The sequence below is a fragment of the Streptomyces sp. NPDC059003 genome, from assembly GCF_042740445.1.
Lineage (GTDB): Bacteria > Actinomycetota > Actinomycetes > Streptomycetales > Streptomycetaceae > Streptomyces.
In genome coordinates this window covers 1-57671 of record NZ_JBHYJH010000037.1, presented here as the reverse complement: position 1 = coordinate 57671, position 57671 = coordinate 1, and the positions used below count along the sequence as shown (strand labels likewise).

Below are 57671 nucleotides of genomic sequence, written 5' to 3'. Positions count from 1 at the left end.
GCTCCAGCTGAAGAACACCGTGAACACGATGGTGGACCAGCTGTCGTCCATGGCCGACCAGGTCACGCGGATGGCGCGGGACGTGGGCACCGAGGGGCGCCTGGGCGGCCAGGCCCGCGTGGACGGCGTGAGCGGCACGTGGAAGGAGCTCACGGACTCCGTCAACTTCATGGCCGGCAACCTGACGTCGCAGGTGCGCCAGATCGCCCAGGTGACCACGGCGGTGGCCCGCGGTGACCTGTCCCAGAAGATCGACGTCGACGCCCGGGGCGAGATCCTGGAGCTCAAGAACACCATCAACACCATGGTCGACCAGCTCTCCGCGTTCGCCGACCAGGTGACGCGCGTCGCCCGGGACGTGGGTACGGAGGGCAGGCTCGGCGGGCAGGCGCAGGTGCCGGGTGTGGCCGGTGTGTGGCGCGACCTGACCGACTCGGTGAACGGCATGGCCGGCAACCTCACCGCGCAGGTCCGCAACATCGCGCAGGTCGCGACGGCGGTGGCCCGCGGTGACCTGTCGCAGAAGATCGACGTGGACGCCCGGGGCGAGATCCTGGAGCTGAAGAACACCCTCAACACGATGGTGGATCAGCTCTCGGCCTTCGCCGAGCAGGTGACGCGCGTCGCGCGCGAGGTGGGTACGGACGGCATCCTGGGCGGGCAGGCCGAGGTGCAGGGGGTGTCGGGTACGTGGAAGGACCTGACGCAGTCCGTGAACGGCATGGCGAACAACCTGACCCTCCAGGTGCGCAACATTGCCGAGGTCACGACCGCCGTCGCCCGCGGCGACCTGTCCAAGAAGATCACCGTCGACGCCAAGGGTGAGATCCTCGAGCTCGTCACGACCGTGAACACCATGGTCGACCAGCTGTCGTCGTTCGCCGAGCAGGTCACGCGGGTCGCCCGCGAGGTCGGCACCGAGGGCAAGCTGGGCGGCCAGTCCCGCGTGCCGGGCGTCACGGGCATCTGGAAGGACCTCAGTGACAACGTCAACCTGATGGCCAACAACCTGACCATGCAGGTGCGGAACATCTCCCAGGTCGCCGCGGCCGTGGCCAACGGCGACCTGACGAAGACGGTGACGATCGAGGCGCGCGGCGAGGTCGCGCAGCTCGCCGACACCTTCAACACCATGGTGAAGACGCTGAGTTCGTTCGCCGACCAGGTCACCAAGGTGGCCCGCGAGGTGGGCACGGACGGCATCCTCGGCGGCCAGGCCCGCGTCCCCGGTGTCTCGGGCACGTGGAAGGACCTCACCGAGTCCGTGAACGGCATGGCGTCCAACCTCACCGGCCAGGTCCGCAACATCGCGATGGTCACGACGGCCATCGCGAAGGGCGACCTCACCAAGAAGATCGACATCGACGCGCGCGGCGAGATCCTGGAGCTCAAGACGACCATCAACACGATGGTCGACCAGCTGTCCTCCTTCGCCGAGCAGGTCACCCGGGTCGCCCGTGAGGTGGGTACGGAGGGCCAGCTGGGCGGCCAGGCGCGGGTGCGGGACATCGACGGCACGTGGCGCGACCTCACCGAGTCGGTGAACGAGATGGCCGGGAACCTGACCCGGCAGGTGCGCGCGATCGCGGCCGTCGCCACCGCGGTGACCCGCGGCGACCTCAACCTGAAGATCGACGTGGACGCGGCGGGCGAGATCCAGGTCCTCCAGGACAACATCAACACGATGATCGCGAACCTGCGTGACACGACCCTCGCCAACAAGGAGCAGGACTGGCTCAAGGGCAACCTGGCCCGCATCTCCGGTCTGATGCAGGGCCGCCGCGACCTGGCGGACGTCGCCTCGCTGATCATGAGCGAGCTGACGCCCGTGGTCTCGGCGCAGCACGGCGCGTTCTTCCTCGCGGTGCCCGTCGACGACCCGAACGACATCGGCGGTGACGAGGACGCGTACGAGCTGCGCATGCTCGGCAGCTACGGCTACTCGATGGGGTCGATGCCGACGTCGTTCCGGCCCGGTGAGACGCTCATCGGCACGGCGGCCAAGGAGCGGCGCACGATCCTCGTGGAGAACGCGCCCTCGGGCTATCTGCGGATCGCCTCCGGGCTTGGCGAGGCGCCTCCGGCGCAGGTCATCGTGTTGCCGGTGCTCTTCGAAGGCAAGGTGCTCGGGGTGATCGAGCTGGCGTCGTTCCAGCCGTTCACGCAGATCCAGAAGGACTTCCTGAGCCAGATCGCCGAGATGATCGCGACGAGCGTCAACACCATCAGCGTCAACACGAAGACCGAGATGCTCCTCAAGCAGTCGCAGGAGCTCACCGAGCAACTGCGCGAGCGCTCCGAGGAGTTGGAGAACCGGCAGAAGGCGCTGCAGGAGTCCAACGCCGAGCTGGAGGAGAAGGCGGCGCTCCTGGCCCAGCAGAACCGCGACATCGAGGTCAAGAACACCGAGATCGAGGAGGCCCGGCAGGTCCTCGAGGAGCGCGCCGAGCAGCTCGCGGTGTCGATGCGCTACAAGTCCGAGTTCCTGGCGAACATGTCGCACGAGCTGCGTACGCCGCTCAACTCCCTGCTCATCCTCGCCAAGCTGCTCGCCGACAACGCCGACGCGAACCTGACGCCCAAGCAGGTGGAGTTCGCCGAAACGATCCACGGTGCGGGCTCGGACCTGCTCCAGCTGATCAACGACATCCTGGACCTGTCGAAGGTCGAGGCGGGCAAGATGGACGTCAGCCCGACACGGATCGCGCTGGTCCAGCTCGTCGACTACGTGGAGGCCACGTTCCGCCCGCTGACCGCGGAGAAGGGCCTGGACTTCTCCGTACGGGTGTCGCCGGAGCTGCCCGCGACGCTGCACACGGACGAGCAGCGGCTCCTTCAGGTGCTGCGCAACCTGCTCGCCAACGCGGTGAAGTTCACCGACAGCGGGGCGGTGGAGCTGGTCATCCGGCTCGCCGGCAACGACGTGCCGAACGCGATCCGCGAGCAGCTCCTCGAGGCCGGTTCGCTGCGGGACCCGGACGCGGATCTGATCGCGTTCTCGGTGGCCGACACCGGCATCGGGATCGCGGCCAGCAAGATGCGGGTGATCTTCGAGGCGTTCAAGCAGGCGGACGGCACGACCAGTCGCAAGTACGGCGGTACGGGCCTCGGCCTGTCGATCAGCCGGGAGATCGCGCGGCTGCTCGGCGGGGAGATCCACGCGGCGAGCGAGCCGGGGCGCGGCTCCACCTTCACGTTGTATTTGCCGCTGCACCCGAGCGAACTGCCGCCGCAGGGCTACCCGCAGCTCCCGGCGCCGCTGGCCACGCCCGAGCTGCCGGGCCGGGAGGCCCCCGAGAGCGGCACGGCCCGCGAGGCCCTGCCCCCGGGCCCCGCACCCGCCGGAGCGCCGGCGCAGGCGTCCCCCGGCCCCGCCGCGCTGTTCCGGCGCAGGCGGCGGAACACGCCCGCCAGTGAGGCGCCCGCCGCCGCGGTGCCGGGCCAGCCGGGCACGGCGGCCGGTGCGGAGGTCCAGGACCAGTGGCACGACGGCGGTGCGCAGGAGCTGCCGCCCACGCGCGTGAAGCTCCAGTTCGACGGCGAGAAGGTGCTGATCGTCGACGACGACATCCGCAATGTGTTCGCGCTGACCAGCGTCCTGGAGCAGCACGGTCTGTCCGTGCTGTACGCGGAGAACGGCCGCGAGGGCATCGAGGTCCTGGAGCAGCACGACGACGTCACGGTCGTCCTGATGGACATCATGATGCCGGAGATGGACGGGTACGCCACGACCACGGCGATCCGCAGGATGCCGCAGTTCGCGGGCCTCCCGATCATCGCGCTCACCGCGAAGGCGATGAAGGGCGACCGGGAGAAGGCCATCGACTCCGGAGCGTCGGACTACGTGACGAAGCCGGTCGACCCCGATCATCTTCTGTCGGTCATGGACCAGTGGATGCGGACGGAGTGACGCGACGCCCGGACGGTTCCACGACGGGCCCCGGAGGGTTCCGCGGCGGGTCCGCGGAACTCCGGGGGCCCGTCGTGGAACCTCGACGGGCGTTAAGGAGTCGTACGAAGTAGCCGCACGGTCCGTACGGCACGGCCCGCACGAGACGTAGGAATCCGTCGCACGGGTCGTACGGAGACGTCACACGGGGCCTACGGAGACACCGCGTCATTACGCGGAGTTGCTGACGGAGTGTGGCCGACGCCGTGTAGAACCGCGGTATTCGGGGAACCTTCTGGTCCGCCACTGCGTTTCTGCTACGTGCACAGTGACATCGCGGTGACAGGGTGTGGCGACAGGCGGGGTGCGGCTACCATGACCGGCACAACGACGGACGGCGCAAGGGAGTCGTCCCCTGGGGCGGCGCCCGGTGTACCGCCGGGGCGAGGAGGGCGGGCCATGGTGCAGAAGGCCAAGATCCTCCTGGTCGATGACCGGCCGGAGAATCTGCTGGCGCTGGAGGCCATCCTCTCTGCGCTCGATCAGACGCTGGTGCGGGCATCGTCCGGGGAGGAAGCGCTCAAAGCGCTGCTGACGGACGACTTCGCGGTCATTCTGCTGGACGTCCAGATGCCGGGCATGGACGGCTTCGAGACCGCCGCCCACATCAAGCGGCGGGAGCGGACCCGGGACATCCCGATCATCTTCCTCACGGCCATCAACCACGGCCCGCACCACACCTTCCGGGGATACGCGGCGGGAGCCGTGGACTACATCTCCAAGCCCTTCGACCCCTGGGTCCTGCGCGCCAAGGTCTCCGTGTTCGTCGAGCTGTACATGAAGAACTGCCAACTGCGCGAGCAGGCGGCCCTGCTGCGCCTGCAGCTGGAGGGCGGGGCGAAGGCGGCGGCCGCGGACACCAAGGAGCCCGCGGGCCTCCTCGCCGAACTGTCCGCGCGCCTCGCGGCCGTTGAGGAGCAGGCCGAGGCGCTGTCCAAGCAGCTCGACGACGACTCGGCGGACGCGGCGGCAGTCGCCACCGCCGCCCATCTCGAACGCAAACTCACGGGTTTGCGCAGGGCCCTTGACGCGCTGGAGCCGGGCACCGGAAGCGGCGCCGCTTCGGTGCCTTCGCAGAACTGAGCCTCCGCGGCGCCGACCCTTCGCAGTACTGATCCTCACGGATCCTTCGCGGAACTGACCGGACGACAGCTCCGCGGCCGCCGAGTGCGGTCGCGGCAGGCGCCGATGAGCGGCCGTCAGCTCGCCGCCCGGACCGGGGCGACACAAACGGGTGAAGCGGTAGGCACACGTGTCCACCGTCGCCTCCCCCGGTAATCTCACACCCATGGCCTCACGTCCCGCAGCCAAGAAGACGCCCGCGAAGAAGGCGGCCGCGCCGACCAAGGCTCCGGCGAAGAAGGCCGCTGCGAAGAAACCACCCGCGAAGAAGGCCGCGGCCAAGAAGGCACCCGCCAAGAAGGCCGCGCCCAAGCCCGCGCCGAGCACCGGCAACCCCCTGTACCGCGTCGTCCGGGCCCTGTGGATGGGCCTCGCGCACGGCGTGGGCGCGGTGTTCCGCGGCGTCGGCCGCGGCGCCAAGGGCCTCGATCCCGCGCACCGCAAGGACGGCCTCGCGCTGCTCATGCTCGGGCTCGCGCTGATCGTCGCCGCGGGCACCTGGTCCAATCTGCACGGCCCCGTCGGCGACCTCGTCGAGATGCTGGTGACCGGCGCCTTCGGGCGCCTCGACCTGCTCGTGCCGATACTGCTCGCGGTCATCGCCGCGCGCTTCATCCGGCACCCCGAGAAGGTCGACGCCAACGGCCGCATCATGATTGGCATGTCCGCCCTCGTCATCGGCGTGCTCGGGCAGGTGCACATCGCGTGCGGGGCGCCCGCGCGCTCGGACGGCATGCAGCAGATAAGGGACGCGGGCGGCCTCATCGGCTGGGGCGCCTCGACCCCGCTGACCAAGGCGATGGGCCAGGTGCTCGCCGTGCCCATGCTGGTGCTCCTGACGGTCTTCGGGCTCCTGGTGGTCACGGCGACGCCGGTCAACGCCATCCCGCAGCGGCTGCGGGCGCTCGGCGTGCGGCTCGGCGTCATCGAGGCGGCGCCGGAGGCCGAGGAGTACGGGGAGTACTCGGCGGACGACGAGCGGTACGAGGACCAGTGGCGCGAGGCGCTGCCCGCCCGCGCCCGCGGCCGCAGGGCGCCCGCCTCGGGACCGCAGACGCCCTCTCCGGAGCAGGCCGAGGAAGAGGCCCTCACCAAGCGGCGCAGGCCGCGACGCGCCTCCGCGCAGCCCGACCCGGACCGCCCCCTGGACGCCGTGGACGTGGCCGCCGCGGCCGCCGCCGCGCTCGACGGCGCCGTGCTGCACGGCATGCCGCCCTCGCCGCTGGTCGCCGACCTCACGCAGGGCGTCGCGGGGGACCGCGCGGAGCAGGACCCGTCCGCCCCGGTGCCGCCCGCCCGCGCCACGGGCGTCACGCCCGGCAAGAAGAAGCCCGCCGCCAAGGAGACCGCGCCCGCGGGCGTCCCCGACCTGACCAAGGCCGCCCCCGAGGAGCCGCGCGACCTGCCCCCGCGCGCGGAGCAGCTCCAGCTCTCCGGAGACATCACCTACTCGCTGCCCTCCCTCGACCTCCTGGAGCGCGGCGGCCCCGGCAAGGCCCGCAGCGCCGCCAACGACGCGGTCGTCGACTCGCTCTCCAACGTCTTCACGGAGTTCAAGGTCGACGCCGTCGTCACCGGCTTCACGCGCGGTCCGACGGTCACGCGCTACGAGATCGAGCTCGGCCCCGCCGTGAAGGTCGAGAAGATCACGGCGCTCGCGAAGAACATCGCGTACGCCGTCGCGTCCCCCGACGTGCGGATCATCTCGCCCATCCCCGGCAAGTCCGCCGTCGGCATCGAGATCCCGAACACCGACCGGGAGATGGTCAACGTCGGCGACGTGCTGCGGCTCGCGGACGCCGCCGAGGACGACCACCCCATGCTGGTGGCGCTCGGCAAGGACGTCGAGGGCGGCTACGTGATGGCCAACATCGCGAAGATGCCGCACATCCTCGTCGCCGGAGCCACCGGTTCCGGCAAGTCGTCCTGCATCAACTGTCTGATCACCTCGATCATGGTGCGGGCCACCCCCGAGGACGTCCGCATGGTCCTCGTCGACCCCAAGCGCGTCGAGCTCACCGCGTACGAGGGCATCCCGCACCTGATCACGCCGATCATCACCAACCCCAAGCGGGCGGCCGAGGCGCTCCAGTGGGTCGTGCGCGAGATGGACCTGCGCTACGACGACCTCGCGGCGTTCGGCTACCGGCACATCGACGACTTCAACCAGGCCGTGCGCGAGGGCAAGCTCAAGACGCCCGAGGGCAGCGAGCGGCAGCTGCAGCCCTATCCGTATCTGCTGGTGATCGTCGACGAGCTCGCCGACCTCATGATGGTCGCGCCGCGCGACGTCGAGGACTCGATCGTGCGCATCACCCAGCTCGCCCGCGCGGCCGGCATCCACCTGGTGCTCGCCACGCAGCGGCCGTCCGTGGACGTCGTGACCGGCCTGATCAAGGCAAACGTTCCCTCGCGGCTCGCCTTCGCGACCTCCTCGCTCGCCGACAGCCGCGTCATCCTCGACCAGCCCGGCGCCGAGAAGCTGATCGGCAAGGGCGACGGCCTGTTCCTGCCGATGGGCGCGAACAAGCCGGTCCGCATGCAGGGCGCCTTCGTCACCGAGGACGAGGTCGCGGCGGTCGTCCAGCACTGCAAGGACCAGATGGCGCCCGTCTTCCGCGACGACGTCACCGTCGGCACCAAGCAGAAGAAGGAGATCGACGAGGACATCGGCGACGACCTCGACCTGCTGTGCCAGGCGGCCGAGCTGGTCGTCTCCACCCAGTTCGGGTCCACGTCGATGCTCCAGCGCAAGCTCCGCGTCGGCTTCGCCAAGGCCGGCCGGCTCATGGACCTCATGGAGTCGCGCAGCATCGTGGGCCCCAGCGAGGGGTCGAAGGCTCGTGACGTTCTTGTGAAACCTGACGAGCTGGACGGCGTGCTCGCCGTGATCCGCGGGGAGGCTGACTGACACGGGTCCCGGGCTCACCCGTACGAGGCGCGGCTAGCCCGTACGGGGACCGGCCCGACCCCGTGCGCGGGCGCGCTCACCAGTACGGAGACGGGCTCACCCGTACGGGAACGCAAGCAACCGTTTCTCTTCGGCTCACGTCAAGTTGAGGGGAGGAACAGCTCCATGTCCCACCATCAGGATGTCCGGCCATTCTGATGGCGTACAAAGTCCGTCCGCCCGGTTGCCCCACCCTTTCTCAGCCCCCCTAGACTGAATGTCCGGCAGGTGGCTACACGCTCGAAAGGCGCACCCGTGTCCATCGGCAACTCTCCTGAAGACGACCACCCTTCAGACGACCGCCTCGCAGACGACCGCCCGGCGGCGGACGGCCCCGCTCAGGAGCGGCCCACGGAGGATCGCCCCTCGATCGGCCAGGCCCTGCGGAAGGCGCGCATCGACGCGGGTCTGACCATCGACGAGATCAGCTCGTCCACCCGGGTGCGCATCCCGATCGTCCAGGCGATCGAGCAGGACGACTTCTCGCGCTGCGGCGGCGACGTGTACGCGCGGGGGCACATCCGCACGCTCGCCCGCGCCGTCCACGTCGACCCGGCCCCGCTGCTGGCCCAGTACGACGAGGGGCACGGCGGCAGGCCCCCGGCGCCGACGCCGGCCGCGCCGCTGTTCGAGGCCGAGCGGATCCGCTCCGAGCCGCGCCGGCCGAACTGGACGGCGGCCATGGTCGCCGCGATCGTCGCGGTGATCGGCTTCGTCGCGTACACGGCGTTCAGCGGTGACGACGGCGAAGGCTCGAAGCAGGTCGCCGACGGCTCCACGCCCGACACCGGCAAGCCCGCCGCGCCCAAGCCGAGCCCGTCCAAGCCCGCCGACCCCAAGCCGGACCCGTCGGACAGCGCGATCGCCGGCGTGCCGCGGGACAAGGTGACGGTCAAGGTGGACGCGGCCGACGGCCGCAGCTGGATCTCGGCTAAGGACCACAACGGCCGACTGCTCTTCGACGGGCTGCTCAAGCAGGGCGAGTCCAAGACCTTCCAGGACAAGACGAAGATCGACCTCGTGCTCGGCGACGCCGGAGCGATCAAGCTCTTCGTGAACGGCAAGCAGGTCGACAACGAATTCGAACCGGGCCAGGTCGAGCGCCTCACGTACACGAAGGGCGACCCGGAAGTCGGCTGACCTGCGCCGCCCCCGCGCGCCCGCCGCGAGCACCAGGAACCCTGGCGGCGGGCGCCGACGCATGGACGAAGTAGTCTTGAGACCATGCCCGAACGCCGCACTGTCGCCCTTGTCACGCTTGGCTGCGCCCGTAACGAGGTGGACTCGGAGGAGCTCGCAGGCCGCTTGGAGGCGGACGGCTGGGCCCTCGTCGAGGACGCCGAGAACGCGGACGTCGCCGTCGTCAACACCTGCGGCTTCGTCGAAGCCGCCAAGAAGGACTCCGTCGACGCCCTCCTCGAAGCCAACGATCTCAAGGGCCACGGCCGCACCCAGGCCGTCGTGGCCGTCGGGTGCATGGCCGAGCGCTACGGCAAGGAGCTCGCCGAAGCCCTGCCCGAGGCTGACGGCGTCCTGGGCTTCGACGACTACGCGAACATCTCGGACCGCCTGCAGACCATCCTGAACGGCGGCATCCACGCCTCGCACACCCCGCGCGACCGCCGCAAGCTGCTTCCGATCAGCCCGGCCGAGCGCCAGGAGGCCCAGTCGGAGGTCGCCCTGCCGGGCCACGCGCCCGTCGACCTGCCGGAGGGCGTCGCGCCCGCCTCCGGGCCGCGCGCGCCGCTCCGCCGCCGCCTCGGCGGCAGCCCCGTCGCCTCCGTCAAGCTCGCCTCCGGCTGCGACCGCAGGTGCTCGTTCTGCGCCATCCCGTCGTTCCGCGGCTCGTTCATCTCGCGGCGTCCTTCGGACGTCCTGGGGGAGACCCGCTGGCTGGCCGAGCAGGGCGTCAAGGAGATCATGCTGGTCTCCGAGAACAACACCTCGTACGGCAAGGACCTCGGCGACATCCGGCTCCTGGAGACGCTGCTGCCCGAGCTGGCGGCCGTCGACGGCATCGAGCGCGTGCGGGTCAGCTACCTCCAGCCCGCCGAGATGCGCCCCGGCCTCATCGACGTCCTGACGTCGACGGAGAAGGTCGTGCCGTACTTCGACCTGTCCTTCCAGCACTCCGCGCCCGGCGTGCTGCGCGCGATGCGGCGCTTCGGGGACACCGACCGCTTCCTGGAGCTGCTCGACACGATCCGCTCCAAGGCCCCGCAGGCCGGAGTGCGCTCGAACTTCATCGTGGGCTTCCCCGGCGAGACCGAGGCCGACGTGGCCGAGCTCGAGCGGTTCCTCACGGGCGCGCGCCTCGACGCCATCGGCGTCTTCGGGTACTCGGACGAGGAGGGCACCGAAGCGGCGACGTACGAGCACAAGCTCGACCAGGACGTCGTCGACGAGCGCCTCGCGCGCGTGTCCCGGCTCGCCGAGGAGCTGACCTCGCAGCGCGCCGATGAGCGCGTCGGCGAGACGGTCGAGGTCCTGATCGAGGCCGTCGACGAGGACGAGGGCGCCATCGGCCGCGCCGCGCACCAGGCCCCCGAGACGGACGGCCAGATCCGGTTCGCGGACGCCACGCCTGGGGACGATCTGCTGGTCGGCCGTATGGTCGTGGCAAAGGTCGTCGGCACGGAGGGCGTGGATCTGGTGGCTGAGCGGTGCGAGGTCCTTGGCGAGACGCCCGTCGGTGCCGACGGGCCCCATGGCGTCGGCGAAGGGACGGTCAGATGACCCAGGTCCCGGCATCCGCGGCGGGCGGCTCCGGCGCGCCGGGCGCGAAGCCGGTGCGCGGCGGAAAGCTGGGCGCCGCCGCGATGGACCAGGCCAGTCTGTGGAACGTCGCGAACCTGCTGACCATGATCCGGCTGCTGCTCGTGCCCGGCTTCGTGATGCTGCTCCTGGCCGACGGCGGGTACGACCCGGCCTGGCGCTCGTTCGCCTGGGCCGCCTTCGCCATCGCCATGATCACCGACCTGTTCGACGGTCATCTGGCCCGCACGTACAACCTGGTCACGGACTTCGGGAAGATCGCCGACCCGATCGCCGACAAGGCGATCATGGGGGCCGCCCTGATCTGTCTGTCCTGGCTCGGCGACCTGCCGTGGTGGGTGACCGGGGTGATCCTCGGGCGTGAGCTGGGGATCACGCTGCTGCGGTTCTGGGTGATCCGCTACGGCGTCATTCCGGCCAGCCGCGGCGGCAAGATGAAGACGCTCGCGCAGGGCACGGCCGTCGGGATGTACGTCCTGGCGCTGACCGGGCCGCTCGCGACGCTGCGGTTCTGGGTGATGGCCGTCGCGGTCGTGCTGACCGTGGTGACCGGGCTCGACTATGTGAAACAGGCCATTGTGCTGCGGCGCCGGGGGATGGCCGCGGAGGCCTCCGGCGGGGTGTCGGGTGAGGCGCCGGAGCCTGGGGCGGTCCCGGAGTCCGACGCGGCCTCGGAGACGGCTTCTGAGGCGGCCTCGGAGGCGGTTTCGGGTCCGGAGCGGTCGCAGTGACGTCTGCGGTGCCGCCTGCGGCGCGGGAGGTCGGTGGGGGAGCTCCTGTTTCTGGTGCCGCTGGTGCTTCTGGTGCCTGTGGTGCCTCTGGTGTTTTCGGTGTTCCTGGTGCTTCCGGTGCTTCCGGTGTTTCCGGGGTCGCTGAGGAGGCGCTGCGGCTGTTGCGGGAGCGCGGGGAGACGCTGGCGGTCGCCGAGTCGCTCACCGGGGGCCTGGTGGCCGCCGAGGTGACGGCCGTGCCGGGGGCCTCCCGGGCCTTCCGGGGGGCGGTGACCGCGTACGCGACGGAGCTGAAGCGGGACGTCCTCGGGGTCGACGGCGCGCTCCTCGCCGCCCGCGGGGCCGTGGACGCCGAGGTCGCCCTCCAGATGGCGGCCGGGGCCAGGCGGCTGCTCGGGGCGGACTGGGGCGTGGCGACGACGGGTGTCGCCGGCCCTGAGCCGCAGGACGGGCAGCCGGTGGGGACGGTGTTCGTGGCCGTGGCCGGGCCGGTTTCCGCTGGTGCCGGGCCGGTTCCCGCTGGTGCGGGACCGGATTCCCGCGGTGCGGGGCTGGATCCGCGCGGCGCGGGGCCGGATTCTGGCGATGCGGGGCCGGAATTTCACGGTCCGGGGGCGGATTCCGGCGATGCGCGGTCGGATTTCGACGGCGCGGTGACGGATTTTGGCGGCGCTGGGCACGGTTCCCCGCTTCGCTCTGAGGGGAATGTGGCCGCGCTGCGGTTGAACGGAAACCGTACGGAAATCCGTATGGAGAGCGTACGCAGCGTGCTGGAGCTGCTCGTCGAGCGGCTCTCCGGCGAACGTGCCGAGAATGGGCGGGCACAGGATACGGAACAGAACGGGGGGACTTGATGTTTGCAGCCCTGAGTGAACACGACATCGCTCCCCGCACGGCCGCCGCGCAAGGCGGTACGGTGGGGCGTGAAGGATGCGGCTACGCGGTCCGAGGAGGGAGCCACCGATGATTCTGCTCCGTCGCCTGCTGGGTGACGTGCTGCGTCGGCAGCGCCAGCGCCAGGGCCGTACTCTGCGCGAAGTCTCCTCGTCCGCCCGAGTATCGCTCGGCTATCTCTCCGAGGTGGAGCGGGGGCAGAAGGAGGCTTCCTCCGAGCTGCTTTCCGCGATCTGCGACGCGCTTGACGTACGGATGTCCGAGCTCATGCGAGAAGTGAGCGACGAGCTCTCGCTCGCCGAGCTGGCCGAGTCGGCAGCGGCCACGGAACCGGTGCGCGCACCGGTCCGACCGATGCTCAATTCCGTCTCGGTGACCGGCGTGCCACCGGAACGGGTGACGATCAAGGCGCCTGCGGAGGCGGTAGACGTCGTCGCCGCGTGATGTTCGGGCTGCCGATCACGCGGTGGTTCGGGCCACCGATCACGCGTCAGGGGAGCACGGCACGTAGGTGAAACCCCTGTGAAGCCCCGGCCGGGGAAGTTCTGGCCGGGGCTTTCGCTGTCGTGGGCCATCCCGTCGCCCGGGCGTTCCGGTGGTGCCCGAAGTGGCCGTAATGGTGCGGGTGCGCGATGGTTGATGGGGGTTTTGTGCCGGGGTGGGCGGGTAGCCGGGCCCTACACCCTCCTGCACGACTCCTGATACGCGGAGGTGGCCTATGTACGTAGTGAAGAGCCCCTTGCCCGACGATGACCTGAAGACGGTGGCCGAGGCCCTGCAAGGCGCCCTCGTGGACCTTGTCGACCTGTCCCTGGTCGCCAAGCAGATCCACTGGAACGTGGTCGGCCCGCGCTTCCGCTCCGTCCACCTTCAGCTCGACGAGGTCGTCGACACCGCGCGCCAGCACTCCGACACGGTCGCCGAGCGGGCCTCGACGCTCGGGGTGTCGCCCGACGGGCGCGCGGCCACGGTGGCGGCCAGCAGCGGAATCGGCGCGGTCGGCGACGGCTGGGTCAAGGACGCGGACGCGGTGGGGACACTCGTGGACGCCCTCGGCGCGGTGATCACGCGGATGCGTGAGCGGGTGAACGCGACCGGTGACGCCGACCCGGTGAGCCAGGACATCTTCATCGGGATCACGGCGGACCTGGAGAAGCACCACTGGATGTTCCAGGCCGAGAACGGGTAGCGGGCCGGACGCCGGAAGCTTTGGGGCGGATGGGGTGGTCCTCCGACTGTCGGTTGTCGGGGGGCCACCCCATTTTCTGCTGTCTGCTGTCTGCTGATGCGGTCCGTCGTGGGGCGGGGGAGACTCGGAAGCCTGTGGTCGGGCAGCGGTTCTTGGTCGTGGTTCGGTTCTTGGCCGTGGTTCCCGGCGTGGTTCCCGGCGTGGAGCGACAGCGGGAGGTGGCAGCGGGAGGTGGCGGTCGTGGCGTGGCGCGTCCTTCGGTGGGCGCCTGCTCTGGGCCTCGCCGCGCTGTGGTGGTGGGCGGTGCTCCGGCTGGCGCTGACGCCTGACGCCGGGGTCTTCGAGGGGGCGGTCGCGGCCGGGGGGTGGGGGTTGAGCCTGTTGCCCGTGCACTGCGTGCCCAAGGAGCGGGCCGCGGGGGTCACCAGGGCATGGCGACGCCGCCGTTCGGGCGGAGGATCTGGCCGGTCATGAACGCCGATGCGTCCGACGCCAGGTACAGCACGGTGTGCGCGACGTCGTCCGGCTCGCCGACCCGGCCCAGGGGCGATCTGCGGGCCATGAGGTTCTCGGAGTATGCCTGCGCGGCCGCGTCGTGGCGGTCCGTCATCGGCGTACGGATCCACCCCGGCGCCACCGCGTTGACCCGGATGCCGTGGGCGCCGACCTCCGTCGCCAGCGTCTTCGTCAGCTGCACCACCGCCGCCTTCGCCGCGCCGTAGCAGAGCAGCCCGGGTCGGCCGGAGTCGACGGCGCCTGACGCCATGGTGACGATGCTGCCGCCCGAGCCCGCGGCCAGCATGGCCCGGACGGCCGCCTGGCATGCGTACAGGACGCCTTTGAAGTTCACGTTCAGGACCCGGTCCAGGTCCTCGTCCCGGGTCTCCAGTACGGGGCTGCTGTGCATGATCCCGGCGATGGCGGCCAGGACGTCGAGGCGGCCCGTCGCCGCGGTGGCGTCGGCGACCGCCCGGTCCACCTGTGCCTTGTCGGTCACGTCCATGGGGTGCGGGTGCGCGGTGGCGCCGCGGGCCGTGATGTCGGCCACCGTCTCGTCGAGGCCCGGCGCGTCGCGGTCGGCACAGTGGACGGTGGCGCCCGCCTCCGCGAGCAGGACGGCGGTGGCGCGGCCTATGCCGCTCGCGGCGCCGGTGACGAACACGGTGCGTCCGGTGAGGTCGTACGCCGTGACGGGCATGAGCGGACCGTACGAGGGGATCTGACGGTGCGTCAATGCTTTGCGGGTGGGGAGGTCGGGGCGGGCGCGGGGGTCGGGCCTCGCTGGCAGGTCGGGCACCAGTACGTCGGGCGCTCGCGGGAGCCGTCGCCCTGGTCCGCCGTGCGCAGCGGGGTGCCGCAGCGCAGACAGGGGCGGGGCGCGCGGCCGTATACGTACAGGCGCTGACCGGGGCGGGTGCTTCCCGTGGTCGTGCGGGCCGGGCGGTCGCGATTGGCTTCGAGCAGCTTCTTGGCGAGCGTGGGCAGGCGTGCCGCGGTCTCGGCGGGGAGTTCGCCGACGGGCAGCCAAGGGGTGACGCCGAGCAGGAAGCACAGCTCGCTCTTGTAGATGTTGCCGATGCCCGCGAGGTTGCGCTGGTCCAGCAGGGCCTCGCCGAGTGGGCGCTCCGGGGCCGCGAGGAGGTTGCGGAGCGCCTGGTCGGGGTCCCAGTCCGGGCCCAGGAGGTCGGGGCCCAGGTGGCCGACGGCGTGGTCCTCGGCGGTGGTGCGGAGCAGTTCAAGGACGGGCAGGCGGTAGCCGACGGCCGTGCGGTCGGCGGTGGCCAGGATGGCGCGGATCTGGTGGCCGGGGCCGCCGCGCCAGCGCTCGTGCGGGGCGTACACCTGCCAGGAGCCGTCCATGCGCAGGTGCGAGTGGAGGGTGAGGCCGCCCTCGATGCGGGTGAGGAGGTGCTTGCCGCGCGGGGTGACGTCCAGGACGGTGCGGCCCGTGAGGTCGACCGTCGCGAGCTTGGGGACGCGGAGGTCGGAGCGGGTGAGGGGGTGGCCGGCCAGGGCCTGGTGCAGGCGTCGGGCCGTCTGGTGGACGGTGTCTCCTTCGGGCATGGGGTCAGGGTGGCAGCTCTTTGCTGGCGGGGCGCGGGTTCTGGCGGGGCGCCTTGGGCGGTTGGGTGGCTCTCCCCCGGTGGGGGTGGCGCCTACGGTTTGTTGTGCGGCGGGGCCGCGCCGGTATGTCCGTCCTCGCCATCCCTTTGCGCAGTCATCCTTGGGGTGACGGGGGCTTTTGTGAGCGTGCTGCGGGCGGACATACCGGCGCGGCCCCTTCGGTTTCGGAGGCGGCTGCGGCCCGGTGGGGGTGTTCGGTGCCGCTTCTGCTGTATGTCGCTCCTGCTGTGGGCAGGCGTCCCGCAGGGCGGGACGGGTGGGCACAAGCCCACGTGCCGGGTCGCTGGTACGGAGAGGGGGGCTGGAGTTGGTCGGAGGTGGGCGTCAGGGGCGTAGGCGGAGGCCTCTGGGGGTGGCGTGGAAGCCGGAGGATTCCAGTAGGGGGGCGTACGGGGAGGTCAGGGCGGGGGAGCCGTTGATGCGCTCCACGGTGACCGTGCCGAGTGCGCCCGCCTTCGCCGCCGCGGCCAGGGATGCGGCGGCTGCCAGGAGGCGGGGGTCGCGGGTGGGCGAGGGGGCGTCGGGCGTGGGGGACTCGCCGGTGCCGGGCCAGGCGAGGAGTGTCTTGCCGCCGCGCTCCATGTACAGCGTCAGCTCTCCGTCCACGAGGACGACGAGGGAGCCCGCCTTGCGGCCCGGCTTGTGGCCGGCCTCGGCGGGCGGGTCGGGCCAGGGCAGCGCGGCCCCGTAGGCGTTGGCCGGGTCGGCGGCGGCGAGGACGACCGCCTGGGCGTCGGCGGCCGTGGCACCGCCCGCCCGCTCGCGGGCGCTCGCCGCCGCCCGCAGCCGGTCCACGGCGCCGTCCATCGCGAACTGCGCGGCGCCGAGCCCCTCCACCACGTACCCCCGGCGCGCCTGGCCGTTGTCCTCGAAGGCCGACAGGACGCGGTACGTCGCCGAGAAGCCGCCCTCGACTCCCTCGGCCGCGACGGCGCCGCGGGTCACCACGCCGTGCCGGTCGAGGAGGGTCCGGGTCAGGGCGTGGGCGCGCAGCGTCGTGTCGGGCTCCCGGGCGGGCAGCAGGGACCAGCGGCCCGCGACGGTCGGCGGGCCGGTGCGGGAGGCGGGGCGGGCCGCGACGGTCAGGCTGCCGTACCGGCCGCGCGGGATCGTGCGCTTGGCGCGGTGGGCCGTGGAGCCCGCGGTGCGGCCCGAACCGAGGAGGGAGCGCATCGGGGCCAGCGTGTCGTTGGTGAGACGGCCCGACCAGGCCAGGTCCCAGACCGCGTCGGCCAGGTGGGGATCGGAGGCGTCGGGGTGGGTCGTGGCGCGGACCTGGTCGGCGATCTGGCGGAAGAACAGGCCGTAGCCCCCGGAGAGGGTGTCCAGGACCGATTGGTGGAGTGCGGTGAGCTCCAGGGGGTGCGGGGGCGGGAGGAGCAGAGGGGCGGCGTCGGCCAGGTAGAGCGAGACCCAGCCGTCCTTGCCGGGCAGCGACCCGGCTCCGGCCCATACGACCTCTCCGGCGGCGGTGAGTTCGTCGAGCATCGCCGGCGCGTACCCGGTGACTCGGGAGGGGAGGACGAGCTTTTCGAGAGCGGAGGCCGGCATGGACGCGCCCTGGAGCTGTTCCACGGCGCGCACGAGGCCGTCGATGCCGCGCAGGCCGTGGCCGCTCAAGTGCTGCCACTGCGGCAGGAACTGGGCCAGGGCGGCCGGGGGCACCGGCTCCAGCTCCTGGCGCAGCGCGGCGAGCGACCGGCGGCGCAGGCGGCGCAGCACCGTCGCGTCGCACCACTCCTGGCCGATGCCCGCCGGATGGAACTCGCCCTGGACGACCCGGCCGTTCGCCGCGAGGCGCTGCAGCGCGCCCTCGGTGACGGCGGTGCCGAGGCCGAAGCGCGCGGCGGCCGTCGCGGAGGTGAACGGGCCGTGCGTGCGGGCGTAGCGCGAGAGGAGGTCGCCCAGCGGGTCCTTGACCGGCTCCGTGAAGGCCTCCGGGACGCCGACCGGGAGCGCCGTCCCGAGCGCGTCGCGCAGTCGGCCCGCGTCCTCGATCGACGCCCAGTGGTCGGCCCCGGCGATGCGGACGCGGATGGCGCGGCGGGCGCCCGCCAGGTCCTGCGCCCACTGGGGTGCGGCGCCGCGCTCGGCAAGCTCGGCGTCCGTGAGCGGGCCGAGCAGCCGCAGCAGGTCGGCGACGCCTTCGGCGTCCTTCACGCGGCGGTCGTCCGTGCGCCACTGCAGCTCGCTCTCCAGGCCCGTGAGGACGTCCGCGTCGAGCAGCTCGCGCAGTTCGGCCTGGCCCAGGAGCTCGGCCAGGAGGCGGGAGTCCAGGGACAGGGCCGCGGCGCGTCGCTCGGCGAGAGGGGAGTCGCCCTCGTACAGGAACTGGGCCACGTACCCGAAGAGGAGCGAGCGGGCGAACGGTGACGGCTCCGGCGTGGTGACCTCGACGAGGCGGACGCGGCGGGCCTCGATGTCGCCCATCAGCTCCGTCAGGCCCGGTACGTCGAAGACGTCCTGGAGGCACTCCCTGACCGCCTCCAGGATGATCGGGAAGGAGCCGAACTCGCTGGTCACCTCCAGGAGTTGGGCGGCACGCTGGCGCTGCTGCCAGAGGGGGGTGCGCTTGCCGGGGCTGCGGCGCGGCAGCAGCAGCGCGCGGGCGGCGCACTCGCGGAAGCGGGAGGCGAACAGGGCCGAACCCCCCACCTGATCGGTGACGATCTGGCTGACCTCGCCCTTGTCGAAGGCCACGTCGCCCGCGCCTACGGGGGCCTGCTCCGGGTCGAACGCCGCGTCCCCAGCGCCGCCGGTGCTCTCCAGGGGTTCCTGGTCGAGCAGGTCGAGGCCCATCAGGTCGGCGTCCGGGAGACGGAGCACGATGCCGTCGTCGGCGTGCATCACCTGGGCGTCCATGCCGTACCGCTCGGTGAGGCGGGCGCCCAGGGCCAGCGCCCACGGGGCGTGCACCTGCGCGCCGAACGGTGAGTGCACCACGACGCGCCAGTCGCCCAGCTCGTCGCGGAACCGCTCGACCACGATCGTGCGGTCGTCCGGGATGTGGCCGCAGGCCTCGCGCTGCTCGGTGAGGTACGTCAGGACGTTGTCCGCAGCCCAGGTGTCGAGGCCCGCGGCTTGGAGGCGCCCGCGCGCGTCGTCCTGCGGCAGTGAGCCGATCTCGCGGAGGAACGCGCCCAGGGCGCGGCCCAGTTCGAGCGGGCGGCCCAGCTGGTCGCCCTTCCAGAACGGCAGCCGTCCGGGGACACCGGGTGCCGGGGAGACGAGGACGCGGTCGCGCGTGATGTCCTCGATCCGCCAGGAGCTGGTGCCCAGGGTGAACACGTCGCCCACCCGGGACTCGTAGACCATCTCCTCGTCGAGCTCCCCGACGCGGCCTCCGCCCTTCTTCGGGTCGGCGCCCGCGAGGAAGACGCCGAACAGACCGCGGTCGGGAATCGTGCCCCCGGAGGTGACCGCGAGGCGCTGCGCACCGGGGCGGCCGGTCACCGTGCCCGCGACGCGGTCCCACACCACGCGCGGGCGCAACTCCGCGAAGGCGTCCGACGGATAGCGCCCGGCGAGCATGTCCAGGACGGACGTGAACGCCGACTCGGGGAGCGAGGCGAAGGGCGCGGCGCCCCGGACCACGGTGAGGAGGTCGTCCGCCTGCCATGTGTCCAGGGCGACCATCGCGACCAGCTGCTGGGCGAGCACGTCCAAGGGGTTGGCCGGGACGCGCAGCGACTCGATGGCGCCCTTGCGCATCCGCTCCGTGACGACGGCGGCCTGGACCAGGTCGCCGCGGTACTTCGGGAAGACCACGCCCGTGGAGACCGCGCCCACCTGGTGCCCCGCGCGGCCCACCCGCTGCAGGCCGGAGGCCACGGACGGCGGCGACTCGACCTGCACCACCAGGTCGACGGCGCCCATGTCGATGCCGAGCTCCAGGCTGGACGTGGCCACCACGGCGGGCAGCCGGCCCGCCTTCAGGTCCTCCTCCACCTGGGCCCGCTGCTCCTTGGACACGGAGCCGTGGTGGGCGCGCGCCAGGATCGGGGGCGCGCCCTTGGCCGCGCCCGACTCCGCCATCACCTCCGCCGGAGTGTGGTCCTCGGGGAGGGGCTCGCCCGTCGCGCGCTCGTACGCGATCTCGTTCAGGCGGTTGCACAGGCGCTCCGCCAGGCGGCGGGAGTTGGCGAAGACGATCGTGGAACGATGCGCCTGGACGAGATCGGCGATGCGCTCCTCGACGTGCGGCCAGATCGACGGGCGCTCCGCGGCCTGGTCGGAGTCCGCCACCGGTGAGCCGCCCAGCTCGCCCAGGTCCTCGACGGGCACGACCACCGACAGGTCGAACTCCTTGCCCGACTCCGGCTGGACGATCTCCACCTTGCGCTGCGGCGAGAGATAGCGCGCCACCTCGTCCACCGGCCGCACCGTGGCCGACAGGCCGATCCGGCGCGCGGGACGCTTCAGAAGCGCGTCAAGGCGCTCCAGGGAGAGGGCGAGATGAGCGCCGCGCTTCGTCCCCGCGACCGCGTGCACCTCGTCGACGATCACCGTCTCGATGCCCGTCAGCGCGTCACGCGTGGCCGACGTGAGCATCAGGAACAGCGACTCGGGGGTCGTGATCAGGATGTCCGGCGGGCGCGTGGCCAGGGCGCGGCGCTCGGCCGCCGGGGTGTCGCCGGAGCGGATGCCCACCCGCACCTCCGGCTCCGGCAGTCCGAGGCGCACGGACTCCTGGCGGATTCCCGTGAGCGGACTGCGCAGGTTCCGCTCCACGTCGACCGCCAGGGCCTTCAGGGGCGATACGTACAGCACCCGGCAGCGCTGCTTCGGGTCGGCCGGGGGCGGGGTCGAGGCCAGCTGGTCCAGGGCGGCGAGGAACGCGGCCAGGGTCTTGCCGGAGCCGGTCGGCGCGACCACGAGCACGTCCGAGCCCTCCGCGATCGCCCGCCACGCCCCGGCCTGCGCGGACGTGGGCGCGGAGAAGGCCCCCGTGAACCAGCCGCGGGTCGCGGGGGAGAAGCCGTCGAGGGCGGCGCGGTGACTGCGTGCGGACCTGACCATGACCCCATCGTGCACCCCGCCACTGACAACGGCCGTGACCTGCGCGAACGACGATTCGGCGGGCTGGCGCAGAATGGGGGCATGACAGGTTCGGCCGAGCGGGCGCGCCACTGGACCTACGCCGAACTGCCGGGCGTCGACCTGCTGCGGGCCCGCTACATCCGCAAGACGTTCGTGCGCCACACCCACGAGAACTACGTGATGGCCGCGGTCACCGAGGGCGTCGACGTGTTCCGCCACACCGGCCACGACCGCCACGCGGGACCCGGAACGATCGCCCTGATCAACCCCGACACCCCGCACACCGGCCGCGCCGGGGACTCCGAGGGCTGGCGTTACGGCGCCGTCTACCCGGCGCCGGAGGTGGTCGCCGCCATCGCGGCGGAGACGACCGCCCTGCGCGGCACACCCGGCTTCGTCAGCCCGGTCTTCGACGACCCGTACGCGGTGACCCTCGTGCACCAGGTGCTGCGCGCCGCGGAGGAGGGCAACGCGCTCGCCGCCGACACGTTTCTGCGCACCGCCGTGACCCGGTTGCTGCGGTTGAACGGCGGCAGCCTGCCGCAGCGCACCGTGCGGTCCGCGGGCGAACGCGTGGCCGCACGCGCGCGTGCCGTCCTGGCAGAGCACCTGACCGACCCGCCGAGCCTGGAGCGGCTCGCCACGGACCTCGGGGTCGGGCCCTTCGCCCTGCTGCGCGCCTTCCGCGACACGTACGGCATGCCGCCGCACGCCTGGCTGACCGACGCGCGCGTACGCCGTGCCCGGCACCTCCTCGACGCCGGAGTCACCCCGGCCGAGGCGGCCGTCGCCGTCGGCTTCACCGACCAGCCGCACCTCAACCGCCACTTCGCCCGCATCGTCGGCGTACCCCCGGGCGCCTACCAGCGGGAGCGCAAGAACGTACAAGACCGCGTACGCACGCTCCTCGTAGCGTCCCCGGCGTGGCAGAGCGAACAACACCCGCAGAAATATCCCGACCCCCAGGCAGGGGCAGCGCCGCAGACGGAGACCCGGCTGTAGACACGGACCAGGCCACAGACGGCGACCCGGCTGTCGGCAGGGACCCGGCTGTTGGCAGGGGCCGGGCTGTCGGCAGGGACCGGGCCGACTCCGCTGTCGTCCGTGACGCGCTCGGCGTCGGAGTCGCCGTGGGCCTCTCCGGATTCGCCTTCGGCGTGACCTCGGCGGGCAGCGGCCTCACCGTCCTGCAGACCTGCGCCCTGAGCCTCCTGGTGTTCACCGGCGCCTCACAGTTCGCCCTGGTGGGCGCGCTCGCGGGTGGCGGGAACCCCTTCACCGCCGCCGCGGGCGCATTTTTCCTCGGTGTGCGCAACGCGTTCTACGGGCTGCGGCTCTCCCAACTCCTCGCGCTCCCACGGGCAGTGCGGCCCTTCGCCGCCCACTGGGTGATCGACGAGACGACGGCCGTGTCCCTGGCGCAGCCGGGACGGCGCAGCGCCCGCATCGGCTTCGCCGTCACCGGGCTCAGCCTCTACGCCCTGTGGAACCTCACCACCTTCGTGGGCGCGGTGGGCGCCGAGGCCATCGGCGACACCGGCACCTGGGGGCTCGACGCCGCGGGCCCTGCGGTGTTCCTCGCGCTGCTCGCACCGATGCTGCGCGGCACTACGGAGCGCGCGGTCGCCGCCGTCGCCGTCCTCCTGGGGCTCGGTCTGCTGCCCGTGCTCCCCGTAGGCGTGCCCGTTCTCGCGGCCGCGCTGGCCGTACCGGCCGTGCTCTACGTAGAGGGCCGCCGTGACCGTGAGAGGGAAGCACGTTGAACGTCTGGATCGCCGTCGCTGTGACCGCCGTCGGCTGCTACGCCGTCAAGCTCGTGGGTCTCCTGGTGCCCGCGGGTGCCCTGGAGCGGCCGCTCGTCAAACGCATGGCCGCCCTGCTGCCGGTCGCGCTGCTCGCCGCTCTCACGGCCCAGCAGGCCTTCGCGGAGGGCCGGGCCCTGGTGCTCGACGCCAAGGCCGCGGGGCTCGCTGCGGCCGCCGCCGCGCTGCTGCTGCGGGCTCCGTTCCTCGTCGTCATCGCGGTGGCTGTCGTCGTCACGGCGGGGGTGCGGGCGCTGGCCGGGTGATGCGCGGCGCCCCGGCCCAGGCCCCGCGGGGGCGCGTCAGCGGAGGGGCCGCCCGTGCGCCCGCAGCGTGCGCAGCGCCTCGATCGTCACGATCGGCCGGCACTCCAGCGCCGTGCCCGGTGCCCACTGCCGCCACCTGATCGGCCAACCGCCGTCCTCCTGCTGCTCGTTCGCGAGGAAGTCCAGGGAGCGGGCCATCTCCTCGTCCGTGAACCACGCGCGGGCGAGCGAATCGGGGGACTTCGCGAAGTCGTGCGCGAAGTGGTGCTCGCCCGGCGCGTACCCCGGGGACACCGGATTCGCGTCGGCATGCTCTGGGTCCAGGGCCACGAGACCGTGGTGACGCACCAGGCGGCCGAGCCGGTCGGCCGCCGCCTCCGCGCGCGGGCGGTCCGGTGCGCCGTCGAGGAAGGCGACGGCCGCCTGGACCTCGTACGGATGTGACTTCTCCAACGACTCGACGGCTTGCCAGCAGAAGTCGGTGGCCCGGAACAGCCAGGCGTGCCAGACCTCGTTGCGGTGCAGCAGGCCCACCACGGGCCCGGTGGCGAGCAGCTCGCTGGGCGGGTCGTCGACCACGGGCACGAACGGCGCCACGGGGTAGCCGCGCTGGCTGGGATGGATCGCCGGAAGCGCCCCGTCGGACGTCGACACGGCGGTCAGATAGCGGCACACGCGCTCCACCCGCAGACCGCCGCAGCGCCCGATGGAGTCCAGGACGCGCAGCGCGTGACCGGTGTGCAGCGGCTGGCTGACGGGGCCCCGCAGGTCGGGTTCGAGCGCGTGGCCGTAGCCGCCGTCCCCGTTGGCGTACGCGGACAGCGCGGTCTCGACCGCGTCGGCGCTCTCGCCGCCGTCCGCGCCCTCCGCGCCGTCCAGGAAGTGGTACGCGAATCGTCGCTGTTCGAGGACGCGCGCGGTGAGCCAGACGAACTGTTCGGCGCGTGCGAGCGGGGAGGACGCGGCGTGCGGGGACGCTCCGTTTTCGGCCATGCTCCGACGGTAGGGCGGAAAGCGCTGCCGACAAGCCCTCCGTGCTCGGCTGCACTCTCAGGGGCGCGATACTGGACGCATGCGGTTGACGGTCTTCTGGCAGCGGATGGCGGCCCACTTCGGTGCGGGGTACGCCGACTCCTTCGCACGCGACCATGTGATGTCCGAGCTCGGCGGGCGTACGGTGCACCAGGCACTGGACGCGGGCTGGGAGGCGAAGGACATCTGGCGCGCGGTGTGCGCGGCCATGGACGTACCGGCCGAAAAGCGCTGACGCCGGCACCCCAGCGCTCCGCCGTGCATGAACACGGCTTCACGCGCGCGTGGCCCCGAAGAGGCGGGGGTGGCGGCCGAATGTCACCGGTGTGGGCGAGACTGGCACGGTGGCACCCACAGACGAGACCGCACAGATCACCTCCGACGCAGCACCGCCCGGCACGACGCCGCCCGCCCAGCCCCCGGCCGGGGCGGAGCAGGCGCGCGGGTCCGGCATGCCGCGCTGGCTTCCCCGGGCCATGGTGCTCGCGCTCTCGCTGGTCGCCTGTTTCCAGCTCGGCAGCTGGGCCTTCCACCAGCTCACCGGACTGCTGATCAACATCCTGATCGCGTTCTTCCTGGCGCTCGCCGTCGAGCCCGCGGTGAGCTGGATGGCGGCGCGCGGACTGCGCAGGGGCCTGGCCACGGGCATCGTCTTCCTCGGCGTCATCATCGCGAGCGCGGGCTTCGTCACGATGCTGGGCTCGATGCTCGCGGGCCAGATCGTCGACATGGTCGAGGACTTCCCGGACTACCTGGACAAGGTCATCAACTGGATCAACCAGACGTTCGACACGGACCTGTCCCGCGTCGAGGTCCAGGACAGCCTGATCCACTCCGACTGGCTGCAGAAGTACGTGCAGAACAGCGCGAGCGGCGTCCTGGACGTGTCGACGCAGGTGCTCGGCGGGCTCTTCCAGCTCCTGACGATCCTGCTGTTCTCGTTCTACTTCGCCGCCGACGGGCCGCGGCTGCGGCGCGCCCTGTGCTCCGTGCTGCCGCCCGCCAAGCAGGCCGAGGTGCTGCGCGCCTGGGAGATCGCGGTCAACAAGACCGGCGGCTACCTCTACTCCCGCGGCCTGATGGCGCTGATCTCCGGGATCGCGCACTACATCCTGCTGCAGGTCCTCGAAGTGCCCTACGCCCCGGTCCTCGCCGTGTGGGTGGGCCTGGTCTCCCAGTTCATCCCGACGATCGGCACGTACCTGGCGGGCGCCCTGCCGATGCTGATCGCCTTCACCGTGGACCCCTGGTACGCGCTGTGGGTGCTGGTCTTCGTCGTGATCTACCAGCAGTTCGAGAACTACGTGCTGCAGCCCAAGCTCACCGCCAAGAGCGTGGACATCCACCCCGCTGTCGCGTTCGGCTCGGTCATCGCGGGCACCGCGCTCCTCGGCGCGGTCGGCGCGCTCATCGCCATCCCGGCGGTCGCCACGCTGCAGGCTTTCCTGGGGGCGTACGTGAAGCGGTACGACGTCACGGACGACCCACGGGTGCACGGCCACCGCCGCCGCGACGGCACGCCCCTGCTCGCCCGGGTGCGGCGCGCGCTGACGTCGCCGGGCCGCGAGGGCTGAGGTGAGGGGCGAGGCGCGGGCTGAGACGAGGGCTGAGGTGAGGGGCGAGGCGCGGGCTGAGCGGAGGCCCTGCTCGCGGGCGCATCACCGGCCGCACTCGTCGGCCACACCCCGCGTGGTGCGCTTGACAGCAAAATCGAACATCCATTCTGATGGAGGCTCCGGCGGCGTTTTCCCGGGGGTTCACGGGGGGATTCCCGGGTGCGCCGGTGGAATCCGGCGGGCCGAGCACTCCGAGTTATCCACAGGCAGGGCGGGCGTCGGGGCGCATTGTCAGTGGCAGGCGTTAGCGTCTTTGACGTGAAGCGATCGACTCAAGCAAACCGGGTGGAACCCATGGCAGGAACCGACCGCGAGAAGGCGCTCGACGCCGCGCTCGCACAGATTGAACGGCAATTCGGCAAGGGCGCAGTGATGCGCATGGGCGAGCGGCCGAACGAGCCCATCGAGATCATCCCCACCGGGTCGACCGCGCTCGACATCGCCCTGGGCGTCGGCGGCCTCCCGCGCGGCCGTGTCGTCGAGGTGTACGGACCGGAGTCCTCCGGTAAGACGACCCTGACACTGCACGCCGTGGCCAACGCGCAGAAGGCCGGCGGCGCCGTCGCCTTCGTGGACGCGGAGCACGCCCTCGACCCCGAGTACGCGAAGAAGCTCGGCGTCGACATCGACAACCTCATCCTGTCCCAGCCGGACAACGGCGAGCAGGCCCTGGAGATCGTGGACATGCTGGTCCGCTCCGGCGCCCTCGACCTGATCGTCATCGACTCCGTCGCGGCCCTCGTGCCCCGCGCGGAGATCGAGGGTGAGATGGGCGACTCGCACGTGGGTCTGCAGGCCCGTCTGATGAGCCAGGCCCTGCGGAAGATCACCAGCGCGCTCAACCAGTCGAAGACCACGGCGATCTTCATCAACCAGCTGCGCGAGAAGATCGGTGTGATGTTCGGCTCCCCGGAGACCACGACCGGTGGCCGCGCGCTGAAGTTCTACGCGTCGGTGCGCATCGACATCCGCCGCATCGAGACCCTGAAGGACGGCACGGAGGCGGTCGGCAACCGCACCCGCTGCAAGGTCGTGAAGAACAAGGTCGCGCCGCCCTTCAAGCAGGCCGAGTTCGACATCCTCTACGGCCAGGGCATCAGCCGCGAGGGCGGCCTGATCGACATGGGCGTGGAGCACGGCTTCGTCCGCAAGGCCGGTGCTTGGTACACGTACGAGGGCGACCAGCTCGGCCAGGGCAAGGAGAACGCCCGTAACTTCCTGAAGGACAACCCCGACCTCGCCAACGAGATCGAGAAGAAGATCAAGGAGAAGCTGGGCGTCGGAGTGCGCCCGGAGACCCCGGCCGCCGAGCCGGGCGCGGACGCCGCAGGCGGGGCCCCCGCGGCCGAGGAAGCCGCCAAGACGGTGCCCGCACCCGCGGCCAAGGCCACCAAGTCCAAGGCCGCGGCGGCCAAGAGCTAGGCCGTGACGCGACGAACCGACTGGGGCGACCTCGCGCTTGACGGCACCGGATCCGACGGATCCGACGGTGCCGACGTCGGGGAGCCACACGACGGCGACCGGGACGGCCGGGGCGGGGGCCGCCGTCGGCGGCGCGGCGGCCGCGGCGGTCATCAGGACAGCGGTTCCCCGTCCTCGTCGAGGGCCGAGGGCGGGGAGCCGCCGACGGGGGACCCGGCTGAGCGGGCGCGGGCGATCTGCCTGCGCCTGCTCACCGGGACACCCCGTACGCGCAAGCAACTGGCCGACGCGCTCCGCAAGCGCGACATCCCCGACGACGTGGCGGACGAGGTGCTGTCCCGCTTCGAAGAGGTCGGCCTGATCAACGACGAGGCGTTCGCCGACGCCTGGGTGGAGTCCCGGCACCACGGCCGGGGCCTGGCCCGGCGGGCCCTCGCGCGCGAGCTGCGCACCAAAGGCGTGGACCCGGCGCTGATCGACGAGGCCGTCGGACAGCTCGACGCGGAGCAGGAAGAGGCCACCGCCCGCGAGCTCGTGGCCCGCAAGCTGCGCTCCACGCGCGGCCTCGACCGCGACAAGAGGCTCCGCCGCCTTGCGGGCATGCTCGCCCGCAAGGGGTATGCGGAAGGCATGGCGCTGCGCGTGGTGCGGCAGGCGCTGGAAGAAGAGGGGGAGGACACGGACGAGCTGGGGTACGAGGGGTTCTGAGCGGCGCTCGCCGCTCTGCCGTGTCTGCTGTGTCTGCCGCGTCCGAAGCCAGGACGACGAGGTCGGCCTGGAGCGAGGTCGGCCAGGGGGGTGGTGTTAGCTCCACCCCGAAGATGCCTGGTGACCGCAGTGCACAGGGATCTGTGCACAGGCGACTGTGTACGCATGGTTCAGGAACAGCCAGACAGTGGTGCCGCGCGCACCCCCGGACAAGGCGCCCCCGCACAGGGCACCTCCGGACATGCCGTCGGTCCGGACGGTGCCGAAGGCGGCGTCGGCCCCGAAGAGCTGCGTGATCTGCGTGTGCTCAAGGCGCTGGCGCAGCCCCGGCGGCAGCAGATGCTGCAACACCTCACCTTGCACGGCCCGGCCACGTCCGCCACGCTCGCCAGGGCGCTCGGCCTGAACACCGGAGCCACCAGCTATCACCTCCGGGAGCTCGCCCGCTACGGCTTCGTCGAGGAGACGGAAAGCGCGGGGCACGGACGTGAGCGCTGGTGGCGTGCGGTGCCCGGCGACCGGCGCTTCCCGCCGCGCAGTCGGCAGAGCGCCGAGATGCGGCTCGTCATGGACGAGCTGAACCACCTCTCGTACGCCGCCGACCTGGAGCTCTTCGAGCAGCTCCAGCGGGACAGCGGGACAGCCGACTCCCCGCGGGACAGCGGCGGCCCCGAAGCCGACGAGTGGGCCGACGCCTTTCCGTACTCACGCGGCACGATGCGGCTCACCGCGGCCGAACTCCGTGCGTTCTTCGAGGAGTACATCGCGCTCCTCAACCGGTACAAGCGCTCCGACGCCGACACTCCGCCCGGCGCGCGCACCGTACTCACCCGCTTCCTCGCCTTCCCCGCACCGGTTGAACCCGCTCCTGCTGCGGACGCCGACAACAGAAGAGAGACCGAGACGCCATGATGCTGCGCTACGCCCTGCAGACGATCCGGGCCCGCGTGGGCGGATTCCTGGGGGCCTTCACCGCGCTGATGTGCGCCGCCGCGCTGATCACCGCCTGCGGCACCCTCCTGGAGACGGGCCTGCGCGGCACCATCGCCACCGAGCGCTACGCCGCCGCCCCCGTGATCGTCTCCGCCGATCAGAACGTGCACCGGACCACGGTCAAGCACAAGCACGGCAAGACCAAGGTCAAGCACAAGGCCAAGCCCATAGCCGAGCGGGCCTGGCTGCCCGCGGACATCGAGGACAAGGTCAGGAAGGTGCCGGGCGTCAGCTCGGTCGTCCCCGAACTCACCTTCCTGGCACAGCCGTTGCCGCCGTCCGGCGCCTCAGCGGGACGGAGCGGCGCAGGCGCCGAGGCGGCCAGGCCCGCGTACGGCCACGCCTGGGCATCGGCCGCCCTCACACCCTTCCGCCTCACCGCAGGCAAGGCCCCGCGCGGCACCGGCGACCTCGTCGTCGACCAGGACCTGGCCGAGCGCGCCCGCCTCGAGCCCGGCGACCGCCTCACCGTGCAGTCGACGCAGGCCCCGCGCACGTACCGCGTCACCGGCATCGCCGCACCCGCACCCACCCCCGGCGCCCACGGCCGGACGCAGCGCGGCCTCGCCCATCAGACCTCGCTGTTCTTCTCCACGCGCGAAGCCGAGCGTCTCGCCGCCCACCCCGGGCAGATCACGGCACTCGGCGTCGTACCGGAGAAGGGCACCGGCGCCGACGAGCTCAAGTCGGCGGTGGCGCACGCGCTCAGCGGCACGAAGGCGAAGGTCAGCACCGGCGACGACCGTGGCCCCGTCGAGTTCCTTGACGCCGCGGGCGCACGGGTGAGGCTTGTCAGCATGGGCGGTGCGATGGGCGGAACGTCGCTGCTCGTCGCCGTCCTCGTGGTGGTCGGCACGTTCGCGCTCTCCATCCAGCAGCGCCACCGCGAGCTGGCCCTGCTGCGGGCCATCGCCGCGAGCCCGAAGCAGATCCGGGCGCTGCTCGGGCGCGAGGCCCTCGTCATCGGCGCAGTTGCCGGAACGCTGGGTTCCGTCGCGGGGATACCGCTCGGCGGGCTGCTGTACGACGCGTTCGTGGACAAGGGGGCGGTCCCCGCCACGCTCGGGCGGGTCGTCAGTGTCTATCCGCTGCTCGCGGCCGTGGCCGCGACGCTCATCGGTGCGTGGGCCGCTGCCCGTATCTCCGCGCGCCGCATCGCGCGCATCCGCCCCGGTGAGGCGCTGGCCGAGGCCCGCACGGAGCGCGTGCGGCCCTCCTGGGTCCGTATCGCCGCGGGCCTCGTCCTGCTCGCGGGCGGCGTTGTCCTCGTCGTCGTACTCAGCGTGCTGCGCACCGAGCCCGCGTCGACTCCCGTCACGTTCCTCGCCGTCGTGGTCCTCGCCTCCTCCGTCGCTCTCCTCGGGCCGCTCATCGTCAGGGCGTCCGCCGCCCTGCTCGGCCGCCCGCTGCGGCTCACCGGGCCGGTCGGCCGTCTCGCGCACGCCAACCTCCGCGGCAACGCGGGCCGCATGGCCGCCGCCGTGACCCCGCTCGTGCTGCTCGTCGGCATGACGTGCACGGTCCTCTTCGTGCAGCCCACGCTGGGTGCCGCAGCCCGCGCCCAGGCCCGCGACGGCGTCCGCGCGGACTGGGTCCTGGCCGCCCAGGGGCCGGGCGTGCCGACCCAGGCCGCGCGCCAACTGCGCACCGCCGACGGCGTCGAGGCCGTCACCGAAGTCGTCCGCACCACCGTGCGCGTCGGGCTCGACAAGTACTCCGCGCAGGGCGTGACTCCGGCGGGCCTAACCCGCACTTGGGACCCGGACGTCACCGCGGGCTCGCTGGCGTCCTTCGGCACGGGCAGCGTCGCCGTGAGCAAACTCGCCGCCGACCGGCTCGGCCTGGAGCCCGGCAGCAGCCTCAAGCTCACGCTCGGCGACGGCACACCGACCACCCTGAAGGTCGCCGCCGTCTACGCGCGCGGGCTCGGCTTCGGCGACCTGACCATGGCCCACGAACTGATCGCCCGGCACGTCGACAATCCGCTCGCCGCCACGGTCCTCGTCAGAAGCGACCGTACGAGGGAACAACTCGCCGACCGCATCGCAAAGTTCCCGGGCGTCCGCCTCCTGTCGCCGGACGCCGCCGACGCACCGCAGGCCGCGCGCGACCAGGCCAATGCCGAGGTGAACCTGCTCGCCATGGGCCTGGTCCTCGCCTTCACCGCGATCGCCGTCGTCAACACGCTCGCCATGTCGGTCTCCGAGCGCATCCGGGAGTTCGCGCTGCTGCGGCTCGCGGGCGCGACGCGACGCCAGGTCCTGGGCATGCTGCGCGCCGAGGCCCTGTCGGTCCTGCTCATCGGGACCGCGCTGGGCAGCGGCATCGCACTCGCCGTCCTCACCGGGTTCAGCGTCGGCATGACCGGCAGCGCCGCCGTGACGGTCACACCCCTGGTGTACGTCACCGTGGTCGCCGTCGCGGGCCTGCTGGCCCTGACGGCGACGGCGCTCCCGGGCCGGGGCGCCCTGAAGCCCCGTCCCGTCACTGTGGCAACAGCCAAGGAGTAAGGGGCAGTGCGTCAGAAGGAACCAGGAGGAAGGTGAGGGAGGGAAGTGAGTAAGGGGCGTACGCAATGGCAGGCGCCCCTTACATCGGCCTCTACGGAGGGCCGGATCCGTCTCAGCTCCGGCCTTCCGTCACCGGAAGGCCGGCCGCCTTCCACGCCTGGAACCCGCCGACGAGGTCGGTCGCGTACCGCAGTCCCAACTGCTGCAAGGAGACGGCGGCGAGGCTCGACGCGTAGCCCTCGTTGCAGATGACGACGATCTGCAGGTCGTGACTCACGGCCTCCGGGGCGCGGTGGCTTCCCAGTGGGTCGAGACGCCACTCCAGTTCGTTGCGCTCGACGACCAGCGCTCCGGGGATCAGGCCGTCGCGCTCGCGCAGCTCCGCGTACCGGATGTCGACGAGAAGCCCTTCCGACCGTGCGATGTCGTACGCCTCCTGGGGCGTGACCCGGTCAAGGCCGAGCCGCACGCGTCGCAGCAGATCGTCTATGCCCACGGGGGCGTCGGGCACGTCGGGCACGTCGGGCACCTCCAGGGGCACCGGCACGCCCGGCACGTCGTTCAGTTCCAGACCCGCGCTCACTGCCAGTCCTCCGGGCGCTCGACGTGCTCCAGGCGCAGCACGGCACCGGTGCGGCTGTAGCGACGGATCCGGGGCAGCGGTGGATAGTACGCGTGTACGGAGATGGCGTGCTCGGCCGTGGATTCGTTGAGGACTTCGTGGACGTGGTTGCGGCCGAACGCGCGGCCCTGGCCGGTGGCCAACTGTCGTTCGCGGTCGACGCCTTCGGTGAGTTCCAGGGTCTTCCAGCCGTCGGTGGGCAGGCGCGCGGCGAGCGAGTGTTCCTTGAGCGTGCCTGCAGCGGTGGTGAAGGCGCCGACCGACTCGGCGTGGTCGTGCCAGCCGGTGCCGGTGCCCGGGGGCCAGCCGATCAGCCAGGCCTCGCTGCCGTGGGGCCCTTCCAGGCGCACCCAGGTGCGGCCCTCGGGGTCGAGTGGCAGGGAGGCGATGAGGCCGGCGTCGGCGGCGGCGCCGCGTACGAAGGCGAGGAGTTCGGCCGAGGTGGGCGCGTGGCCGGACGCGCGGGAGCCGGCGGGAGAGGCGGAGCTTGAAGCAGGCGCAGACATGCGAGGACCGTCCTGAGAGTTCGCGGAACGGCACGCCGACGAACGGCGCGCGCAAGAAAGGGAGATGGCGAATTCAGCAGGACGGCTGACACACGCAGCCCGCATAGCGGACGAGGTCCATATGGACCCTCCGCCACAAGCGGACAGCGGTGTCGGTCATGGTCCGGAGTAGACCATGACCGGGGAAGTCGGTCAACTCATGCTCATCAGTCGGTCGGCCGCTCTGTCCCGGACGGGCGGGCGCCCTCACCAGGGCCGGATCCACCGCTGGAACCGCCCTGGGAACTGCCGCTGGACGCGCTGCCGGACCCACTGCCGGACCCACTGCTGGAACCGCCGCTGGACGCGCTGCTGGAACCGCTCGTGGATCCGTCGCCGGGCCTGCCGGAGAAGCCGCTTCCGGACGCGGGGCCGAGCGGCCCGCCGGAGCCCGCACCGGGATCGTCGTCGTCGGACACGATGTCGATCTCAAGCGGGGACACGGCCTCGAGCGGGGCCGCGGCGCCCGTGTCGGACCGGGGGACAGCGCTCGATTCCGGCCGGGGGCGGGGGCCGGGGCCCGGCTCCGGCCGGGACGCGGCGCCCGAGTCACGACGGGACTCCCCGTCGACGGCACGCCCGGACGCGGGTCCCTCGCCGCGACGGGACGACTTGGTGCGCGCCTTGCCGCGGGGCGCCCCGCCCCGCTCCGTACGCCCCTTCTCCGCCCCATCCCGCTCCGTACGCTCCGTATCGGCCCGCTCCGCGGCAGCCCGTCGGCTCTCCGCCGCCGCGCGCCGCGCCGCCTCCGCGACCGTGCCGAGCGCCGCCTCCGCGGCCGCGTACAGCTCCGCGGGACGCACCCCGCCCAGCGCGGTGACCAGATGCCCGTCGGGGCGCACCAGAAGCACCGTGTGCGCCGCGGCGCCGGGGTAGCTCTCGGCGACGAGGAGCTCGGCGGGGCACGGCAGCGCGGTGACCGCGGCGGCGAGCCGGGGCATGATCCCTGCCGACACCCAGTGCCGTCGCTCCCATACGACGGTGCCCGGCGCCACGAGGACGACGAGCAGGTGGCCGAGCCCGAGCCGGTCCCGCAGCCGTACGACCGTGCCGTCGGGCGCCGTCACGGGCACGTCGGTGACCGGACCGCCCGGCTCGGTGCCCACCGCCACCGAGGAGTCCGAACTCCCCGGTGTCAGGAGCGAGTCGGCGTACGCCCCCGGCGCACCGAGCTGGCCGCGCCCCACATGGCCGTCCGCGAGCAGCGCGTCGTGCCCGCGCGCGGCGCCGGGTACGTAGGAGCGCAGGCCACCGCCGCCGCGCAGCGCGGGCAGGGACTGGTCGGCGGCGCGCAGGCGCGCGGCGACGGCGGTGCGCCGCTCGGCCTGGTAGGTGTCGAGCAGCCCGTCGTGCGGGCCGTGGTGCCAGGCGAGCGCCAGCTTCCACGCCAGGTTGTCGGCGTCCCGCAGCCCCTCGTCGAGGCCCTGGGTGCCGAGCGCGCCGAGCAGGTGCGCGGCGTCTCCGGCGAGCAGGGCGCGGCCGGACCGCCACCGGCGCGCGAGACGGTGGTGCACGGTGTGGACGCCGGTGTCCAGCAGGTCGTACGCGGGCGTGGCCCCTCCGCACCAGCCCGCCAGCGTCTCCCGGATGCGGGCCACGAGCGCGTCCGGCGTGACCAGGTCACCGCGCGGCGGCAGCAGCCAGTCGATCCGCCACACGCCGCCCGCCAGTGGACGTCCCGTCACTTCGGTGCCGCTGCCGCGCCACGGAGGGCTACGGTGCAACAACGCCTCACCGGGCCACGGAAGTTCCGTCCGCAGGGCGGCGACCGCGTGCCGTTCCACGGCCGTGCGCCCGGGGAAGCGGATGTCGAGCAGCTTGCGCACCGTCGACCGGGGGCCGTCGCAGCCCACCAGGAAGCTGCCGCGCCACCAGGTCTCCTTGGGGCCGCGGGTATGGGCGGTGACTCCGGAGGCGTCCTGTTCAAGGGCGTCGAGCTTGCTCTCGACCGCGACCTTCACCAGACGCTCGTCGGCGATCGCGTCGCGCAGGGCGCTGGTCAGCACGTGCTGCGGGACGTGCAAGGGGGACGGCATGTCGTCACTGAACGTGAGCTGCCGTGTGACCTGCTTGCGGCGCATCGAACGCCAGCCGCTCCAGCGCGCTCCCGTCTCCACGCCTCCGAACGAGACGCCGGCGAGCCGTTCCACGAGCGCCGCCGTGTCCTCCCGCAGCACCACCGTCCGCGCGGGCCGCTGCTCGTCCTTGCCGGGCCCTTCGTCGAGTACGACCGTGGGGACCGAGTGACGCGCGAGAGCCAGGGCGAGCGTGAGGCCGACGGGGCCCGCACCGACGACGATCACCGGGTCCACGGCGGGCGGCCTCCTGCCAGGACTGTCCGCGGGCGCGGGACGTACATACAGGAAATGGCAGTTGAAGCCCGGTGCACGATCACAGAACGTATGCAACCCACTGCTGGTGCTTGCGTCAAGCGACGAAGGCAGTGGCGTGATCGCCACTGCCTTCGTTCTTGCTGATCATCGGGTGAGCGCCCGGCGGTCGGCTCAGGCGACGCCGATGCCGCCTGCGCCGCCGCCCGCGCCCGTCGCGGCCGTTCCCGCCACAGCAGCCGGGTCCACCATGGCGCCGGTGGACTTCTTCCCCCGCCGCAGCCGCCCCTCCAGCCAGGAGGCGAACGACGTGAGGATGAAGTTGATCACGATGTAGATCACCGCGACGACCGTGAAGCTGGCGATGACGTTGGCGCCGTAGTAGCCGCTCATCGTGGAGACGGTCGACAGGAGCTCGGGGAAGGTGAGCATGGCGCCGCCGAGCGCGGTGTCCTTCACGATGACCACGAGCTGGCTGACGATCGCGGGCAGCATCGCCGTGACCGACTGCGGGAGGAGCACGGACCGCATGGTCTGGCCCTTGCGCAGGCCGATCGCCTTGGCCGCCTCGGTCTGCCCCTTGGGCAGGGCGAGGATGCCCGCCCGTACGATCTCCGCGAGCACGGAGGCGTTGTACAGGACCAGACCGGTCACGACCGCGTACATGGGCCGGTCATCGGAGGTGACGTCGCTGTACTTGGCGAAGGCCTCGTTGGCGAACAGCATCAGGATCAGGACGGGGATCGCGCGGAAGAACTCCACGATCGTGCCGGCCACGATGCGCACCGGCAGGTGGTCCGACAGGCGCGCGATGCCGAGGACGGCGCCCAGCGGCAGCGCGATGACCATGGAGTACGCGGCCGCCTTGAGCGTGTTCTCCAGGCCGGGCCAGATGTAGGTCGTCCAGGCCCTGCTGTCGGTGAAGAAGGGTTTCCACTTCTCCCAGTCGAGCTGGCCCTTGTCGGCGAGGGCGTCGTAGACCCACCAGCAGACCAGGCCGAGGGCGATCACGAAGATCACCGAGTAGATGATGTTGCGCTGTTTGGCGCGGGGGCCGGGGGCGTCGTAGAGGACGGAGTTCATCGCTTGACCGCCACCTTCTTGCTGACCCAGCCGAGGATCAGGCCGGTCGGGAGCGTGAGGCAGATGAAGCCGAAGGCGAAGACGGCGGCGACCGCGAGCGTCTGGGCCTCGTTCTCGATCATGCCCTTCATCAGCAGGGCCGCCTCGGAGACACCGATCGCGGCGGCCACGGTGGTGTTCTTGGTGAGCGCGATCAGGACGTTGGCGAGCGGGGCCACCACCGCGCGGAAGGCCTGCGGGAGCACGACGAGGGTGAGGACCTGAGTGAAGCTCAGGCCGATCGCCCGGGCGGCCTCCGCCTGGCCCACCGGCACGGTGTTGATGCCCGAGCGCAGCGCCTCGCAGACGAACGCGGCCGTGTACGCGGTCAGACCGAGCACGGCCATACGGAAGTTGATCGCCTCGATGGTCGACGCGCCCAGCTTGAGGCTCAGCGTCTGGAACAGGCCGAGCGAGGTGAACACGATGATGATGGTCAGCGGAATGTTCCGCACGACGTTGACGTAGACGGCTCCGAAGCCGCGCATCAGGGGCACCGGGCTGACGCGCATCCCCGCCAGCACGGTTCCCCATATCAGGGAGCCGACCGCTGAGAGTCCGGTGAGTTTCACCGTCTCCCAGAAGGCCCCCCACAGGTCATAGCCTTCAAGAAAGTCGAACACGTTCTCCCGCGCTTCCGCGTAGAGGGACAGCTTCCGCGTAGAGGGCGAAGGGGCGCGCCGCCATGGTGAGCGGCACGCCCCTCACGTCCTGCCTACTTGACGATGTCGCCGATCTTCGGGGCGGGCTCGTTCTTGTAGTTGGCCGGGCCGAAGTTGGCCTTCACGGCCTTCTCCCACGACCCGTCCTTGACCATCGCGGTCAGCGCGTCGTTGATCTTCTTCTTGAGGTCGGAGCCCTTCTTGACGCCGATCCCGTAGTTCTCGTTGGTCATCTTGAAGCCGCCGAGCTTGAACTTGCCCTGGAAGTTCTTCTGCGCGGCGTAACCGGCGAGGATCGAGTCGTCGGTGGTGAGCGCGTCGATGACCTTGTTCTCCACGCCGGAGAGGCACTGGGAGTACGCGCCGTAGTTCTGGAGCTGGGCCTTGGGCGCCAGCTTCTCCTTGACGTTCTGCGCCGAAGTCGAACCCGTCACCGAGCAGAGCTTCTTGCTGTTCAGGTCCTTCGGCGACTTGATCGAGCTGTCGTTGGAGCGGATCAGGACGTCCTGGTGGGCGAGCAGGTACGGGCCCGCGAAGTCGACCTTCTCCTCGCGCTCCGGCGTGATCGAGTAGGTCGCCGCGATGAAGTCCACGTCACCGCGCTGGAGCATCGTCTCGCGGTCGGCGCTCTTGGCTTCCTTCCACTCGATGTCGTCCGCCTTGTAGCCGAGCTTCTTCGCCACGTAGGTGGCGACATCGACGTCGAAGCCCTCGTACTTGCCGTCCGGCGTCTTCTGGCCGAGGCCGGGCTGGTCGAACTTGATCCCGATGGTGACCTTGCCGCCCCCGCCGGAGCCCTTGTCGTCCTTGTCGTCACCGCCACAAGCGGTGGCCGTGAGGGAGAGCGCGAGCAGGACGGAGGCTGCCGCGGTGACCTTGCGAACCTTCATGGTGAACATCCTTCGTTTCGGCGGAGGTTGGGGGAGACGCTGCCGGGCGTCATGCGTCGGATGAGGCGTCCCGCGCGCGGGAGCGCGTGCGGCGCGTCAGTGGTGCAGGATCTTCGACAGGAAGTCCTTGGCACGGTCGCTGCGCGGGTTGCTGAAGAACTGGTCCGGTACGGCCTCTTCGACGATCCGGCCGTCCGCCATGAACACGACGCGGTTGGCCGCCGAGCGGGCGAAGCCCATCTCATGGGTGACGACGACCATGGTCATGCCGTCGCGCGCCAGTTGCTGCATGACTTCCAGGACCTCGTTGATCATCTCCGGGTCGAGCGCCGACGTGGGCTCGTCGAAGAGCATCACCTTGGGGCCCATCGCGAGCGCCCGGGCGATCGCCACGCGCTGCTGCTGGCCGCCGGAGAGCTGCGCCGGGTACTTGTCGGCCTGCGAGCCGACACCCACGCGGTCGAGCAGGCCCCGGGCCTTCTCCTCCGCCTCCGCCTTGGCCGTCCTGCGCACCTTGACCTGGCCCAGCATCACGTTCTCGAGCACGGTCTTGTGCGCGAAAAGGTTGAAGGACTGGAAGACCATGCCCACGTCTGCGCGGAGCCGTGCGAGCTCCTTGCCCTCCGCGGGCAGCGGCTTGCCGTCGATGCTGATCGCGCCGGAGTCGATCGTCTCGAGGCGGTTGATCGTGCGGCACAGCGTCGACTTGCCGGACCCGGAGGGTCCGATCACGACGACGACCTCGCCGCGGGCGATGGTCAGGTCGATGTCCTGGAGGACGTGCAGTGCGCCGAAGTGCTTGTTGACGTTCTTCAGCACGACAAGGTCGTCCGCCGCGGGTATCGCGTCCTTGGTCACCGATACTTCGGTCACGGCTTGTTGCTCCATCCTCCTCGGGTTGGGAGGACAGTAGTAACCCGGTGCGACCAGCGTCATTACATCTGAGGGGAAATTGAGCATAACGATCCGGCCGCAACCGGACACTCCGTGTGAACAGGGCGCCCCGCGCGCGTACCGGGTGCATAACGGAACGTGTCCGTGACCCGAAGGGCCTTGACGCGGTCCTTATCCATCGGCGTGGATGCCTTGGTGCGTACGCGCACGCGCGCGGCACACCGTTGGAAACCGCGCGCACGCGCGCGTACGGGGTGCCCAGGAACAGGTGCGCAGCACCGTGCGAGCGGGAACGGAACGATCACGGAACGACCGATGAACCACAGGGGGGCCAATGGGCTGGAGGGGGACCGCATGAGACTGCTGCTCGTCGAGGACGACGACCACGTGGCCGCCGCCCTGTCCGCGGTTCTGGCCCGGCACGGCTTCGCCGTCACCCACGCGCGGAGCGGTGAGGAGGCGCTGCAGGCCCTCCTGCCCTGTGGTGCGGAGCCCTTCGGAGTGGTGCTCCTCGACCTCGGCCTGCCCGACCAGGACGGCTACGAGGTCTGCGGGAAGATCCGCAAGCGCACGTCGACGCCGGTCATCATGGTGACGGCGCGCGCCGACGTACGCTCCCGCATCCACGGCCTCAACCTCGGAGCCGACGACTACGTAGTGAAGCCCTACGACACCGGGGAGCTGATCGCGCGCATTCACGCGGTCATCCGGCGCCCCTCGGCCGACGCCGCCGCGGCGCCCGCGGGGACCGAGCTGCGGCTCGGCGGCGTCCACATCGAACTGCCCACCCGCCAGGTCAGCGTGGGCGGCGTCCCGGTGCAACTGACCCGCAAGGAGTTCGACTTGCTCTCCCTGCTCGCGCAGCGGCCGGGCGTGGTCTTCCGGAGGGAGCAGATCATCAGCGAGGTGTGGCGCACCAGTTGGGAGGGCACGGGCCGCACACTGGAGGTGCACGTGGCGTCCCTGCGCGCGAAGCTGCACATGCCCGCCCTGATCGAGACCGTGCGCGGAGTCGGCTACCGGCTCGTCGCCCCGGCGTCGTAGCGGGCCCAGGTGCGCGCCCGCCTCCTGCCGCTCCTCATCGTCCTGATGGCCGGCGTGCTGCTCGCGCTCGGCTTCCCGCTCGCCGTGAGCGTGGCGTCCGCCCAGCAGCAGAAGGTCGTCGTCGACCGCATCGACGACACCGCGCGGTTCGCGTCTCTCGCGCAGTTCGTCACGAAGCGGCCGTCCGGGTCTCGCGTGCTCGACAAGGACGAGCGCCGCGAGACGCTCCAGAAGGAACTGGACTACTACCACGAGGTGTACGGCATCAGGGCGGGCGTGTTCTTCCGCGACCGGTTCCCCATGGCGCACGCCCCCAGCGGCTGGTTCCTGCCCGCGGAGGGCGAGGAGGTGCGCGACGCCTTCGAAGAGGCCCTGCGCTCCCGCGGCAGCCACGACCCGCCCCAGGTGTGGCCCTGGGAGGAGGACGGGCGCATCGTCGTCGCGTCCCCGGTGATCCGGGACGGCGACGTCGTCGCCGTCGTCGTCACCGACTCGCCCACGGGGCGCATGCGCGCGAAGACGCTGCACGGCTGGCTGCTGATCGGCGCGGGCGAGTCGGCGGCGATGCTCCTCGCCGTCGGCGCCGCGCTGCGCCTGACCGGATGGATCCTGCGCCCCGTGCGCGTCCTGGACGCCACCACCCACGACATCGCCACCGGAAGCCTCGCCTCCCGTGTCGCGCCCGCGGGCGGGCCGCCGGAACTCAGGCGCCTGGCCCGCTCGTTCAACGAGATGGCCGACCACGTCGAGGACGTCCTGGAGCAGCAGCGCGCCTTCGTCGCCGACGCCTCGCACCAACTGCGGAACCCCCTGTCCGCCCTGCTGCTCCGCATCGAGCTCCTCGCCCTCGAACTGCCCGAGGGCAACGAGGAGATCGCCTCCGTGCGCACGGAGGGCAAGCGCCTTGCCCAGGTCCTCGACGACCTCCTCGACCTGGCGCTCGCCGAGCACGGGGGCGCGGACCTCCAGCTCACCGACATCGGGGAGCTGACGGCCGAGCGGGTCGCGTCCTGGCGCCCGCTGGCCGACGAGCGGGGCGTGCGCCTGGAGGGGCAGTGCCCGGCGACGACGGGGTGGGCCGACCCGATCGCCCTCTCCAGTGCCCTGGACGCGGTCATCGACAACGCCCTGAAGTTCACTCCGGAGGGAGAGGGCGTGCGGGTGCGGGTCTGCTCGGCCGACTCGACGACGACGGTCGTGATCACGGACGGCGGCCCGGGCCTCACGGACGAGGAGTTGGCCCGCATCGGCGACCGGTTCTGGCGCAGCAACCGCCACCAGAACGTCAAGGGCTCCGGCCTCGGCCTGTCGATCTCCCGGGCGCTGCTTGCCGCGGGGGGCGGCTCCATCGCGTACGAGCGCCACGAGCCGCACGGCCTGCGGGTGACGGTCGGCGTGCCGCGGCAGGCGCCGGAGGGGCGCGGGGGCGCGAGGAGTTAGCCCGTGCCGGGGCGGTGGGCCGGGCCGATGGGCGGGGCCGGGGGTCGGGGCCCGGGGGTCGGAGAGCCGAGGGGGCAGGAAGCGGTCTGTACGGCCGCGTGAGCGGCTACGGCTTGACCGAGCGGTAGTAGCGCCGCGCGCCCTCGTGGAGCGCGAGCGGGTCCGTGTAGAGCGCCGTACGCAGGTCCACCAGCTGGGCCGCGTGCACGCGCGCGCCGATGTGGTCCCGGCTGTCGATCACGGTCCGGGTGAGGCCCTCGGTCAGCTCGGGATCGGCGCGGTCGGTGGTCACCAGGAGGTTCGCCACCGCCAACGTCGGTACGGACGCGTTCTGCTGGGCCTTGGGGTAGGCGTCGGCGGGCATGACGGCGGCGCGGTAGTAGCGGGACGCGCCCCCCTGCCGGTGCAGGGCGTCCACCAGGTCACCGAGCGGTACGAGACGGATGTCGAAGCTCTCGGACAGCTCGCGCACGGAGCTGGTGGGCAGGCCGCCCGACCAGAAGAACGCGTCGATGTCGCCGCGCTTGAGGAGCTCGGGCGCGGTGTCTATGCCGGCCGGTACCGCCTTCACGTCCTCGTGCAGGTCGAGCCCTGCGGCCGCGATGACGCGGTCCGCGATCAGCCGTACGCCCGAGCGCGGCTGCCCCACGGCGACGCGTTTGGCGCGCAGGTCCCGCGCGGACGCGATGTCGGACGAGCGCCGGACGACGAGCTGTACGTAGTCGTCGTACAGGCGCGCACAGCCCCGCAGCCGGAAGGCTCCCGGCTTGTCGTCGATGCGGTACTTCTCCACGGCGTCGGCGGCCGCGATCGTGAAATCGGCCTTCCCCGTAGCCACCCGCTCGACGTTCTGCTGCGACCCCTGGCTGTTGACCAGCTCGATGTCGACATCCGGCATGTCCTCGTCGGCGGCGCTCCGTAGGAGCTTGCCGTACGTCTCGTAGACGGCGCCCTTCACGCCCGTACTGAACCTCATGTGCCCCTTGGGCGACGACTCGTCCGCCGGGAGCAGCCACCACAGGAGCAGGCCGAACACCACCAGGCCGACCGCCGAGCCCTGGAGGGCCCGGCGCCGACTGATGGGGAGCAGGGCCGTGAACATGGGCGCGATCCTGCCATTGCCCTCACCGTGCTGACCAGGGGTCTCCGCGACGACCGGCGCAGGGTGCCGGCGCACGCGCGCGTGCGTGCGGTCGGCGACCAGGGCCAGTGCGGCGCCGACGTGGCCGCGAGCGTCAGCCCACGCGCGCGTGGTCGGCGATGACCTCCTGGATCACATGCCGCGCGTTGGCGGCCATCACCGGGTTCGTGTCCACGTAGTAGGGCAGCTGGATGAGCGCCATGGACAGGGCCCGGCCGCGCCCGCGCGCCCAGGTGGCGTCGTCAGCCCCGCTCGCGGCGCGGAAGTCGTCGCGTACGGGGGCGGGCAGGAGGTTCCACGCGACGATCAGGTCGCAGGCGGGGTCGCCCACGCCGGCGGTCCCGAAGTCGATGACCGCACTGAGCCGTCCGTCACGGACCAGCAGGTTGCCGGGCATGAGGTCCGCGTGGACCCACACGGGCGGACCGTCCCACACGGGTGCCCGCAGGGCCGCGTCCCAGGCCGCGGCCGCCGCTTCGGTGTCCACGGTGGCGCGGGGGTGCCGCAGGGCGCGCAGCGCGTCGAGCGCCGCGCGCGTCTCGTCGTCCTCCGTCACCATGGGGCCGCCGCGATAGGCGGGCGGCGCGTCGGCGGTGTCGAGGCCGCGCATCGCCGTGACGAACCCCGCCAGGTCCTCGGCGAGCGGCCGCGGTGCGGCGACGGCGCCCTCGACCGGGTTCGCGCCGTCGAGCCAGCGGTGGACGGACCAGGGCCACGCGTAGCCCTCGGCGGGCGCGCCCTGCCCGAGCACCGCGGGGACGGGCACAGGGAGGCGCGGCGCGAGCCACGGCAGCCAGCGGTTCTCCTTGGCCACGTCCTCGACGGACGACGCCCTGCGCGGCAGCCGTACGGCCATGTCGTCGCCGAGCCGGAACACCGCGTTGACGGTCCCCGCCGAGGGGAACGGCTCAAGGGGCAGATCGGCCCACTGCGGGAACTGGGCGGCCAGGAGCCCGCGGACGAGGGGCACGTCGATGTCCGGCTCGTCGGCGTGCATCTTCGTGGGGCGGGGGGACTCGCTCGTGGACGTCATGGGCGCCATCCTGAGCGCGGCGGTGCCGGGGCGAAACCGGTTTTCCTGGCGGGACGCCGCGCCTAGCGGATGACCGCCCGCGCCAGGAGCTCGCGGAGGTCGTCCTGCTCCCGCTCGGAGAGGGGGCTCAGCGGCGACTCCTCGGCGAGCAGGGCGAGCAGGCGCTCGCGCAGTGCGTCGCCCTTCGGTGTGAGGACGAGCTGTTTGGCGCGGCGGTCGCTGGGGTGCGGGCGGCGCTCGACCAGGCCCTGCTCCTCCAGGCGGTCGGAGACGAACGTGGCGTTGGACGGCTCGCAGCTCATCCGCTCCGACAGCTCCCGCAGGGTCATCGGTCCGGCCAGCTCCCGCAGCGCGACCGCCTGCGGCGCGGTCAGGCCGAGGGTGGTCGCGCGGGTGCGCGTGTGCGACTCGATCTGACGGGCCAGGGCGTTCACCAGGCCGCACAGCCGCCATTCGGCCGCTACGGGGCCCTCCTGGGCGTGGTCGGTCGCGTCGTCGTTCCCGCGCATCTTCGCCATGAGGCCCAGCTTACTCAGTGGATCCAACTTGAATGGTTGCAACTCGAATGATTCTAGCTCTAACGTTCTCTTGGGGGTGGCCGGGCGACGGCCGTGCCCACAGGTGAACCGTCTGCCCAGGAGGACCCATGTCGACGTCAGGACCCGTGCCCACGTCCAAGAGCGCCGTGCCCACGTCCGAGAGCGCCGCGCCCACGTCCGAGAGCGCCGCCAGGCTCCGCACGCCCGCCCGCGCCCGCACCATCCGCCTCGGGGACCTGCGGCTCAGCTACGTAGTGGACGGCGTCATAGGCCTCAAGCCGCGCGGCTGGCTGCCCGGGACGACCGACGCCGACTGGGAGCCGTACGAGGACCACCTCGACGAGCGGGGGCACCTCGTGGCGAGCGTCGGCGGGCTGCTCGTCGAGCACGGCGAGCGAACCCTCCTGATCGACGCGGGCTTCGGTCCGCTGTCCGCCCCCGACGACCCGGAGAACCCCAGGATCGGCGCAGGCCGGAGCGGCGCGCTCCTCGACAGCCTCCGTCGGCTGGGCCGCCGCCCGGACACCATCGAGGCGGTCGCATTCACGCACCTGCACGGCGACCACATCGGCTGGGCCTGGCACCCCGCACCGGGCACCGACGAGCCCGCCTTCACGCGGGCCCCCTATCTGATCGCCGAGCCGGAGTGGGAGCAGCGCCACTTGGCCGCCGGGCACGGCGCCACGGAGGAGGTCCTGAACATCCTCGCCCCCAAGGTGCGCACCGTCGCCGACGGGGAGGAGGTCTTTCCGGGCGTCCGCGCCCTCATGACGCCCGGCCACACGGCGGGGCACCTGACCTTCGAGATCATGTCGGGCGGCCGGCGGCTGCTCGCGTTCGGCGACGCGCTGCACACGCCGGTCCAGATCGCCCACCCGGAGTGGTCGGCGGCCGTCGACCACGACCCGGTCCTGGCGGCCGAGCACCGCCGGCGTCTCGTCGACGCACTGACGGAGCCCGGCACCCTCGGCTTCGGCATCCACTTCGCGAACGTGGCGTTCGGACGGGCCGAACGGGACTCCCAGGGGCGCACGGTCTGGGTGCCGCTGCCCTGAGCGCGGCTGCCCTGAGCGTCGCTGCCCCGAGCGCCGGGCGGCGGCCGGCGCTCAGGCCTTGCGCGCCACCCCGGAGTACATGGCCACCTCGTCCGGCAGGTCGCCGTCGTCCGGCTCGGGGCGCCAGCGCGAGCAGGACACCACACCGGGCTCGAGAAGGTCGAGGCCGTCGAAGAAGCGGGCCACCTGGTCCGGGGTGCGCTGGGTGAGCTTCGGGGTGCCGTGCTCGTTCCAGAAGGCCACCGCCGCGTCGACGTCCGGCATCGCCGGGCTGGTGATGGTGTGCGAGAGGGCCAGGTAGCTTCCGGAGGGCAGGGCATCCATGAGGCGGCGTACGAGACCGTAGGCCTCCGCGTCGTCCTCCACGAAGATCACGACGCCCAGGAGCATCAGGGCGACGGGGCGGCTCAGGTCCAGGGTCCGTGCCGCGTGCTTCAGGACGCTGTCTACGTCCCGCATGTCGGCGTCCAGGTAGTCGGTGCGCCCCTCGGGCGAGCTCGTCAGCAGGGCACGCGCGTGGGTGAGGACCAGCGGATCGTTGTCCACGTAGACGATGCGTGACTCCGGAGCGATCCGCTGGGCCACCTCATGGGTGTTGTCCGCGGTGGGCAGGCCGGTGCCGATGTCGAGGAACTGCCGCACCCCCTGGTCGGCCACCAGGTGACGCACGGCACGGCCGAGGAACAGGCGGTCCGCGCGCGCGTAGTCACCGATTCCCGGGTGCAGCTCCCGGATGCGGTCGCCCGTCTCGCGGTCGACGTCGTAGTTGTCCTTGCCGCCGAGCCAGTAGTTCCAGATCCGGGCCGTGTGCGGCTGCGCGGTGTTGATCCTGCTCCGCACGGTGTCGGCCGCCTCCTGGGGGGACGGGTCCTGGGATTCCTGCGGGGAGGGGCTCTCGGCCACGTGATCGCCTCCTGGTGCGCCGGACGGGGCCGACGGGTGGTGCCGGTGAACTGCCAACGGGCAATCTAGCCGGGCAAGTTGCGGGGACTGCGCCCGCCCATGCTCTCGCAACCCCGAGATCGTTGCGGGCGAAGTGGCAGGACAGCGCGGACCGCCCTCGGAGCGGCGTCCGGAAAGCGGCCCTGGAGGCGGTCCGGCAGACGGTTCGACAGGCGGTCCGACAGGCGGTCCGGCAAGCGGTCCGTACGGCGTACTGATCCAAGCCCTTACCCTGGACGGGTGAGTGGTGACGACGTGGCTGGTGGAGCAGTGGACGGATTGAAGACCTATGAGGTGCGCACCTACGGGTGCCAGATGAACGTCCACGACTCCGAGCGGCTTTCCGGCCTCCTGGAGGGTGCCGGTTACGTGCGCGCGCCCGAGGGCTCCGACGGCGACGCGGACGTGGTCGTCTTCAACACCTGCGCGGTGCGTGAGAACGCCGACAACCGCCTGTACGGCAACCTCGGCCGCCTCGCGCCGAGGAAGGCGTCCCGCCCGGGCATGCAGATCGCCGTCGGCGGCTGCCTGGCGCAGAAGGACCGCGACACCATCGTCAAGAAGGCGCCCTGGGTCGACGTCGTCTTCGGCACGCACAACATCGGCAAGCTGCCCGTCCTCCTGGAGCGCGCCCGCGTCCAGGAGGAGGCGCAGATCGAGATCGCCGAGTCCCTGGAGGCCTTCCCCTCGACGCTGCCCACGCGCCGTGAGAGCGCGTACGCGGCGTGGGTGTCGATCTCCGTCGGCTGCAACAACACCTGCACCTTCTGCATCGTCCCCGCCCTGCGCGGCAAGGAGAAGGACCGCAGGACGGGCGACATCCTGGCCGAGATCGAGGCGCTCGTCTCCGAGGGCGTCTCCGAGATCACCCTCCTCGGGCAGAACGTCAACGCGTACGGATCCGACATCGGCGACCGGGAGGCCTTCAGCAAGCTCCTGCGCGCCTGCGGGCGGATCGAAGGCCTGGAGCGCGTCCGCTTCACCTCGCCGCACCCGCGCGACTTCACGGACGACGTGATCGCCGCGATGGCTGAGACGCCGAACGTGATGCCGCAGCTGCACATGCCGCTGCAGTCCGGCTCCGACCCCGTCCTCAAGGCGATGCGCCGCTCCTACCGCCAGGAGCGCTACCTGGGGATCATCGAGAAGGTCCGCGCCGCCATCCCGCACGCGGCCATCACCACCGACATCATCGTGGGCTTCCCCGGGGAGACCGAGGAGGACTTCGAGCAGACCCTGCACGTGGTCCGCGAGGCCCGCTTCGCGCAGGCCTTCACCTTCCAGTACTCCAAGCGGCCCGGCACGCCCGCGGCCGAGATGGACGGCCAGATCCCCAAGGAGGTCGTGCAGGCGCGCTACGAGCGCCTGGTGGCCCTCCAGGAGGAGATCTCCTGGGAGGAGAACAAGAAGCAGGTCGGCCGCACCCTGGAGCTGATGGTCGCCGAGGGCGAGGGCCGCAAGGACGGCGCCACGCACCGCCTCTCCGGCCGCGCCCCCGACAACCGCCTGGTGCACTTCACCAAGCCGGACACCGAGGTCCGCCCCGGTGACGTGGTGACGGTCGAGGTCACGTACGCGGCGCCGCACCACCTGCTCGCCGAAGGCGCGGTGCTCGACGTCCGGCGCACGCGCGCGGGCGACGCCTGGGAGAAGCGCAACGCCGCCGAGACCGCGAAGCCGGCCGGGGTCCTGCTCGGCCTGCCCACGGTGGGCGTGCCCGAGCCCCTCCCGGTGGCGTCGGGCGGCGGGTGCAGCCTCGACTGAGCCACCGCCCTCGCGGGTGCCGTACGGACGCGTTCCTCGTGCCCTGTGGCGCCCGCTGAGCCGCCTGTGAGGCCTCCATCCTCGCCCACGAGGCTTGCGCCCTCGCCTGTGAGGCCTACGCCCCGCTGACCGTGCGACGCGCTGTCAGCGGGGCGCGTTACGCTGCGGATCATGCTTGTCGCCGCAGCCGTCTGCCCCTGTCCGCCCCTGCTCGTGCCCGAGGTCGCCGCGGGTGCGGCACCGGAGCTGGACGCCGCACGCGCGGCGTGCACGGACGCGATCGGCGTGCTCGCGGCCTCCCGGCCCGACCGGCTCGTCGTCGTCGGCCCCGCCGACCAGAGCGGCCGCGGGCCGCATCCGCAGGGCGCGCGCGGGACGTTCCGCGGCTTCGGCGTGGATCTCGACGTCCGCCTGGGCGCCGTGCCGCCCGACCGGGACGGAGCGGCACCGGAGCGTGAGCTTCCGGCGTCCCTGGCCGTCGCGGGGTGGCTGCTCGGGCGCACGGAGTGGTCGGCCGCCCCCGTCGAAGGCCTCGGTGTGGGGGAGCCCCTCGCGGCCGAGCGGTGCATCCAGGTCGGGGGAGAGATCGCCGCGCGGGCCGACCGGGTGGCGCTGCTGGTCCTCGGCGACGCCAGCGCGTGCCGCACGCTGAAGGCGCCGGGCTATCTCGACGAGCGGGCGGCCGGTTTCGACGCGGAGGTGGCGCGTGCGCTGGCCGCGGCGGACGTGGCGGCACTGAAGGCGCTGGACGCGGACCTCGCGTACGAGCTGAAGGCGGCGGGCCGCGCGCCCTGGCAGGTGCTCGCGGGCGCGGCCGACGGCGCGGGCCTGAGCGGACAGCTCCTCTTCGACGACGCGCCCTACGGAGTGGGCTATCTGGTGGCCGCCTGGTCCTAGGGGTGCACCTGGGGGCCTAGGAACGATCCCGGGGGCCCTGGCGCGATCCCGGAGTCCCTGGGTGTGGTCCCGGAACCCCTGGGCGCGATCCCAGGGGGAGCGCCTCGCGGCAGTCCCCCTGGTGCGGTTCCCGCACGGCGTGCGGGCGAGGGAGGCAGGTGTCTCCACGCACGCCGACGGCCGTGAAGCCAGAGGTGCTTCACGGCCGTCCGCCGGTGTTGTGCGGTGTCGTGCGGGATGCCGTTCAGGACGCCGACGGCGGTGTCGGCGACGACGGGGGAGTGGTGTCGCCGCCCGTGTCCTTGCCGCCGTCCGTCCCGGCGAGGCGACCCAGGGCGTCCTTCGCCTTGTCCGTCCCCGTCTGGATCTTGTCGCTGTACTTGCCCTTGGTCTTGCTGTCGACCACGTTCGCGGCCTTCTCCAGGCCTTGGTCGATCTTGTCCCCGTGCTGCTGCGCGAGGCCCGAGACCTTGTCCTTGGCGGGGGCGAGCTTGGCCTTCAGCTGCTCCAGGAAGCCCATCGGTTCACCTTCCCTCACTGCCCCTCACTGGGGAGTCACTTGCGGGCGCCCTCACCGGCCTCGTTGTCGGCCGCCTCCTGAGCGGACTGCTGCTTGGGGATGTCCACGCTCTCCTTGGCAGCCGCCTCGGCGGTCTCCGCCTTCTCGTCCTCGGTGTCACCCGTGGCCTCGGCGTCGGCCTCGTCCTTGGCGGCGGCCTCGGTCTCGGAGGAGTCCTCGGCCCCCTCCGGCTCCGCCGTGAGGGTGGCTGCCGCCGCCTCGGTGCTCGACGCCTCTTCCGTGTCCTTGGACTTCCGGCGGAACCGTGAAAAAACACCCATACCTACTCCATACGTTACTCGTGTGGGCGAAATCCCGCGCCGCCCGGTGCGTCCGATTGCGTCGCCCGGGTCACCGGTCCTCGAAACCGGCGGTCGGAACCTCGCAACAGGCAACGACCCCGGAGCCGCCCCGTCACGTAGCTCGTTCGGGCAGTCGCCGCGCCATTTGCGAGACTGGGGCGGTGAGTAGTGCAGCCCCCGCCCCGCGGGTCATCGCCGTCGTCGGACCGACCGCCGCCGGAAAGTCCGATCTGGGTGTCTTCCTTGCGCAGCGCCTCGGCGGCGAAGTCGTCAACGCCGACTCCATGCAGCTGTATCGAGGGATGGACATCGGAACCGCCAAGCTGACGCCCGCCGAGCGCGCAGGCGTCCCGCACCACCTCCTCGACATCTGGGACGTCACGGAGGCGGCGAGCGTCGCCGAGTACCAGAAGCTCGCCCGTACGGAGATCGACCGGCTGCTCGCCGAGGGGCGCTGGCCGATCCTGGTCGGCGGCTCCGGGCTGTACGTCAGGGGGGCGGTCGACCACCTCGAGTTCCCGGGCACCGACCCCGCCGTACGCGCCCGCCTGGAGGAGGAGCTCGCGCTGCACGGCCCCGCAGTGCTGCACGCCCGGCTCGCCGCCGCCGACCCGGGCGCGGCCGAGGCGATCCTGCCGAGCAACGGCCGCCGGATCGTGCGCGCCCTCGAGGTCATCGAGATCACCGGTAAGCCCTTCACCGCCAACCTTCCCGGGCACGAGTCCGTGTACGACACCGTGCAGATCGGCGTCGACGTGGCCCGGCCGGAGCTGGACGAGCGCATCGCCACGCGCGTGGACCGCATGTGGGAGGCGGGCCTCGTCGACGAGGTGCGCACCCTGGAGGCGCAGGGGTTGCGCGAGGGGCGCACGGCATCGCGCGCGCTCGGCTACCAGCAGGTGCTCGCGGCGCTCGCCGGGGAGTGCAGCGAGGACGAGGCGCGCACCGAGACCGTGCGGGCCACCAAGCGCTTCGCGCGCCGCCAGGACTCCTGGTTTCGCCGGGATCCGCGGGTGCACTGGCTCAGTGGCGCGGTCGCCGACCGGCGGGAACTCCCCGGGCGCGCACTGGCGTTGGTCGAACGAGCGGTCACAGCCTGATCACGTGATGGCATCGGGACGCTCCGCCGGTCATCGTGGCACCTGACGCCGTGCCATCATCGACCATCGATCGACCAGTGGAGTCCGAAGTGGGAGGGCGCGTGGCGATGGAGGCCGGCCCTCGAGACACCGCACATGACGGCGAGCGGCACACCGCTCGGGACGGAGCACGGCTCAGCGCGGACGGCCCGGGCAGCCCGGAGGCGACCGCGAGCGGCGTGACCGACGACGGTCCCACCGAAGCGGAGCTGGCGGCCGAGCCCGAGGTCGAGGTCGAGCTGCGGCCCCAGCGCAGGCTGCGCATCTGGCAGCTCGCGCCCATCGTGATCCTCGCCGCCATCGGCTCCCTGATGTTCGCCTTCCCGCTGGCCTTCGAGTTCGGCGACGGCGGTGCCGTCGTCGCCATGCTCGGCCTGCTCATCAGCTCCTGCGCCGCGGGCTGGGGCATGATGGCCGCCCGCCGCGTCGGCTACACCTGGCCCGGCCTTCCGGAGCGGGGCTCGGGGCGGCGCCCGGACTGGCGGGTCGTGTCCGCGTACACCCTGGTCGTGGCGGTCGCCACGGTCCTCGCGGTGTGGCGGGTGGCCCGGCTCCGCTGAACGGAAGCGGCCGGTCCGAGCTGAGCCGAAGTGGCCCGGCGCTGAGCGGAAGCCGGTGGTCCGGGGCTGTGGGGCACCGGCAGGGCCGGGTGTCGTACCCACCCCGTACGATCGAGGAATGAGCACGCGGATCGCCTTCCTCAAGGGGCACGGGACCGAGAACGACTTCGTGATCGTCCCCGACGCCGACAACGCCATCGAGCTGTCCCCGGCAGCCGTCGCCGCCCTGTGCGACCGCCGCGCGGGCATCGGCGGCGACGGTCTGCTGCACGTCGTGCGCTCGGCCGCCCACCCGGAGGCGCGGCACCTGGCCGCCGAGGCCGAGTGGTTCATGGACTACCGCAACGGCGACGGCTCGATCGTCGAGATGTGCGGCAACGGCGTGCGCGTGTTCGCCCGCTACCTGCAGCGCGCCGGACTCGTCGGCGAAGGCGACCTGGCCGTGGCCACCCGCGGCGGCGTCAAGCGCGTGCACATCGCCAAGCCCGCCGCGCCCGGCGGTGCCGAGGACGGCGACATCACCGTCGGCATGGGCAGGGCGGTGCTCCCCGAAGGCGACGTCACGGTCTCCGTGGCCGACCGCCAGTGGCCCGCCCGCAACGTGAACATGGGCAACCCGCACGCCGTCGCCTTCGTGGACGACCTGGCCCACGCGGGCACCCTGTACGAGCCGCCGCCGTTCAGCCCGGCCGCCGCGTACCCGGACGGGGTGAACGTGGAGTTCGTCGTCGACCGCGGCCCCCGCCACGTCGCCCTGCGCGTGCACGAGCGCGGCGTGGGCGAGACCCGCTCGTGCGGCACGGGCGCGTGCGCCGTGGCCGTCGCGACGGCCCGCAGGGACGGCCTGGACCCGACCGTGACCGGCGCCCCGGTCACGTACACCGTCGACGTGCCCGGCGGCCGCCTGACGATCACCGAGCGGCCGGACGGCGAGATCGAGATGACGGGCCCCGCCGTGATCGTCGCCGAGGGCGAGATCGACGGGGAGTGGCTGGCGTCGGTGGCGGGCTGACCCCCGGTCCGTGGAGATGCGCGCCCCCGTTACGCCTCCCGCGCAGAGCCCTACATCCCTACGGGGCAGTACGCCACTGCGCTGCAGTAAGCCCTTGCCGTGCGGTACGTCTGCGCCACCCGCCCGCCCTCCAGGTGGGGGAGCCGGGAGCGCCCCGACGGGAGTCCATCCGGTCATGAAAGAGCCCCGAAGAGTCGAATCGGCGCTCGCATCAGTCGAATCATCAGTCGAAACAGCGCTCCACAGAACTGTCGCTCGAATGGGTGATCCGTTTCACGCTCGGCGAGAGCGGGTCAGCGCCGCGTGATGGGCTCGGTAGCATCAAGCACCGGCCCGGACGGAGCAGGCTGCCGTCCGCCCACCGCCGGTCGGAGCTGCCGGAGGTGCCCATGAGTGCGGAGGCGACGAATCCCGCGACGCCCGGCCCCGCGACGCCCCCGGGCTCGAAGAAGCGCGCCCGCCCCCGGCTCGACCTGCGCAGACTGGGTCGCGCCGCCCTCCTCGGCCCCGCCGCGCGAGGCCGCATCCCGGACGCCATCGGCCACGTCGCCGAGGCCCACCGCAGCCACCACCCGGACGCCGACCTCGAACCCCTGCGCCGCGCCTACGTCCTCGCGGAGTCCTCGCACCGCGGCCAGATGCGCAAGAGCGGCGAGCCCTACATCACCCACCCGCTCGCCGTCACGCTGATCCTGGCCCAACTGGGCGCGGAGACCACCACGTTGACCGCGTCGCTGCTCCACGACACGGTCGAGGACACCGACGTGACGCTCGAACAGGTCCGCGCGGAGTTCGGCGACGACGTCTGCTACCTGGTCGACGGCGTCACCAAGCTGGAAAAGGTCGACTACGGAGCCGCGGCCGAGCCGGAGACCTTCCGCAAGATGCTGGTGGCCACCGGCAACGACGTACGCGTCATGTCGATCAAACTCGCCGACCGGCTGCACAACATGCGCACGCTCGGCGTCATGCGCCCCGAGAAGCAGGCCCGGATCGCCAAGGTCACCCGTGACGTGCTCATTCCGCTGGCCGAGCGGCTCGGCGTGCAGGCGCTGAAGACCGAGCTCGAGGACCTCGTCTTCGCCATCCTCCACCCCGAGGAGTACGCCGAGGTCAAGGCGCTGATCGCGGCGAAGGACGCGAGCGGCTCCGAACCGCTCACGGACATCGCCGAAGAGGTGCGCGGCGTGCTGCGTGAGGCGGGCATCGCGGCCGAAGTCCTCATCCGGCCCCGGCACTTCCTCTCCGTGCACCGGGTGCACCGCAAACGCGGCTCGCTGCGCCCGTCCGACTTCGGGCGCCTCCTGGTGCTCGTCACCGACGACGCCGACTGCTACGGGGTGCTCGGCGAACTGCACACGTGCTTCACACCGGTCGTCTCGGAGTTCAAGGACTTCATCGCCGTACCGAAGTTCAACCTCTACCAGTCGCTGCACACGGCCGTGGCCCGCGGCGACGGCGAGGTCGCCGAAGTCCTCATCCGCACCCACAAGATGCACCGGGTCGCCGAGGCGGGCGTCGTCGCCCTGCGCAACCCCTACACGCCGCCCACGGACGAGCACTCGCCCATGGAGGAGCAGCCGGCGCAGGAGCAGCCTGCCGACGGCGAGCGCGCCGACCCCACCCGTCCCGGCTGGCTCTCCCGCCTCCTCGAGTGGCAGCAGGCCGCGCCGGACCCCGACACCTTCTGGTCCACGCTCCGCGAGGACCTCGCCCAGGACCGGGAGATCGCCGTCTTCCGCCCCGACGGCGGCGTCCTCGGCCTGCCCGCGGGCGCCAGCTGCGTCGACGCCGCCTACGCCCAGTACGGCGAGGATGCCCACGCCTGCATCGGGGCGCGCGTCAACGGCCGCCTGGCGACGCTCAGCACGGTCCTGCGGGACGGCGACACCGTGCAGCTGCTGATGGGCCAGGACCCCGCCTCCGGGCCCTCACGCGAGTGGCTCGACCACGCCCGTACGCCCGCCGCGCGGATCGCCATCCGGCGCTGGCTCGCGTCCCACCCGGTGTCCACCCCCGGACCGGCGGCGGGGGCGGGGCCCGCCCCGGCGACGGTGCCCGCGGCCGCACCCCGGCCCCAGGTGTCCGCGGCCCTGCGACCGGCGGCCGCGAACGCCGTAGTGGACCGCGAAGGGGCCTCCGTGCGGCTCGCGGGCTGCTGTACGCCCGTCCCGCCCGACGAGGTCACCGGCTTCGCCGTGCGCGGTGGCGTCGTCACCGTGCACCGGGTCGGCTGCCCCGCCGTGGCGCGCATGAAGGACGTGGGGCGCCCGGAGGTCGGCGTGCGCTGGGGGGACAGCGCGGAGTGCCGGGTCACACTGATCGCCGAGTCGTTCGGCAGACCGCATCTGCTGGCCGACCTCACCGAAGCCATCGCCATGGAAGGCGCGGCGATCATCTCGGCGACCGTGGAACCCCCGAGCGAGCAGCGCGTCCGTCACACCTACACGCTCCAACTGCCCGACGCCGCACACCTCCCCGGCCTCATGCGTGCGATGCGCAACGTGGCAGGGGTGTATGACGTGAGCCGCGCCCAGCACCGGGCGGCGGCGACACCGTAGGGAGCCGTCACCGTAGGGCGGCGGTGAAGACTGGGCCCTACGTAGAGGGCGGATTCCTCCTCCGTTCTCTCGTCCGTACGCAGCTCGTTCGGGTGGACCCGCGCGTCCCGTCACTGTGCGGAAGGCACGCGCTGATAGCGGTAGTTCATGCTGCTCACCCCTCGCACCCGTGCGTCGCGCCCGAACGCCGCCCCCCGCGCCCAGGCGCCGCGCCCGAAGGCCGTCCGCGTGGCGGTCGCCCTGCTCGCCACCGTCACCTCCGCCGCCCTGCTCGCCGCCGGCGCCCCGCAGCCGGCCACCCCGCTCGGCATCGGTGACCGGCTCTTCCCGCACCTGGGCAACCCCGGGTACGACGTGCTGGCGTACGACATCGCCTTCACCTACCGCGGCAACAACAGCAAGCCGCTCGACGCCGTCACGAAGATCGACGCCCGGGCGACGGACTCCCTGGAGCGCGTCAACCTGGACTTCGCGCACGGCACCGTCCGCTCCGTCGACGTCAACGGCGCGCCCGCGTCCTTCGCCACCGCGGGCGAGGACCTGGTCATCACGCCGCACGCGCGCGTGGAGCGCGGACAGCACCTGCGGATCACCGTCCGGCACACCAGTGACCCGGTGGCGGGCACGGAGGAGGGCGGCTGGCTCCGCACCGACGACGGGCTCGCCATGGCCAACCAGGCCGACGCCGCGCACCGCGTGTTCCCGTGCAACGACCACCCCGCGGACAAGGCGCGGTTCACGTTCCGCGTCACCGTGCCCAAGAAGCTCACCGCCGTGGCCAACGGCCTCCCCGTGGCCAGGACCCGGGCCGGTGCCGTCACCACGTGGGAGTACCGCACGCACCACCCCATGGCGACCGAACTGGCCCAGGTGTCCATCGGCCGCTCCACCGTGCTGCACCGCACCGGCCCGCACGGCCTCCCCGTGCGCGACGTCGTCCCGACCAAGGACCGCACGAAGCTGGAGCGCTGGCTCGCCAAGACGCCGGGGCAGCTGGAGTGGATGGAGAGCAAGGTCGGCCGCTACCCCTTCGAGACCTACGGGGTGCTCATCGCCGACGCGCGCACCGGGTTCGAGCTGGAGACGCAGACGCTCTCGCTCTTCGAGAAGGAGCTGTTCACCAGGCCGGAGTTCCCGGAGTGGTACGTCGACGCCATCATGGTGCACGAACTGGCGCACCAGTGGTTCGGTGACAGCGTGAGCCCGCGCACCTGGTCGGACCTGTGGCTGAACGAAGGGCACGCCACGTGGTACGAGGCCCTCTACGCGCAGGAGAAGGCGGGCAAGACCCTCAAGGCACGCATGCGGAACGCCTACCAGCACTCGGACCGCTGGCGTGCGGCCGGGGGGCCGCCCGCCGCACCCAAGGCACCCGCGCCGGGCGAGAAGATCAGCCTCTTCAGGCCCATCGTGTACGACGGCAGCGCGCTGGTGCTCTACGCGCTGCGCCAGGAGATCGGGCAGCGCGCCTTCGACCGGCTTGAGCGGACCTGGGTGCTCCGCCACCGCGACGGGACCGCGACGACCGCCGACTTCACGCGCCTCGCCGAGCAGGTCTCAGGCCGTGACCTGAGCGGCTTCTTCGACGCCTGGCTGTACGGCAGCACGACGCCGCCGATGCCGGGGCACCCGGACTGGAAGGCGGCCGCGCCGGGGGCGAGGCAGCCGGGGGCGCGGGGCGGCGAATAACCCAGGTGACGAGACGGGCCGTCCCGTGCAACCATCGTCAGGTCGGCGGCGCGGCCCGTCCGGGAGATCCCCTCGGGGAGATCTCAGGGTCGACCCCGGCCGGTCCGGGGAATCCCGGGGCGGTCGTGCGCGTTGTCGAAGGTGACGGGTGGCGCCGTCGCGCACCGGCGGCGCCGCGTCGCGCACCGGGTGCGACAGGGGCGGCAGACGTCCGTGACGTGCTCCCGTATCGGATTCCCATCGACGTAAAGGACCCAATGACCTCCTCTTCTTCCTTTTCCCAGGACGCACAGAGCTTCGCGCAGAACCACCCCGAAGGTCTTCGGGCCGATGCCCTGATGGAAGAGGACGTCGCCTGGAGCCACGAGATCGACGGAGCGCGGGACGGCGACCAGCTCGACCGTGCCGAGCGCGCGGCCCTGCGCCGCGTCGCGGGCCTCTCCACCGAGCTCGAGGACGTCACCGAAGTCGAGTACCGACAGCTCCGCCTGGAGCGCGTGGTCCTCGTCGGTGTCTGGACCTCCGGAACGGTTCAGGACGCGGAGAACTCCCTCGCCGAGCTGGCCGCCCTCGCGGAGACCGCGGGCGCGCTTGTGCTCGACGGCGTCGTCCAGCGCCGCGACAAGCCGGACCCGGCGACGTACATCGGATCCGGCAAGGCCCTGGAGCTGCGCGACATCGTGCTCGAGACGGGCGCCGACACGGTCGTGTGCGACGGTGAGCTCAGCCCCGGACAGCTGATCCACCTCGAAGACGTCGTCAAGGTCAAGGTGATCGACAGGACCGCCCTGATCCTCGACATCTTCGCCCAGCACGCCAAGTCCCGAGAGGGCAAGGCGCAGGTCGCCCTCGCGCAGATGCAGTACATGCTGCCGAGGCTGCGCGGCTGGGGTCAGTCGCTGTCCCGGCAGATGGGCGGCGGCAAGGGCGGCGGGCTCGCCACCCGTGGCCCCGGTGAGACCAAGATCGAGACGGACCGGCGGCGGATCCGCGAGAAGATGGCGAAGATGCGCCGGGAGATCGCGGAGATGAAGACCGGCCGCGAGATCAAGCGCCAGGAGCGCAAGCGCAACAAGGTCCCGTCGGTCGCCATCGCGGGGTACACGAACGCGGGCAAGTCCTCGCTGCTCAACCGCCTCACGGGCGCGGGCGTCCTGGTCGAGAACGCGCTGTTCGCGACCCTCGACCCGACCGTGCGCCGGGCCGAGACCCCGAGCGGACGGCTGTACACGCTCGCCGACACGGTCGGTTTCGTACGGCACCTGCCGCACCACCTCGTCGAGGCGTTCCGCTCCACGATGGAGGAGGTCGGCGAGTCCGACCTGATCCTGCACGTGGTGGACGGCGCGCACCCCTCGCCCGAGGAGCAGCTCGCCGCCGTGCGCGAGGTGATCCGTGACGTGGGCGCCACGGACGTGCCGGAGATCGTGGTGATCAACAAGGCGGACGCGGCCGACCCGCTGGTCGTCCAGCGGCTGCTGCGCACGCAGAAGCACGCGATCGCGGTGTCCGCCCGTACGGGTGCGGGCATCGAGGAGCTCCTCGCGCTCATCGACGCCGAGCTGCCGCGGCCCGAGGTCGAGATCGAGGCCCTCGTGCCGTACACGCACGGCAAGCTCGTGGCCCGCACCCACGCCGACGGCGAGGTGCTCTCCGAGGAGCACACCGCCGAGGGCACGCTGCTCAAGGCGCGGGTGCACGAGGAACTGGCGGCGGAGCTGGCACCGTTCGTGCCGGCGACGCGCTGAGGTCCACGCCCGGCCGCGCAGCACGCACACGGCGGAGGCCCCGCCCCCTGCTCAGGGG

At 72.0% G+C, this 57671-nt stretch carries 46 protein-coding genes and 1 pseudogene (1 of these 47 running past the window's edge); 29 read left to right on the top strand and 18 right to left on the bottom strand.

Annotated elements, in window-relative coordinates; genetic code table 11:
- The 9 genes from ACFWZ5_RS16345 to ACFWZ5_RS16305 form a co-directional block, all read left to right on the top strand.
- On the top strand, positions 1 to 3910 hold the 3' portion of the coding sequence (locus tag ACFWZ5_RS16345) for a HAMP domain-containing protein (protein WP_384791670.1). It extends 1607 nt beyond the left edge of the window; 3910 of the gene's 5517 nt are visible here — the last part of the coding sequence; the start codon falls outside the window, past its left edge; its stop codon occupies positions 3908 to 3910.
- 438 nt (positions 3911 to 4348) lie between these two features.
- Entirely contained in the window at positions 4349 to 5032 is a 684-nt protein-coding gene (locus tag ACFWZ5_RS16340; RefSeq protein ID WP_189738697.1) for a two-component system response regulator, read from the top strand.
- Between the two features lie 205 nt (positions 5033 to 5237).
- Positions 5238 to 7982 carry a DNA translocase FtsK gene (locus ACFWZ5_RS16335; protein WP_384791667.1) on the top strand — a complete coding sequence of 915 codons (2745 nt, stop codon included), beginning with the start codon at positions 5238 to 5240 and terminating at the stop codon, positions 7980 to 7982.
- A 294-nt stretch (positions 7983 to 8276) separates the two neighbouring features.
- Positions 8277 to 9161: a helix-turn-helix domain-containing protein gene (locus ACFWZ5_RS16330; RefSeq protein ID WP_384791664.1), complete on the top strand. Its 885-nt coding sequence runs from the start codon at positions 8277 to 8279 to the stop codon at positions 9159 to 9161.
- 84 nt (positions 9162 to 9245) lie between these two features.
- Positions 9246 to 10757 carry a 30S ribosomal protein S12 methylthiotransferase RimO gene (gene rimO, locus ACFWZ5_RS16325; protein WP_384791661.1) on the top strand — a complete coding sequence of 504 codons (1512 nt, stop codon included), beginning with the start codon at positions 9246 to 9248 and terminating at the stop codon, positions 10755 to 10757.
- Positions 10754 to 11527 carry a CDP-diacylglycerol--glycerol-3-phosphate 3-phosphatidyltransferase gene (gene pgsA / locus ACFWZ5_RS16320; RefSeq protein WP_384791658.1) on the top strand — a complete coding sequence of 258 codons (774 nt, stop codon included), beginning with the start codon at positions 10754 to 10756 and terminating at the stop codon, positions 11525 to 11527. Before rimO ends, pgsA begins: the two co-directional genes overlap by 4 nt.
- Positions 11528 to 11688: 161 nt before the next feature.
- Positions 11689 to 12381: a CinA family protein gene (locus tag ACFWZ5_RS16315; protein ID WP_384791655.1), complete on the top strand. Its 693-nt coding sequence runs from the start codon at positions 11689 to 11691 to the stop codon at positions 12379 to 12381.
- Positions 12382 to 12490: 109 nt separating this feature from the next.
- Entirely contained in the window at positions 12491 to 12865 is a 375-nt protein-coding gene (locus ACFWZ5_RS16310) for a helix-turn-helix domain-containing protein (RefSeq protein ID WP_030688912.1), read from the top strand.
- Between the two features lie 274 nt (positions 12866 to 13139).
- Positions 13140 to 13610: a Dps family protein gene (locus ACFWZ5_RS16305; RefSeq protein WP_384791651.1), complete on the top strand. Its 471-nt coding sequence runs from the start codon at positions 13140 to 13142 to the stop codon at positions 13608 to 13610.
- A gap of 421 nt (positions 13611 to 14031) precedes the next feature.
- On the opposite strand, the gene ACFWZ5_RS16300 is transcribed toward ACFWZ5_RS16305, so the two are convergent.
- The 3 genes from ACFWZ5_RS16300 to ACFWZ5_RS16290 form a co-directional block, all read right to left on the bottom strand.
- The gene (locus tag ACFWZ5_RS16300) at positions 14032 to 14808 is read right to left on the bottom strand and encodes an SDR family NAD(P)-dependent oxidoreductase (RefSeq protein ID WP_384791648.1); all 777 of its coding nucleotides are present in this window, start codon (positions 14806 to 14808) and stop codon (positions 14032 to 14034) included.
- A 32-nt stretch (positions 14809 to 14840) separates the two neighbouring features.
- Positions 14841 to 15674, bottom strand: coding sequence for a DNA-formamidopyrimidine glycosylase family protein (locus ACFWZ5_RS16295; protein ID WP_384791645.1), 834 nt, complete (start codon positions 15672 to 15674; stop codon positions 14841 to 14843).
- Between the two features lie 384 nt (positions 15675 to 16058).
- A complete protein-coding gene (locus tag ACFWZ5_RS16290; protein ID WP_384791642.1) occupies positions 16059 to 20753 on the bottom strand; it encodes a DEAD/DEAH box helicase in 4695 nt (1564 codons plus the stop codon).
- A gap of 81 nt (positions 20754 to 20834) precedes the next feature.
- Here ACFWZ5_RS16290 and ACFWZ5_RS16285 point away from each other — a divergent pair, with 81 nt between their 5' ends.
- From ACFWZ5_RS16285 to ACFWZ5_RS16275, 3 genes are read left to right on the top strand one after another with little or no spacing between them, the layout of a single operon-like run.
- The gene (locus ACFWZ5_RS16285; RefSeq protein WP_384791639.1) at positions 20835 to 21776 is read left to right on the top strand and encodes an AraC family transcriptional regulator; all 942 of its coding nucleotides are present in this window, start codon (positions 20835 to 20837) and stop codon (positions 21774 to 21776) included.
- Positions 21698 to 22537 (top strand): AzlC family ABC transporter permease, encoded by an 840-nt coding sequence (locus ACFWZ5_RS16280; RefSeq protein WP_384791637.1) that lies wholly within the window; start codon positions 21698 to 21700, stop codon positions 22535 to 22537. Before ACFWZ5_RS16285 ends, ACFWZ5_RS16280 begins: the two co-directional genes overlap by 79 nt.
- Positions 22534 to 22842: an AzlD domain-containing protein gene (locus ACFWZ5_RS16275; RefSeq protein ID WP_384791634.1), complete on the top strand. Its 309-nt coding sequence runs from the start codon at positions 22534 to 22536 to the stop codon at positions 22840 to 22842. The genes ACFWZ5_RS16280 and ACFWZ5_RS16275 overlap by 4 nt, the downstream gene beginning before the upstream one ends.
- A gap of 36 nt (positions 22843 to 22878) precedes the next feature.
- Here ACFWZ5_RS16275 and ACFWZ5_RS16270 read toward each other — a convergent pair whose 3' ends face one another.
- Positions 22879 to 23835: a hypothetical protein gene (locus ACFWZ5_RS16270; protein WP_384791631.1), complete on the bottom strand. Its 957-nt coding sequence runs from the start codon at positions 23833 to 23835 to the stop codon at positions 22879 to 22881.
- A 79-nt stretch (positions 23836 to 23914) separates the two neighbouring features.
- Here ACFWZ5_RS16270 and ACFWZ5_RS16265 point away from each other — a divergent pair, with 79 nt between their 5' ends.
- The 6 genes from ACFWZ5_RS16265 to ACFWZ5_RS16240 all read left to right on the top strand — a co-directional run bounded on the left by ACFWZ5_RS16265 (position 23915) and on the right by ACFWZ5_RS16240 (position 31123).
- The gene (locus tag ACFWZ5_RS16265) at positions 23915 to 24109 is read left to right on the top strand and encodes a DUF3046 domain-containing protein (RefSeq protein ID WP_384791628.1); all 195 of its coding nucleotides are present in this window, start codon (positions 23915 to 23917) and stop codon (positions 24107 to 24109) included.
- Between the two features lie 109 nt (positions 24110 to 24218).
- Positions 24219 to 25448 (top strand): AI-2E family transporter, encoded by a 1230-nt coding sequence (locus tag ACFWZ5_RS16260; RefSeq protein ID WP_384791625.1) that lies wholly within the window; start codon positions 24219 to 24221, stop codon positions 25446 to 25448.
- Positions 25449 to 25784: 336 nt separating this feature from the next.
- Entirely contained in the window at positions 25785 to 26912 is a 1128-nt protein-coding gene (gene recA, locus ACFWZ5_RS16255; RefSeq protein ID WP_384791622.1) for a recombinase RecA, read from the top strand.
- 3 nt (positions 26913 to 26915) lie between these two features.
- Positions 26916 to 27620 carry a recombination regulator RecX gene (recX, locus tag ACFWZ5_RS16250; protein ID WP_384791619.1) on the top strand — a complete coding sequence of 235 codons (705 nt, stop codon included), beginning with the start codon at positions 26916 to 26918 and terminating at the stop codon, positions 27618 to 27620.
- A gap of 165 nt (positions 27621 to 27785) precedes the next feature.
- Positions 27786 to 28532: an ArsR/SmtB family transcription factor gene (locus tag ACFWZ5_RS16245; protein ID WP_384791616.1), complete on the top strand. Its 747-nt coding sequence runs from the start codon at positions 27786 to 27788 to the stop codon at positions 28530 to 28532.
- Positions 28529 to 31123, top strand: coding sequence for an FtsX-like permease family protein (locus ACFWZ5_RS16240; protein WP_384791614.1), 2595 nt, complete (start codon positions 28529 to 28531; stop codon positions 31121 to 31123). The genes ACFWZ5_RS16245 and ACFWZ5_RS16240 overlap by 4 nt, the downstream gene beginning before the upstream one ends.
- A 112-nt stretch (positions 31124 to 31235) precedes the next feature.
- On the opposite strand, the gene ACFWZ5_RS16235 is transcribed toward ACFWZ5_RS16240, so the two are convergent.
- From ACFWZ5_RS16235 to ACFWZ5_RS16200, 8 genes and pseudogenes are all read right to left on the bottom strand, one after another.
- Complete coding sequence (locus tag ACFWZ5_RS16235; RefSeq protein WP_384791687.1) at positions 31236 to 31679, bottom strand: rhodanese-like domain-containing protein; 444 nt, start codon at positions 31677 to 31679, stop codon at positions 31236 to 31238.
- Between the two features lie 23 nt (positions 31680 to 31702).
- The gene (locus ACFWZ5_RS16230) at positions 31703 to 32251 is read right to left on the bottom strand and encodes a cysteine dioxygenase (RefSeq protein WP_384791611.1); all 549 of its coding nucleotides are present in this window, start codon (positions 32249 to 32251) and stop codon (positions 31703 to 31705) included.
- Positions 32252 to 32324: 73 nt separating this feature from the next.
- A complete protein-coding gene (locus ACFWZ5_RS16225; RefSeq protein WP_361832679.1) occupies positions 32325 to 32411 on the bottom strand; it encodes a putative leader peptide in 87 nt (28 codons plus the stop codon).
- Positions 32412 to 33009: 598 nt separating this feature from the next.
- Positions 33010 to 34602, bottom strand: a pseudogene (locus ACFWZ5_RS16220) (FAD-dependent monooxygenase); the annotation flags it as partial.
- A 192-nt stretch (positions 34603 to 34794) separates the two neighbouring features.
- A complete protein-coding gene (locus tag ACFWZ5_RS16215) occupies positions 34795 to 35703 on the bottom strand; it encodes an amino acid ABC transporter permease (RefSeq protein WP_384791608.1) in 909 nt (302 codons plus the stop codon).
- A complete protein-coding gene (locus ACFWZ5_RS16210; protein ID WP_384791605.1) occupies positions 35700 to 36365 on the bottom strand; it encodes an amino acid ABC transporter permease in 666 nt (221 codons plus the stop codon). The genes ACFWZ5_RS16215 and ACFWZ5_RS16210 overlap by 4 nt, the downstream gene beginning before the upstream one ends.
- A 92-nt stretch (positions 36366 to 36457) precedes the next feature.
- Positions 36458 to 37294 (bottom strand): glutamate ABC transporter substrate-binding protein, encoded by an 837-nt coding sequence (locus tag ACFWZ5_RS16205; protein WP_384791602.1) that lies wholly within the window; start codon positions 37292 to 37294, stop codon positions 36458 to 36460.
- A gap of 96 nt (positions 37295 to 37390) precedes the next feature.
- A complete protein-coding gene (locus ACFWZ5_RS16200; RefSeq protein ID WP_384791599.1) occupies positions 37391 to 38167 on the bottom strand; it encodes an amino acid ABC transporter ATP-binding protein in 777 nt (258 codons plus the stop codon).
- 375 nt (positions 38168 to 38542) lie between these two features.
- Here ACFWZ5_RS16200 and ACFWZ5_RS16195 point away from each other — a divergent pair, with 375 nt between their 5' ends.
- Both ACFWZ5_RS16195 and ACFWZ5_RS16190 read left to right on the top strand, forming a co-directional pair.
- Positions 38543 to 39232 (top strand): response regulator transcription factor, encoded by a 690-nt coding sequence (locus ACFWZ5_RS16195; RefSeq protein ID WP_384791596.1) that lies wholly within the window; start codon positions 38543 to 38545, stop codon positions 39230 to 39232.
- Between the two features lie 9 nt (positions 39233 to 39241).
- The gene (locus ACFWZ5_RS16190) at positions 39242 to 40672 is read left to right on the top strand and encodes a sensor histidine kinase (RefSeq protein ID WP_384791594.1); all 1431 of its coding nucleotides are present in this window, start codon (positions 39242 to 39244) and stop codon (positions 40670 to 40672) included.
- A gap of 106 nt (positions 40673 to 40778) precedes the next feature.
- Here ACFWZ5_RS16190 and ACFWZ5_RS16185 read toward each other — a convergent pair whose 3' ends face one another.
- The 3 genes from ACFWZ5_RS16185 to ACFWZ5_RS16175 all read right to left on the bottom strand — a co-directional run bounded on the left by ACFWZ5_RS16185 (position 40779) and on the right by ACFWZ5_RS16175 (position 43364).
- Positions 40779 to 41774, bottom strand: a complete 996-nt coding sequence (locus ACFWZ5_RS16185) for a TAXI family TRAP transporter solute-binding subunit (RefSeq protein ID WP_384791591.1) — start codon at positions 41772 to 41774, stop codon at positions 40779 to 40781.
- Positions 41775 to 41907: 133 nt separating this feature from the next.
- Positions 41908 to 42846, bottom strand: coding sequence for an aminoglycoside phosphotransferase family protein (locus ACFWZ5_RS16180; RefSeq protein ID WP_384791588.1), 939 nt, complete (start codon positions 42844 to 42846; stop codon positions 41908 to 41910).
- 62 nt (positions 42847 to 42908) lie between these two features.
- The gene (locus ACFWZ5_RS16175; RefSeq protein ID WP_384791585.1) at positions 42909 to 43364 is read right to left on the bottom strand and encodes a MarR family winged helix-turn-helix transcriptional regulator; all 456 of its coding nucleotides are present in this window, start codon (positions 43362 to 43364) and stop codon (positions 42909 to 42911) included.
- 128 nt (positions 43365 to 43492) lie between these two features.
- Here ACFWZ5_RS16175 and ACFWZ5_RS16170 point away from each other — a divergent pair, with 128 nt between their 5' ends.
- Positions 43493 to 44440 carry an MBL fold metallo-hydrolase gene (locus tag ACFWZ5_RS16170; protein ID WP_384791583.1) on the top strand — a complete coding sequence of 316 codons (948 nt, stop codon included), beginning with the start codon at positions 43493 to 43495 and terminating at the stop codon, positions 44438 to 44440.
- A 51-nt stretch (positions 44441 to 44491) separates the two neighbouring features.
- Here the strand turns inward: ACFWZ5_RS16170 and ACFWZ5_RS16165 are convergent, their stop codons facing one another.
- Positions 44492 to 45280 (bottom strand): SAM-dependent methyltransferase, encoded by a 789-nt coding sequence (locus tag ACFWZ5_RS16165; RefSeq protein WP_384791684.1) that lies wholly within the window; start codon positions 45278 to 45280, stop codon positions 44492 to 44494.
- Positions 45281 to 45637: 357 nt separating this feature from the next.
- Here ACFWZ5_RS16165 and miaB point away from each other — a divergent pair, with 357 nt between their 5' ends.
- Positions 45638 to 47146: a tRNA (N6-isopentenyl adenosine(37)-C2)-methylthiotransferase MiaB gene (miaB, locus tag ACFWZ5_RS16160; RefSeq protein WP_384791681.1), complete on the top strand. Its 1509-nt coding sequence runs from the start codon at positions 45638 to 45640 to the stop codon at positions 47144 to 47146.
- Between the two features lie 171 nt (positions 47147 to 47317).
- Positions 47318 to 48043 carry a class III extradiol dioxygenase subunit B-like domain-containing protein gene (locus ACFWZ5_RS16155; protein ID WP_384791580.1) on the top strand — a complete coding sequence of 242 codons (726 nt, stop codon included), beginning with the start codon at positions 47318 to 47320 and terminating at the stop codon, positions 48041 to 48043.
- A 244-nt stretch (positions 48044 to 48287) separates the two neighbouring features.
- On the opposite strand, the gene ACFWZ5_RS16150 is transcribed toward ACFWZ5_RS16155, so the two are convergent.
- A complete protein-coding gene (locus ACFWZ5_RS16150; protein ID WP_384791577.1) occupies positions 48288 to 48563 on the bottom strand; it encodes an antitoxin in 276 nt (91 codons plus the stop codon).
- Between the two features lie 35 nt (positions 48564 to 48598).
- Complete coding sequence (locus ACFWZ5_RS16145) at positions 48599 to 48883, bottom strand: hypothetical protein (RefSeq protein WP_384791574.1); 285 nt, start codon at positions 48881 to 48883, stop codon at positions 48599 to 48601.
- A 182-nt stretch (positions 48884 to 49065) separates the two neighbouring features.
- Between ACFWZ5_RS16145 and miaA the strand changes: the two genes are divergently transcribed.
- The 6 genes from miaA (at position 49066) to hflX (ending at position 57613) form a co-directional block, all read left to right on the top strand.
- Entirely contained in the window at positions 49066 to 50004 is a 939-nt protein-coding gene (miaA, locus tag ACFWZ5_RS16140; protein ID WP_384791571.1) for a tRNA (adenosine(37)-N6)-dimethylallyltransferase MiaA, read from the top strand.
- Between the two features lie 107 nt (positions 50005 to 50111).
- Positions 50112 to 50603, top strand: a complete 492-nt coding sequence (locus ACFWZ5_RS16135) for a hypothetical protein (RefSeq protein ID WP_384791678.1) — start codon at positions 50112 to 50114, stop codon at positions 50601 to 50603.
- Between the two features lie 118 nt (positions 50604 to 50721).
- The gene (gene dapF, locus ACFWZ5_RS16130) at positions 50722 to 51615 is read left to right on the top strand and encodes a diaminopimelate epimerase (protein WP_384791568.1); all 894 of its coding nucleotides are present in this window, start codon (positions 50722 to 50724) and stop codon (positions 51613 to 51615) included.
- Positions 51616 to 52004: 389 nt separating this feature from the next.
- Entirely contained in the window at positions 52005 to 54176 is a 2172-nt protein-coding gene (locus ACFWZ5_RS16125; protein WP_384791565.1) for a RelA/SpoT family protein, read from the top strand.
- Between the two features lie 147 nt (positions 54177 to 54323).
- A complete protein-coding gene (locus tag ACFWZ5_RS16120) occupies positions 54324 to 55865 on the top strand; it encodes a M1 family metallopeptidase (RefSeq protein ID WP_384791562.1) in 1542 nt (513 codons plus the stop codon).
- A gap of 257 nt (positions 55866 to 56122) precedes the next feature.
- Positions 56123 to 57613 carry a GTPase HflX gene (gene hflX / locus ACFWZ5_RS16115; protein WP_384890786.1) on the top strand — a complete coding sequence of 497 codons (1491 nt, stop codon included), beginning with the start codon at positions 56123 to 56125 and terminating at the stop codon, positions 57611 to 57613.
- Positions 57614 to 57671: the final 58 nt, after the last annotated feature.

Excerpts from the sequence above, each read along its gene's own strand:
- ACFWZ5_RS16340 (WP_189738697.1), top strand. The coding sequence starts at position 4,349 with ATGGTGCAGAAGGCCAAGATCCTCCTGGTCGATGACCGGCCGGAGAAT.
- ACFWZ5_RS16335 (WP_384791667.1), top strand. The coding sequence starts at position 5,238 with ATGGCCTCACGTCCCGCAGCCAAGAAGACGCCCGCGAAGAAGGCGGCC.
- rimO (WP_384791661.1), top strand. The coding sequence starts at position 9,246 with ATGCCCGAACGCCGCACTGTCGCCCTTGTCACGCTTGGCTGCGCCCGT.
- pgsA (WP_384791658.1), top strand. The coding sequence starts at position 10,754 with ATGACCCAGGTCCCGGCATCCGCGGCGGGCGGCTCCGGCGCGCCGGGC.
- ACFWZ5_RS16310 (WP_030688912.1), top strand. The coding sequence starts at position 12,491 with ATGATTCTGCTCCGTCGCCTGCTGGGTGACGTGCTGCGTCGGCAGCGC.
- ACFWZ5_RS16305 (WP_384791651.1), top strand. The coding sequence starts at position 13,140 with ATGTACGTAGTGAAGAGCCCCTTGCCCGACGATGACCTGAAGACGGTG.
- ACFWZ5_RS16300 (WP_384791648.1), bottom strand. The coding sequence starts at position 14,808 with ATGCCCGTCACGGCGTACGACCTCACCGGACGCACCGTGTTCGTCACC.
- ACFWZ5_RS16295 (WP_384791645.1), bottom strand. The coding sequence starts at position 15,674 with ATGCCCGAAGGAGACACCGTCCACCAGACGGCCCGACGCCTGCACCAG.
- ACFWZ5_RS16290 (WP_384791642.1), bottom strand. The coding sequence starts at position 20,753 with ATGGTCAGGTCCGCACGCAGTCACCGCGCCGCCCTCGACGGCTTCTCC.
- ACFWZ5_RS16285 (WP_384791639.1), top strand. The coding sequence starts at position 20,835 with ATGACAGGTTCGGCCGAGCGGGCGCGCCACTGGACCTACGCCGAACTG.
- ACFWZ5_RS16270 (WP_384791631.1), bottom strand. The coding sequence starts at position 23,835 with ATGGCCGAAAACGGAGCGTCCCCGCACGCCGCGTCCTCCCCGCTCGCA.
- ACFWZ5_RS16265 (WP_384791628.1), top strand. The coding sequence starts at position 23,915 with ATGCGGTTGACGGTCTTCTGGCAGCGGATGGCGGCCCACTTCGGTGCG.
- recA (WP_384791622.1), top strand. The coding sequence starts at position 25,785 with ATGGCAGGAACCGACCGCGAGAAGGCGCTCGACGCCGCGCTCGCACAG.
- ACFWZ5_RS16245 (WP_384791616.1), top strand. The coding sequence starts at position 27,786 with ATGGTTCAGGAACAGCCAGACAGTGGTGCCGCGCGCACCCCCGGACAA.
- ACFWZ5_RS16240 (WP_384791614.1), top strand. The coding sequence starts at position 28,529 with ATGATGCTGCGCTACGCCCTGCAGACGATCCGGGCCCGCGTGGGCGGA.
- ACFWZ5_RS16230 (WP_384791611.1), bottom strand. The coding sequence starts at position 32,251 with ATGTCTGCGCCTGCTTCAAGCTCCGCCTCTCCCGCCGGCTCCCGCGCG.
- ACFWZ5_RS16225 (WP_361832679.1), bottom strand. The coding sequence starts at position 32,411 with ATGACCGACACCGCTGTCCGCTTGTGGCGGAGGGTCCATATGGACCTC.
- ACFWZ5_RS16215 (WP_384791608.1), bottom strand. The coding sequence starts at position 35,703 with ATGAACTCCGTCCTCTACGACGCCCCCGGCCCCCGCGCCAAACAGCGC.
- ACFWZ5_RS16205 (WP_384791602.1), bottom strand. The coding sequence starts at position 37,294 with ATGAAGGTTCGCAAGGTCACCGCGGCAGCCTCCGTCCTGCTCGCGCTC.
- ACFWZ5_RS16195 (WP_384791596.1), top strand. The coding sequence starts at position 38,543 with ATGAGACTGCTGCTCGTCGAGGACGACGACCACGTGGCCGCCGCCCTG.
- ACFWZ5_RS16185 (WP_384791591.1), bottom strand. The coding sequence starts at position 41,774 with ATGTTCACGGCCCTGCTCCCCATCAGTCGGCGCCGGGCCCTCCAGGGC.
- ACFWZ5_RS16180 (WP_384791588.1), bottom strand. The coding sequence starts at position 42,846 with ATGACGTCCACGAGCGAGTCCCCCCGCCCCACGAAGATGCACGCCGAC.
- ACFWZ5_RS16175 (WP_384791585.1), bottom strand. The coding sequence starts at position 43,364 with ATGGCGAAGATGCGCGGGAACGACGACGCGACCGACCACGCCCAGGAG.
- ACFWZ5_RS16170 (WP_384791583.1), top strand. The coding sequence starts at position 43,493 with ATGTCGACGTCAGGACCCGTGCCCACGTCCAAGAGCGCCGTGCCCACG.
- ACFWZ5_RS16155 (WP_384791580.1), top strand. The coding sequence starts at position 47,318 with ATGCTTGTCGCCGCAGCCGTCTGCCCCTGTCCGCCCCTGCTCGTGCCC.
- ACFWZ5_RS16150 (WP_384791577.1), bottom strand. The coding sequence starts at position 48,563 with ATGGGCTTCCTGGAGCAGCTGAAGGCCAAGCTCGCCCCCGCCAAGGAC.
- ACFWZ5_RS16145 (WP_384791574.1), bottom strand. The coding sequence starts at position 48,883 with ATGGGTGTTTTTTCACGGTTCCGCCGGAAGTCCAAGGACACGGAAGAG.
- ACFWZ5_RS16135 (WP_384791678.1), top strand. The coding sequence starts at position 50,112 with ATGGAGGCCGGCCCTCGAGACACCGCACATGACGGCGAGCGGCACACC.
- dapF (WP_384791568.1), top strand. The coding sequence starts at position 50,722 with ATGAGCACGCGGATCGCCTTCCTCAAGGGGCACGGGACCGAGAACGAC.
- ACFWZ5_RS16125 (WP_384791565.1), top strand. The coding sequence starts at position 52,005 with ATGAGTGCGGAGGCGACGAATCCCGCGACGCCCGGCCCCGCGACGCCC.
- ACFWZ5_RS16120 (WP_384791562.1), top strand. The coding sequence starts at position 54,324 with ATGCTGCTCACCCCTCGCACCCGTGCGTCGCGCCCGAACGCCGCCCCC.
- hflX (WP_384890786.1), top strand. The coding sequence starts at position 56,123 with ATGACCTCCTCTTCTTCCTTTTCCCAGGACGCACAGAGCTTCGCGCAG.